The sequence below is a fragment of the uncultured Virgibacillus sp. genome, from assembly GCF_947495635.1.
Lineage (GTDB): Bacteria > Bacillota > Bacilli > Bacillales > Amphibacillaceae > Virgibacillus > Virgibacillus salarius.
Window position 1 is genome coordinate 1 of sequence record NZ_CANMAB010000023.1, and the last position, 45,364, is coordinate 45,364.

General features: G+C 38.1%; 44 protein-coding genes. 1 reads left to right on the forward strand and 43 read right to left on the reverse strand.

The window, feature by feature from the left end; genetic code table 11:
• Positions 1-305: 305 nt before the first annotated feature.
• The 35 genes from murA to Q1A47_RS07435 all read right to left on the reverse strand — a co-directional run bounded on the left by murA (position 306) and on the right by Q1A47_RS07435 (position 33,502).
• The gene (murA, locus tag Q1A47_RS07265) at positions 306-1,634 is read right to left on the reverse strand and encodes a UDP-N-acetylglucosamine 1-carboxyvinyltransferase (RefSeq protein WP_026681770.1); all 1,329 of its coding nucleotides are present in this window, start codon (positions 1,632-1,634) and stop codon (positions 306-308) included.
• A gap of 34 nt (positions 1,635-1,668) precedes the next feature.
• Positions 1,669-2,385 (reverse strand): YwmB family TATA-box binding protein, encoded by a 717-nt coding sequence (locus Q1A47_RS07270; protein ID WP_026681771.1) that lies wholly within the window; start codon positions 2,383-2,385, stop codon positions 1,669-1,671.
• Between the two features lie 105 nt (positions 2,386-2,490).
• A complete protein-coding gene (locus tag Q1A47_RS07275) occupies positions 2,491-2,721 on the reverse strand; it encodes a DUF1146 family protein (protein WP_026681772.1) in 231 nt (76 codons plus the stop codon).
• Between the two features lie 505 nt (positions 2,722-3,226).
• Positions 3,227-3,622 (reverse strand): F0F1 ATP synthase subunit epsilon, encoded by a 396-nt coding sequence (locus Q1A47_RS07280; RefSeq protein ID WP_026681773.1) that lies wholly within the window; start codon positions 3,620-3,622, stop codon positions 3,227-3,229.
• 89 nt (positions 3,623-3,711) lie between these two features.
• Complete coding sequence (gene atpD / locus Q1A47_RS07285; protein WP_026681774.1) at positions 3,712-5,124, reverse strand: F0F1 ATP synthase subunit beta; 1,413 nt, start codon at positions 5,122-5,124, stop codon at positions 3,712-3,714.
• A gap of 42 nt (positions 5,125-5,166) precedes the next feature.
• Positions 5,167-6,027, reverse strand: a complete 861-nt coding sequence (gene atpG / locus Q1A47_RS07290) for an ATP synthase F1 subunit gamma (RefSeq protein ID WP_166530108.1) — start codon at positions 6,025-6,027, stop codon at positions 5,167-5,169.
• A gap of 57 nt (positions 6,028-6,084) precedes the next feature.
• Entirely contained in the window at positions 6,085-7,596 is a 1,512-nt protein-coding gene (gene atpA / locus Q1A47_RS07295) for a F0F1 ATP synthase subunit alpha (RefSeq protein ID WP_026681776.1), read from the reverse strand.
• Between the two features lie 18 nt (positions 7,597-7,614).
• Positions 7,615-8,160, reverse strand: coding sequence for a F0F1 ATP synthase subunit delta (locus Q1A47_RS07300; protein ID WP_026681777.1), 546 nt, complete (start codon positions 8,158-8,160; stop codon positions 7,615-7,617).
• Positions 8,157-8,684 carry a F0F1 ATP synthase subunit B gene (atpF, locus tag Q1A47_RS07305; RefSeq protein WP_026681778.1) on the reverse strand — a complete coding sequence of 176 codons (528 nt, stop codon included), beginning with the start codon at positions 8,682-8,684 and terminating at the stop codon, positions 8,157-8,159. Before atpF ends, Q1A47_RS07300 begins: the two co-directional genes overlap by 4 nt.
• 118 nt (positions 8,685-8,802) lie before the next feature.
• The gene (gene atpE, locus Q1A47_RS07310; protein ID WP_019378207.1) at positions 8,803-9,009 is read right to left on the reverse strand and encodes a F0F1 ATP synthase subunit C; all 207 of its coding nucleotides are present in this window, start codon (positions 9,007-9,009) and stop codon (positions 8,803-8,805) included.
• Between the two features lie 80 nt (positions 9,010-9,089).
• On the reverse strand, positions 9,090-9,812 hold the full coding sequence (atpB, locus tag Q1A47_RS07315; protein ID WP_026681779.1) for a F0F1 ATP synthase subunit A: 723 nt from the start codon (positions 9,810-9,812) through the stop codon (positions 9,090-9,092).
• A gap of 5 nt (positions 9,813-9,817) precedes the next feature.
• On the reverse strand, positions 9,818-10,204 hold the full coding sequence (locus Q1A47_RS07320) for an ATP synthase subunit I (protein WP_026681780.1): 387 nt from the start codon (positions 10,202-10,204) through the stop codon (positions 9,818-9,820).
• A gap of 492 nt (positions 10,205-10,696) precedes the next feature.
• A complete protein-coding gene (locus Q1A47_RS07325) occupies positions 10,697-12,874 on the reverse strand; it encodes a S8 family serine peptidase (RefSeq protein ID WP_121603955.1) in 2,178 nt (725 codons plus the stop codon).
• Between the two features lie 246 nt (positions 12,875-13,120).
• Positions 13,121-14,236 carry a non-hydrolyzing UDP-N-acetylglucosamine 2-epimerase gene (gene wecB, locus Q1A47_RS07330; protein ID WP_026681782.1) on the reverse strand — a complete coding sequence of 372 codons (1,116 nt, stop codon included), beginning with the start codon at positions 14,234-14,236 and terminating at the stop codon, positions 13,121-13,123.
• A 26-nt stretch (positions 14,237-14,262) separates the two neighbouring features.
• Positions 14,263-14,892, reverse strand: a complete 630-nt coding sequence (gene upp, locus Q1A47_RS07335) for a uracil phosphoribosyltransferase (RefSeq protein WP_026681783.1) — start codon at positions 14,890-14,892, stop codon at positions 14,263-14,265.
• A 166-nt stretch (positions 14,893-15,058) separates the two neighbouring features.
• Positions 15,059-16,303, reverse strand: coding sequence for a serine hydroxymethyltransferase (glyA, locus tag Q1A47_RS07340; protein ID WP_026681784.1), 1,245 nt, complete (start codon positions 16,301-16,303; stop codon positions 15,059-15,061).
• 132 nt (positions 16,304-16,435) lie between these two features.
• Positions 16,436-16,990: a TIGR01440 family protein gene (locus tag Q1A47_RS07345; protein ID WP_026681785.1), complete on the reverse strand. Its 555-nt coding sequence runs from the start codon at positions 16,988-16,990 to the stop codon at positions 16,436-16,438.
• Between the two features lie 49 nt (positions 16,991-17,039).
• The gene (gene rpiB / locus Q1A47_RS07350; protein ID WP_026681786.1) at positions 17,040-17,480 is read right to left on the reverse strand and encodes a ribose 5-phosphate isomerase B; all 441 of its coding nucleotides are present in this window, start codon (positions 17,478-17,480) and stop codon (positions 17,040-17,042) included.
• Between the two features lie 27 nt (positions 17,481-17,507).
• Complete coding sequence (locus Q1A47_RS07355) at positions 17,508-18,803, reverse strand: methyl-accepting chemotaxis protein (RefSeq protein WP_026681787.1); 1,296 nt, start codon at positions 18,801-18,803, stop codon at positions 17,508-17,510.
• 15 nt (positions 18,804-18,818) lie between these two features.
• Positions 18,819-19,424 carry a low molecular weight protein arginine phosphatase gene (locus Q1A47_RS07360; protein WP_166530107.1) on the reverse strand — a complete coding sequence of 202 codons (606 nt, stop codon included), beginning with the start codon at positions 19,422-19,424 and terminating at the stop codon, positions 18,819-18,821.
• 162 nt (positions 19,425-19,586) lie between these two features.
• Entirely contained in the window at positions 19,587-20,054 is a 468-nt protein-coding gene (locus tag Q1A47_RS07365) for a GNAT family N-acetyltransferase (RefSeq protein ID WP_166530106.1), read from the reverse strand.
• Positions 20,055-20,173: 119 nt separating this feature from the next.
• Entirely contained in the window at positions 20,174-20,725 is a 552-nt protein-coding gene (locus Q1A47_RS07370; protein ID WP_166530105.1) for a manganese efflux pump, read from the reverse strand.
• A gap of 279 nt (positions 20,726-21,004) precedes the next feature.
• Positions 21,005-22,033 carry an L-threonylcarbamoyladenylate synthase gene (locus Q1A47_RS07375; protein WP_121605794.1) on the reverse strand — a complete coding sequence of 343 codons (1,029 nt, stop codon included), beginning with the start codon at positions 22,031-22,033 and terminating at the stop codon, positions 21,005-21,007.
• A gap of 430 nt (positions 22,034-22,463) precedes the next feature.
• Entirely contained in the window at positions 22,464-22,865 is a 402-nt protein-coding gene (locus Q1A47_RS07380; RefSeq protein ID WP_026681792.1) for a hypothetical protein, read from the reverse strand.
• 69 nt (positions 22,866-22,934) lie between these two features.
• Complete coding sequence (gene spoIIR / locus Q1A47_RS07385; RefSeq protein ID WP_026681793.1) at positions 22,935-23,561, reverse strand: stage II sporulation protein R; 627 nt, start codon at positions 23,559-23,561, stop codon at positions 22,935-22,937.
• Between the two features lie 84 nt (positions 23,562-23,645).
• Positions 23,646-24,506 (reverse strand): peptide chain release factor N(5)-glutamine methyltransferase, encoded by an 861-nt coding sequence (prmC, locus tag Q1A47_RS07390; RefSeq protein WP_166530115.1) that lies wholly within the window; start codon positions 24,504-24,506, stop codon positions 23,646-23,648.
• 1 nt (position 24,507) lies between these two features.
• Positions 24,508-25,578 (reverse strand): peptide chain release factor 1, encoded by a 1,071-nt coding sequence (gene prfA, locus Q1A47_RS07395; protein WP_026681795.1) that lies wholly within the window; start codon positions 25,576-25,578, stop codon positions 24,508-24,510.
• 418 nt (positions 25,579-25,996) lie between these two features.
• Entirely contained in the window at positions 25,997-26,626 is a 630-nt protein-coding gene (locus Q1A47_RS07400; protein ID WP_121603957.1) for a thymidine kinase, read from the reverse strand.
• Between the two features lie 254 nt (positions 26,627-26,880).
• A complete protein-coding gene (locus Q1A47_RS07405) occupies positions 26,881-27,126 on the reverse strand; it encodes a type B 50S ribosomal protein L31 (RefSeq protein WP_026681797.1) in 246 nt (81 codons plus the stop codon).
• 156 nt (positions 27,127-27,282) lie between these two features.
• A complete protein-coding gene (gene rho / locus Q1A47_RS07410) occupies positions 27,283-28,563 on the reverse strand; it encodes a transcription termination factor Rho (RefSeq protein WP_026681798.1) in 1,281 nt (426 codons plus the stop codon).
• A gap of 471 nt (positions 28,564-29,034) precedes the next feature.
• The gene (gene glpX / locus Q1A47_RS07415) at positions 29,035-30,006 is read right to left on the reverse strand and encodes a class II fructose-bisphosphatase (RefSeq protein ID WP_026681799.1); all 972 of its coding nucleotides are present in this window, start codon (positions 30,004-30,006) and stop codon (positions 29,035-29,037) included.
• Positions 30,007-30,090: 84 nt separating this feature from the next.
• Positions 30,091-31,377 (reverse strand): UDP-N-acetylglucosamine 1-carboxyvinyltransferase, encoded by a 1,287-nt coding sequence (locus tag Q1A47_RS07420; protein ID WP_121603959.1) that lies wholly within the window; start codon positions 31,375-31,377, stop codon positions 30,091-30,093.
• A gap of 130 nt (positions 31,378-31,507) precedes the next feature.
• Complete coding sequence (gene fsa, locus Q1A47_RS07425; RefSeq protein WP_026681801.1) at positions 31,508-32,149, reverse strand: fructose-6-phosphate aldolase; 642 nt, start codon at positions 32,147-32,149, stop codon at positions 31,508-31,510.
• Between the two features lie 35 nt (positions 32,150-32,184).
• On the reverse strand, positions 32,185-33,042 hold the full coding sequence (locus Q1A47_RS07430) for a class II fructose-bisphosphate aldolase (protein WP_026681802.1): 858 nt from the start codon (positions 33,040-33,042) through the stop codon (positions 32,185-32,187).
• Between the two features lie 100 nt (positions 33,043-33,142).
• Positions 33,143-33,502, reverse strand: a complete 360-nt coding sequence (locus Q1A47_RS07435; protein ID WP_026681803.1) for a response regulator — start codon at positions 33,500-33,502, stop codon at positions 33,143-33,145.
• A gap of 867 nt (positions 33,503-34,369) precedes the next feature.
• Between Q1A47_RS07435 and Q1A47_RS07440 the strand changes: the two genes are divergently transcribed.
• Positions 34,370-34,504 carry a hypothetical protein gene (locus tag Q1A47_RS07440; RefSeq protein ID WP_299631368.1) on the forward strand — a complete coding sequence of 45 codons (135 nt, stop codon included), beginning with the start codon at positions 34,370-34,372 and terminating at the stop codon, positions 34,502-34,504.
• A 306-nt stretch (positions 34,505-34,810) separates the two neighbouring features.
• On the opposite strand, the gene Q1A47_RS07445 is transcribed toward Q1A47_RS07440, so the two are convergent.
• The 8 genes from Q1A47_RS07445 to Q1A47_RS07480 all read right to left on the reverse strand — a co-directional run bounded on the left by Q1A47_RS07445 (position 34,811) and on the right by Q1A47_RS07480 (position 44,802).
• Entirely contained in the window at positions 34,811-36,424 is a 1,614-nt protein-coding gene (locus Q1A47_RS07445) for a CTP synthase (protein ID WP_026681805.1), read from the reverse strand.
• Between the two features lie 238 nt (positions 36,425-36,662).
• Positions 36,663-37,154, reverse strand: coding sequence for a DNA-directed RNA polymerase subunit delta (gene rpoE, locus Q1A47_RS07450; protein WP_026681806.1), 492 nt, complete (start codon positions 37,152-37,154; stop codon positions 36,663-36,665).
• Between the two features lie 284 nt (positions 37,155-37,438).
• On the reverse strand, positions 37,439-38,050 hold the full coding sequence (locus tag Q1A47_RS07455) for a TetR/AcrR family transcriptional regulator (RefSeq protein ID WP_034679226.1): 612 nt from the start codon (positions 38,048-38,050) through the stop codon (positions 37,439-37,441).
• A gap of 29 nt (positions 38,051-38,079) precedes the next feature.
• The gene (locus Q1A47_RS07460) at positions 38,080-39,225 is read right to left on the reverse strand and encodes an acyl-CoA dehydrogenase (RefSeq protein WP_026681808.1); all 1,146 of its coding nucleotides are present in this window, start codon (positions 39,223-39,225) and stop codon (positions 38,080-38,082) included.
• A gap of 12 nt (positions 39,226-39,237) precedes the next feature.
• Complete coding sequence (locus Q1A47_RS07465; protein ID WP_026681809.1) at positions 39,238-40,371, reverse strand: acyl-CoA dehydrogenase; 1,134 nt, start codon at positions 40,369-40,371, stop codon at positions 39,238-39,240.
• Between the two features lie 32 nt (positions 40,372-40,403).
• A complete protein-coding gene (locus Q1A47_RS07470) occupies positions 40,404-41,255 on the reverse strand; it encodes a 3-hydroxybutyryl-CoA dehydrogenase (RefSeq protein ID WP_166530103.1) in 852 nt (283 codons plus the stop codon).
• A gap of 44 nt (positions 41,256-41,299) precedes the next feature.
• Positions 41,300-42,484: an acetyl-CoA C-acetyltransferase gene (locus Q1A47_RS07475; RefSeq protein ID WP_121603964.1), complete on the reverse strand. Its 1,185-nt coding sequence runs from the start codon at positions 42,482-42,484 to the stop codon at positions 41,300-41,302.
• A gap of 215 nt (positions 42,485-42,699) precedes the next feature.
• Positions 42,700-44,802, reverse strand: coding sequence for a (Fe-S)-binding protein (locus tag Q1A47_RS07480; RefSeq protein WP_026681812.1), 2,103 nt, complete (start codon positions 44,800-44,802; stop codon positions 42,700-42,702).
• Between the last annotated feature and the right edge of the window lie 562 nt (positions 44,803-45,364).

The following is a 45,364-nucleotide window of genomic DNA, read 5'->3' on the forward strand; positions in this document are numbered from 1 at the left end:
CTTAACGCAGTCATTGCACTGATTTTATACTTTCTTAACTTAGAACAAAAGCGCAAGCGCCCGATTAGAAACGTAGCCTGGAGCGAGTCAACGGAGATAAAGGAATTCACGGTGAGCTTGTGATCCGAACTTATTGTAGGGCGATTCGTGAAGTCGCCTCGTTTCTGAGCACTGGAGCTGGATGCGGCTTAACACGCTCATATTTATCCACATGGAATAATTTCATAACTTCCTAGACAATAAAAAAACAGATGTGGCAAGAAACCATCACCTGTTTAACAATTCGTATTTTTTCCATAGCATGATTAAGATAGCTCAGCAGCAATTTGATTATTTGTGGCATCTACTTGTACAAAAGAATCTATGGCGTGGCCATTCTCATCCACTCGTTCAATATCAGCTCCAAGGGATGCAAGCTTACCAGAAAAATCTACATATCCGCGATCCAAATGCTTTAGCTCTGTTACTCTAGTAACACCTTCAGCACATAAACCAGCTAAAATTAATGCAGCTGCGGCACGTAAATCTGTTGCTGCTACTTCTGCACCTTGAAGGTTACTTGGACCCTCAATAATGACACTATGACCTTCGATTTTCATTTTTGCATTCATGCGTCGGAATTCCTCTACATGCATAAACCGATTCTCAAATACCGTTTCCGTAATAACACTTGTACCTTGAGCAGCTAGCATCAGTGCCATCATTTGTGATTGCATATCTGTAGGAAATCCTGGATGTGGTAGAGTCTTTATATCAGTTGCCTTAAGCTTCTTAGGACCAATAACACGAAGACCATTGTCTTCTTCAGTAATAGAAACGTTCATCTCTTCCAGTTTAGAAATAACAGAACGAAGATGTTCCTTTTCTGCATTTTCAATCAATACATTTCCATTTGTAATTGCAGCTGCAACCATAAATGTACCTGCTTCAACTCGATCCGGGATAATGGTATGTTCAACCCCATGTAGTGAATCTACACCTTCAATTCGAATCGTCTCTGTACCAGCACCAACAACTTTAGCACCCATTTTATTTAAATAATTTGCCAAGTCAACAATCTCTGGTTCTTTTGCACAGTTTTCGATTATTGTCTTACCCTCTGCAAGCGCAGCAGCCATCATGATATTTTCTGTTGCACCAACGCTAGGCATATCTAAATAAATTTTTGCACCTTTAAGACGCCCATCTACGTTCAGTTCTACAAAGCCATTACCAACATGAGTTTCTGCACCCATAGCCTCGAACCCTTTTAAATGCAAATCTATTGGTCTTGACCCAATTGCGCATCCACCAGGCATAGCTACTTTTGCATGGCCATAGCGTGCCAGTAATGGTCCGATTACTAATACAGAGGCACGCATTTTACGAACATATTCAAATGGGGCTTCCGTAGTTAATTTATTTGAAGCATCAACAGTAACTGTATTATTTTCAAATGTAACATCTGCATTCATATTGCTCAATACTTGATTAATTGTATATACATCAGCGAGTTCAGGGACATCTGTAATAACACTCTTTCCTTCACTTGCAATAAGACTGGCTGCAATGACAGGAAGTACAGCATTTTTAGCACCTTCAACCCTAACGGTGCCCTCCAATTGGTGTCCGCCTCTTACGATGATTTTTTCCATATTTCAAATCTCCTTCAGATCCAATTTCATTATATTAATATTCATTTATTAGGATAGGTGTTCCTATCGTATATGTAGGATAGTCCGATCCTGTATCTTTGATTGCGATTTGTAAGTTCATAGATGTATTATCTACAGAAATTTTTTGATTCCATAGAGGTGTATACCCATAAATTATTTTTTTATGCGTTGAATTCTTCACATTATCAAATTGTGTCTTTACTTGTTGTACTTGAAAATAATTTGTCATGTTTTCTAAAAAATAATCACCACTTATTATATCATTCCCCTTAGTCGTCAGACAAGCAAATTTTTTTACAGCTTCAGTAAAATATGCATTTAAACTAGTAGTTAATACGTTTCTATAGTTTTTTTCAATTTCTTTACTCCAGCTCTTTCCTTTAATAACAATAATGAGTTCTGCATTATACTGCTTTTGCTTAGGAATCACCACATTATATAATACGTTAATCCCCTCTGGTAATAGAGCGTCACTAAAGGAATATTTTAACTTATTTTTGTCCTCGGAAAAATTAGGTTTAAAGTTGGTTTGTAACTCATGTACAAGATGTTTACTATCCTCTCTAGTGATAGCTTCCTTTAAAGTTACTTGCCAATCTTCCACCTTGGCACTGTTATTCATCATATAATTAGCTAAATCAACAAGCTCTTTTTGATTAAATGATTGCTTCGCTGCAACATTATTTGTAATCATTAGTAGCATAATAGATAATATAAATATCTTTTTCATAATAAAATCCCCCGTGTCCAACTATAGTTACCCATAGTATGAACCGAGAGATCTCAATACATACGATACAAATTATGACATTTTACTAGATTTATAAAATATTAATTAAAATAAGTGATTTAAATCTCTAGACCATTGGAGAATTTCTAAAAAGAACCTACTTACTCCAGAGCCAATAACGATCGTTATAAATAAGATAAAGATTTGAGCTTCCTTTGCTCGTCCTTTCTTAATAATAGGTTCAAAGTTGATTGCCGTTATTAACCGCCATGTGAGATATATAAATAGTAGATGCGATAGAATACTAATTATTGCTTGTTGTCCAATCGAAAACATAAGTACCACCTTTATTTTATTACTCTTTCTAACTTTGCCATGTATGCTAAAAAAAGTCAATCATGTAGAGAAATAGAAGGAGAGCGATTATCAAACGCTTACTTTTATTCCTCATATAACTGACAGTAAGACGCCGCTTCAAACAATAAAGTGAAACCAATATGGATAAGTAGGGGATAAACATCGCTCGCTGATTGAAGTTACATTTTATCCATTTCCCGGGAAATATCGACAAACTATTCATACTTTACACAGTAAAAAACCCATTGATTGGGGTTTCACTTTTTCTTGTATTTAATGTATACATTGTTAATTAATGTAATTTTTAGTGGGAATTCAGATTTTATGGTATATCATGAAGTAAAAAACCTTTTATAACTTTTGTTATAAAAGGTTTTTAAGGTAATAAGCAACTATTAAGAATGATTATTAACATTGCCCAATGAATATTACTGACCTATGATCACATGAGTAACGCTATGCTATGGTGAACAAACACCATTGCTTACTTTGCGACTTTTAGTCGATTTATCGCTCTTTGGAGTGCTAATTCTGCCCTCAGGAAGTCAACATTGTCTTGTTTCGACTGCAGGCGTTGTTCTGCACGAGCTTTTGCAGCTTCTGCACGTTGAATATCTATATCTGTAGGTTTTTCAGCAGATTGTGCTAGAATCGTCACCTTGTCTGGTCTAACCTCCATAAAACCTCCATTAACCGCTAATCGTTCGATATTATTTTCACGCTTTAAACGGACAGCACTAATGGATAATGGTGCTACAAGTGGGATGTGCCCTGGTAAAATCCCCAGTTCTCCACTCTCTGCTTTACAGCTGACCATTTCAAAACTATCTTCCAGTATTGGACCGTCAGGAGTAACAACACTCACAGTTAGTGTTTTCAATGTAACCCCTCCTCTGTTGACATGAAGCAATCAATGTATTGGATTGACCAAGTATATACATACTTTTCCATAGCTTCAGCCAACTTCTATTATTCCATTTCTTTTGCTTTTTCCACTACTTCTTCAATACGTCCAACTAAACGGAAAGCATCTTCCGGAAGGTCATCATGTTTACCGTCTAGAATTTCTCTAAATCCTTTCACTGTTTCTGCTACAGGTACATATGAACCCTTTTGTCCTGTGAACTGCTCAGCAACGTGGAAGTTTTGAGATAGGAAGAATTGAATACGGCGAGCACGAGCAACAACTAATTTATCCTCATCACTCAATTCATCCATACCAAGAATAGCGATGATATCCTGTAGCTCACGATAACGCTGTAGTGTTTGTTGTACTTCTACTGCTACTTGATAATGATCGTTTCCAACGACCTCAGGGTCTAATGCACGTGATGTAGATGCTAAAGGATCCACCGCAGGATAAATACCTTGCTCAGATAATCCACGATCAAGGTTTGTTGTTGCATCTAAATGAGCAAATGTTGTCGCTGGTGCAGGGTCTGTATAGTCATCGGCAGGCACATAAATTGCCTGAATAGAAGTAACAGATCCTTTATTTGTTGATGTAATTCGTTCTTGTAATTGTCCCATTTCTGTAGCAAGTGTTGGTTGGTATCCAACCGCTGATGGCATACGTCCAAGAAGTGCAGATACCTCTGAACCAGCCTGTGTGAAACGGAAAATGTTATCGATGAACAATAATACGTCTTGTCCCTGTTCATCACGGAAGTACTCAGCCATTGTTAGACCGGATAATGCTACGCGCATACGAGCACCTGGTGGTTCGTTCATTTGACCAAATACCATCGCTGTTTTAGCAATAACACCTGAGTCCTTCATTTCATAATAAAGATCATTACCTTCACGTGTACGTTCACCAACACCTGCGAACACGGAAATACCACCATGCTCTTGGGCGATATTATTAATTAATTCTTGGATTAAGACGGTCTTACCAACCCCAGCACCGCCAAACAAACCAATCTTACCACCTTTAACATAAGGTGCTAATAAATCAACGACCTTGATACCCGTCTCTAATATTTCCGTCTCCGTAGTCAGGTCTTCAAATTCTGGTGCTTGACGGTGAATTGGATCACGACGTACTTCTGTAGATAATGGCTCATCTAAATCAATATTCTCACCAAGTACATTAAATACTCTTCCAAGTGTCACATCACCAACAGGAACAGAAATTGGCTTTCCTTTGTCTTCAACTTCTATTCCACGCTTCAAACCATCTGTTGATGACATAGCAATTGTCCGAACGCTATTATCACCTAAGTGCAGCGCTACTTCTAATGCTAGCTCTGTCGTTGAGCCTGTTTTTTGATCAGTAACCACTTGGACTGATAAAGCGTTGTAAATATCAGGAAGCTGTCCGTCTTCGAATTTAACGTCAACGACAGGTCCCATAACTTGTGTAACAAGTCCTTTGCTCATCGATTTCCCTCCTAACTAACTTTCCAGAAAACGCAAGGAATGCTACTCGAGAGCAGCTACTCCTCCGCTGATTTCCGTAATCTCCTGCGTAATTGCAGCTTGACGCACGCGGTTATAGGTTAATGTCAAGTCATCAATAAGCTCGCCAGCATTATCCGTTGCACTCTTCATCGCCGTCATACTTGCCGCGTGTTCACTCGCTTTACCATCTAATAATGCACCATAGATTAAACTTTCTGCGTATTGAGGTAAAAGTATATCGAGAATTTGCTGCGCATTTGGTTCATATTCGTATTCACTACTAGAGCTAGCCTGTTCTCCCAGATTAGTAATCGGCAACAGTTGTGTCGTCGTAACTTTTTGTGAGATTGCACTAACATAGTGGTTATAGAACATATATAATTCATCAATTTCCTCATCGGCATACAATTGTACCGTTTCAGAAGCAAGTGCTTTAATGTCTGCAAAATCAGGTTGATCTGCGATCCCTATGACACTTTTAGCAACAGGAAGATCCATTTTTTTACAAAATTCATAACCCATACGTCCAATTGCAATAATCGTATATTCATCTTTTGACTTATGGCGATCCTGAATCGTTTTATAAAGGCTTTTTAAAACATTACTATTGTATGCCCCTACAAGACCTTTATCTGCTGTAATAACAAGGTAACCGCTCTTCTTAACCTCACGCATCTCCAGCATTGGATGCGTTGCATCTGTCGAGGAGTTAGCAATATTTGCCATGACCTCCTGGATTTTTTGGCTATAAGGTTCAAATGCCTTGGTATTTTGTTCTGCTTTTGCCATCTTAGAAGCAGATACCATTTGCATAGCAGAAGTGATCTTTCTTGTCTTCTTCGTAGAATCAATTCTACCTTTAATATCTCTAAGTGATGCCAAGCTATTTCACCGCCCTTTCATGTAAAAGGTTACGCGTATTGTATCTCATACTAAGTTCTAACCTTCAGAAGGCAAGAATGTTTTCTTGAATGTTTCGATTGCATCGTTCATATCAGACTCTTCTGGAAGTTTTCCAGTTTCACGAATAGAGTCTAATAGTTCTTTACGGTTGCTATCCATCCAAATGTTCATCTCTTCTTCAAAACGAAGAATGTCTTCAACTGGAATATCATCAAGGAATCCTCTTGTTAATGCATAAAGACTCATCACCTGTTTTTCAACAACCATTGGCTTATGAAGCCCTTGTTTAAGAATCTCAACTGTACGCTGACCACGATTCAATTTTGCTTGAGTTGATTTATCAAGATCAGATCCAAATTGAGAGAATGCCTCTAACTCACGATAAGATGCTAAATCTAAGCGAAGTGTACCAGCAACTTTTTTCATTGCTTTAATTTGTGCTGATCCACCAACACGAGATACAGATAAACCAGCATTGATTGCTGGACGAACCCCAGAGAAGAATAAATCAGATTGTAAGAATATCTGTCCGTCTGTAATCGAAATTACGTTTGTTGGAATATAGGCAGCGATGTCACCAGCTTGTGTTTCAACAAATGGGAGTGCAGTTAATGAGCCGCCTCCCATTGCATCACTTAACTTAGCAGCCCGTTCAAGAAGACGCGAGTGGATGTAGAATACATCCCCTGGGAATGCTTCACGTCCTGGTGGGCGACGCAATAGTAATGAAAGCTCACGATATGCTACAGCTTGTTTTGATAGATCATCGTATACAACAAGTACGTGCTTTCCGTTATACATAAACTCTTCACCCATTGCTACACCAGCATAAGGAGCAAGATACAATAATGGTGCAGGGTCAGATGCACTAGCTGATACAACAATTGTATAGTCTAATGCACCGTGACGACGGAACGTCTCTACCGTACTTCTTACAGTTGATTCTTTTTGACCGATTGCTACATAGATACAAATCATGTCTTGGTCAGATTGGTTCAAAATAGTATCAACAGCAACTGTTGTTTTACCAGTTTGGCGGTCACCAATAATTAATTCACGTTGCCCACGTCCGATTGGTACAAGAGCGTCGATCGCTTTAATACCTGTTTGTAATGGTTCATCAACCGATTTACGATCCATTACACCTGGTGCCTGGGCTTCGATTGGGCGTGTGTTAGACGTTTCAATAGATCCTTTGCCATCTAATGGCTGACCTAACGGGTTAACAACACGTCCGATTAATTCCTCTCCAACAGGTACTTGCATAATACGTCCCGTACGACGAACTTCGTCGCCTTCTTTAATACCAGTGTAAGGGCCAAGAATTACAATACCAACATTGCTTTCCTCAAGGTTTTGTGCTAATCCCATTACACCATTAGAGAATTCTAGTAACTCACCAGCCATTGTATTATCAAGACCGTGAGCACGTGCGATACCGTCACCAATTTCGATAACAGTGCCGACATCACTTACTTCAATATCTGAATCGAAAGTTTCGATTTGTTGCTTAATCAGATTACTGATTTCTTCTGCTTTGATGCTCATACCATTTCACCCCTATCTTCATTTGTTTGCAGTTACAATATTTCGTTCGATTCTTTTTAGCTTGCCGCTAACGGAGCCATCATAAATCGTATTTCCTAAACGAATTTTCATTCCACCTATAAGTGTTGGATCTACAACGTTTGTAAGCATGATTTTCTTCTTATTAAATCGTTTAGCAAAGCTATCTTCTAATTCACGGCGTTCTTCATCCGCTAATTTACGAACCGAATAAACAGTTGCATCTGCAATCCCTTTCGCATCATTTACTAACTGGATAAAATGATCAATAATGGATGAAGTGAGTTCAATGCGATGTCTTTCTACTAATAGTTTCATCGTATTGATAACATCTATTTGAAGACCGTTAAACACTTCGTCAAGGAACTGTTTCTTTTTCTCATTAGTAATACGTGGATGCTTTAGGAATATATAAAGATCTTCATTATCTTCAACTACTTTTTTAACCACACGAAGCTCATCTAAAAGCTGTTCTAATGTAGCTTTTTCATTTCCTAGTTGAAAAAGAGCCTCTGCATATCGCTTTGCAACTACTGCATTACTCATAGCTCTTCTCCTACCTCTTTAATGTAATCGTTAATAAGTTTCTCCTGATCCTGAGAACTTATTTCTTTTTCAATTACTTTACTTGCGATAAGTACAGATAAGGAAGCAACTTTATCCTGCAATGCTTGCAGTGCCTTTTCCTTCTCATTCTGAATATCAACCTGAGCTGATTCTTTCATGCGATCAGCTTCTGCTTTTGCAGCAGCGATAATTTCTTCTTGCTGTCTAGTTCCAGCATTCCGTGCTTCTTCAATCATTGCTTGCGCTTCTTGCTTCGTCTGCTTTAGTTGTTCCATTGCTTCTTTAGAAGCCTGTTCTGCTTCGGCACGACTTTTTTCAGCTGCTTCAATTTCACCTGCAACATAGTCCTCGCGCTTTTGCATCATGTTCATAACTGGACCCCAAGCAAATTTACGAACTAAAAGAAGCAATACAATAAAGAAAAACAATTGCATTAACATATCACCGTAATGGAAACCACCAAGTGCTGCATAAATCATCGAATAATCCGTGAATGCTTGCACAGAATTCACTCCTTTCACTTCTTATCGTGAACCATCTATCTTCTACTTCCTACTCATTACAAACAACGGCGAAGCACTTTATAAAGATGGTCTTCGCCATTAAAGATACATTCTATTTCTACATAACCATTAATGCGATAACTACGGCAATAATCGGCATTGCCTCAACTAAACCTACACCAATAAACATAGTTGTTTGTAATTGACCTTTTAATTCTGGTTGACGGGCAATCCCTTCAACTGTACGACTAACGATTAAACCGTTACCTACACCAGCACCTAATGCACCTAATCCTACTGCTATTGCAGCTGCTAAAGCTCCCATAATATAAATCCTCCTCAAAATGTTGTATAAGTTTTTAATAATTTCCTATCTCAAATATAAAGACAGGCTAATTAACGATATTAGTGATCTTCACTTACTTTATGTGACATATAAACCATTGCCAACATCGTGAAGATAAAGGCTTGAATTCCTCCAATAAACACACTGAATCCTTGCCATGCCAAGAATGGAATAGCTCCACCTAAAAATCCTAATACGGAAGAAGTAGTTAAACCTACTAATAGAGAAAGTAATACTTCCCCTGCATACAAGTTACCAAATAGACGTAAGCCTAATGTAAGCGTGTTTGAGAACTCTTCGACGATTTTAATTGGAAATAGCGGCCATAGAGGTTGTACATAACTCTTTAAGTATGCTTTTCCACCGCGAAGTTTAATACCATAAAAATGTGTTAAAACAATTACCATTGCTGATAACGTTAGTGTTATTCCTGGATCAGCAGTTGGTGACTTCCACCATACATCATGACCAACAACACCGTTTGTAATTACCCCTAGCATGTTTCCTACTAAAATATAAGTGAACAGTGTTAATGCTAGTGGGAGGAATAGTTTCCCAGTCTTCCAATCCATGGTGTCATTGATGATTCCTTTTACAAAATCTAGGATCCATTCCATTACATTTTGTGCGCCTGATGGCTTCATTTGTAGCTTCCTAGCACCTAGAACACACAATACAAATACAATAAGTGATGTAATGAACATCATTAATACATTAGATAAATTAAAATCAAGCCATGAAATACCAAATAAGTCATGGTAAATCGGTGCAGTATGATCCACGTTATTCACCCCTCTTTCTTGCTCGAATGTTTAATGTTATAAAGAGCAAAATCTATCATAATGACGAGATAGGATGTCATTAATCCAATTAATACAGCAATGATGTGAAAGTTCTCCTCCATTCGAAGTGCAATAATAATAGCTAAAGCAGCCGCAGCGAATCTTGATACAGTGCCGATACCTCGAGTTGGTGTTTTATTGGCTGCCGCATCAGTAAAATCGACAATTTTCTTTTGGAGTAAATATAAGTTATAAAAACTTACAATGCTCCCTAAAAGCAGCCCGAGGAAAATACGAGGATATGGTGTGAATCCAGCCCCAAGTACAAAAATAGCGAGAAGGTAGAACATCCACTTGCGTTGTCGTGCAGTCATTTTTTCAAATTGCGACATAATTCCCTCTTCCCTCGTCATTTATCAACAGAAGTTGAATAGCATGTACTTATTCTTTCAAACATTCGGAAACTAACCTAAACTGTGGTTTATTCCTTATGCGTATTCCTCGTTGTTCTTTGTTTTCACATTCATTGGATTCGAAGTTTCTGTGTGGAAAATCTTATGTTCTTTCAGCTGGGTTACATCGTATATTATGTAACGGCTATTAAATAAGGAGAAATGTACTTAAGTGCTGTGAAACCCCTACCATTCCACACTAAGCAAGTTTACAGGAGCAACCCCTTAATGTCAATTAGTTTCAGGCATATTTTGCATTAAATTTACTAGCCAAAATTTACAACATGATTCAAGGGATTTGACGTTTTTTTTGAAACTGTTTGTAAACCCACTAAGGTATAACAAAAGCCAGGAAAATCCTACTATCAGTATAGTGGATTTTCCTTTGCTAATTCGTGACATTTCTGTGAACAAATGATTACTTTATACTTATTAAGGTATTGTTATCATCGTTTGATGGCTCTCATATGATCCATCTGCTAATTGGACTGTAACAATTGCTAAATAATGGCCTGACTCACCAGCTTCCGATTTCTTTAATTGTCCTTCATTTACTCCTGTATTCATATCTTCCTTGGTCATTAGTCTACGCTCATAAACGAGTGTATCCGGATTGTAAAGATCAATATCAACGCGCTGTGCCGGTTCTGTTACATATAATCGATACGTAAATACATCATCGGAAAAAGGTTTTAATGAAAATTCAAAGCCCATTGCTTTAGGGTTGTCCGCAGATTTATTTACAAACAAATAAGGCATTTCATATGTGTTACCTTGCTCATTAAGGGTTATCCAACCTTGATGTACACCTTTTTTTAATTGTGAAGATGTTACCCTTAACTCAATTGTTATTTGCTTTTTTTCATGCGGTTTTAGTGTAAAAGATTTTGGTAGTTTCCAGCTCAATCCTGCTTGTTTATATGGAATCTTAAAATGATAGGTTTTCGTTTTATTACTGGTGTTTTCAATTATCGTTTTTCGCTTTCTATTTTCACTATAGTCATCAATTTGACCAAACGTTAATTGTGGGTCATATAAAATAGTCTCCGCCTCTATAGCTTGTTTTGGTTGAATTAGACCCATACCCTGAACAATAGGATCAATAGACTCTTCCTCATCATTTTTCAATCTTGCTGCTGTAGTTTTTATGGCTCCATAGATTTTTGCATTTGACCAAGTTGGATTTGCTTCTTTTACTAAGGCAATCGCGCCTGCCACATGCGGTGCAGCCATGCTTGTTCCTTGCAATGCTTGATAACCACCTGGGACAGTGCTTACTATTGAAGCACCTGGAGCTAAAATATCAGGTTTTATGTTCCAATTAACGGTTACAGGACCTCTAGAACTAAAGTCTGCAATGGATTCTTCTATTTTTTTATAGTTGGTTTCTAAAGAAAGCTTCTCTTTTTCATCTAATTTTTTCTTTAGCCATTCCCCGTCGCTTTGAGAAATCGATGCCACTGGTATGTTAATTGGCTGCTTATCTGTATGAATCATCCCCTGAAAATGACCTTCTTCATTATTGTGAATAACTACCGCTTTAGCTCCTGCTACTTGAGCCGCTTGTGCCTTTTGTGAAAAAGGCACGTCATCACGCGTGAACAACGCAATTTTACCTTTAACATTTGCTGTTGTATCAGCATTTACTATCTCATAAAACGTATCAAGATTCCATGGTACAGACCCTGACATAGTGGATAGACTAATCTGTTTATCATCCCATCTTTCATAGAGGAATGGCATCTCTCGTTCTGGACTAGAAGCTCCAACTGACAATGCTTTATTTGCTGTAGCTGGTGATCCAACAGTCCAATTAGCTGGACCGTTATTACCATTTGCTATCACTACAGCTATACCGAGTTCTGCAGCTTTGTTTACTGCCACACTTGTTGGGTAATCAGGTCCATTCACACTATTTCCTAATGATAGATTCATGACATCCACACCATCTTCCACTGCCTGCTCCATTGCCGCAATAACTTGTACCGACGTACCACTGCCACCTGGACCAAGGGCACGGTACGCATAGATATCAGCCTCAGGTGCTACACCTTTCAATTGCCCATTCGCAGCAATAATTCCAGATACGTGAGATCCATGTAAGGTAGGGATGCCCTGCTTAGACTTCGTTTCCATTGGATCATCATCCAAATCTACCAGATCATATCCCCTTTGATAGTTCTTTTGTAAATCAGGATGTTCATAGTCAATTCCTGTATCAATCACACCTACTTTTACACCTTCTCCAGTATAGCCTGTATCATTTAATTCATATGGAAAAACGGCATTTTCACTATCAACGCCTAAATTTTTGAATCTTGTTGTTTCATATGTTTTTACTGCATGTACATTTTTCACAAAATCCAGTGATTGCATTCTTTGTAATTCTTGTGGGGTTCCTTGCAGTGCGAGCCCATTAAATAATTTTGTATAAACAGCTACGACGTCAATAAAGGGATAATGATCCTGTAGATAATTTCGATGTTCACTAGGACTTCCTTCAACTTCTACGATAATGGACTGCTTGTCTAAGCTATCCTCAGCAGCCAAGGATGAAGATAGTGGGATCATTATCATTAAGAGGGTAATAACAAAAAGCAATGGACGCATTATAATTAAACTCCTTTCTGCCATTAGCTTTTGAAAACAAGACAAAAACTATGCACTTGTCATATTTAATGCTATATTGTACAAACGTTTGAATAATTGTTAGGCACATATCATCAATTACTTTTTTAGAGGAAAAAGGGTGTGGGAAAGGATGTTGGGAGTCAAAGAAAACAGCCGAACGATCATCCCGAAACGCTAAAACAGCCTTCGGATCCGTTCGGCTTTATCATGTTTTTTAGATATTTTTTATTTCGAAAAGTATTTCTTTATTTCATCTGCTATTCGACGTGAAGCTTCTCCGTCCCCATAAGGATTAGAAGCTTTTGCCATTTTATCATGTGCGTCTTGATCGGATAACAATTCATTAGCTAGTTGAAAAATTGTCTCTTCATCTGTCCCTGCTAATTTTAATGTACCTGCATCTATTCCTTCTGGCCGTTCCGTTGTATCTCGCAACACAAGGACAGGCACACCTAAAGAAGGTGCTTCTTCCTGAACACCACCAGAATCAGTCAAAATCAAATGAGAACGAGCTGCAAAATTATGAAAATCGACTACTCCGAGTGGTTCAATTAGTTGAATTCTTTCATCATTTCCTAAAATTTCATTCGCAGTCTGTTGAACGACCGGATTCAAATGCACTGGGTATACGACCTGAATATCGTCATGTGTCTCAACCAATCGCTTAATTGCTCGAAACATTTGCTGCATATTATTACCTAAATTTTCTCTCCGATGAGCAGTCATTAAAACAAGGCGTTTGTCTCCAATTTTATTAAGGATTGGATGACTGTAGGATGCATTTACCGTCGTTTTCAACGCATCTATAGCCGTATTCCCTGTCACAGCTATATGCTTCTCAGACTTGTTTTCCTGTATTAAATTCTGCTTGGATTTATCCGTTGGTGAAAAATGCAGATCTGCCATAACGCCAGTAAGCTGCCTATTCATTTCCTCAGGATACGGAGAGTATTTATTCCAAGTTCTAAGACCAGCTTCTACGTGACCTACAGCAATTTGATTGTAAAATGCCGCAAGTGAAGCTGCAAAAGTAGTTGTAGTATCTCCATGGACAAGAACAATATCAGGCTTCGTTTCTTTCATTACTTCATCCAAACCCTCTAATGCCCGCGTCGTAATTTGTGCTAACGTTTGCTGCTTCTTCATAATATTTAGGTCATAATCTGGTGTAATATCAAAAATTTCCAGAACCTGATCTAGCATTTCTCTATGTTGAGCAGTAACAGTAACAATAGATTCAAATTCATCCGATCGCTTATTTAATTCAAGTACAAGAGGTGCCATTTTAATCGCTTCTGGCCTTGTACCAAAAATCGTCATTACTTTTATCCGCTTAGTCATTTTATATTCACTCCAACAGGATATTGTTATTTTGTTCCGAACAAACGGTCTCCAGCGTCACCTAGCCCAGGGATTATATAACCCTTTTCATCTAACTTCTCATCTAAAGCTCCAAGGTAAATATCTACATCCGGGTGCTCTTCCTTAATTACCTCTACTCCTTCTGGAGCAGCTATTAGACACATCAACCGAATGTTTTGTGCCCCCCGTTTTTTCAAGGAATGGATTGCATCGTTTGCCGATCCACCAGTAGCTAGCATCGGATCAATCACGATCAATTCACGTTCTTCAATATCCGTAGGCAATTTAACATAATATTCAACTGGCTTTAGTGTCTGCGGATCACGATATAATCCAACATGACCTACTTTCGCTGCCGGGATAAGCTTTAACATACCATCAACCATACCTAACCCAGCTCGAAGAATAGGTACAAGTCCAATCTTTTTACCAGCAAGTACGTTGGCTTTTGCCTCCATCACTGGTGTTTCTATCGTTTGTTCTTGCAGCGGCAGGTTTCTGGTAATTTCAAAAGCCATAAGCATGGAAACTTCATCTACCAATTCCCGAAACTCTTTCGTTCCAGTGTTTTTATCTCGTATGTACGTTAATTTATGCTGAATTAACGGATGATCCAGTACGAAAACCTTTCCCATTTTGCCGATCACTCCTTTGTATTAGTTGCATCTTTAAAATTGTACTCAAAAATAGATAAGCTTTCAAGCTTAGCGAAAATATTTCCATATTAAATGAATGGTAAATTAGCCTAGCTATTCACGTCTACCTCGAAAAAAGGATGCCCATAAGGACACCCTGTAAAATCTATGCAAAGACAGCATATAATGGGAATTTTTCGGTTAATGCTTTTACACGTTGCTCTGCTGTTTTCAAAGTCGTTTCATCTTCGTGATTTTTCAAAGTTAATGCAATTATAGCAGCAATCTCCTTCATTTCTTCTTTACCAAACCCTCGAGAAGTAACTGCAGCAGTACCAATTCGAATCCCACTTGTTACAAACGGACTCTCTTGATCAAATGGTATCGTGTTTTTATTGGTAGTTATACCAATATCGTCAAGAACCTTCTCTGAAATCTTTCCTGTTAAGCCAAGCGGCGTAACATCTAAAAGCAGAAGGTGATTATCCGTTCCTCCAGATACAATACGAATTCCTTCTTCCTGTAATGCCTTTCCAAGTACAGTTGCGTTTTCAATAATATGCTTGCTGTATGATTTAAAAGAATCGGATAATGCTTCTTTGAATGATACTGCTTTTGCAGCAATAATATGCATTAAAGGGCCACCCTGCATTCCTGGAAATACTGTTTTATCGATCTTTTTAGCAAAAGCTTCTTTACACAATATCATCCCACCTCGTGGACCACGCAATGTTTTATGTGTTGTTGTAGTTACAAAATCAGCGTATGGAACAGGATTTGGATGAAGTCCTGCAGCAACTAGTCCAGCAATATGTGCCATATCAACCATTAAATAAGCGCCTACCGCATCGGCAATCTCTTTAAATTTTGCGAAGTCGATAACTCGTGAATACGCACTGGCACCCGCAACAATTAACTTCGGCTGAACTTCTTCCGCTTTTTTTAATACTGCATGATAGTCAAGTTGTTCAGATTCTTGATCGACACCGTAATCTACAAAGTTATAAAGCGTACCACTAAAGTTAACTGGACTTCCATGTGTTAAGTGTCCACCATGACTTAAGTTCATTCCAAGTACCGTATCTCCCGGTTCTAAGATTGTAAAGTAGACAGCCATGTTCGCTTGTGCACCTGAATGAGGTTGAACATTTACGTGATCTGCTCCAAATAACTGCTTTGCACGATCACGAGCTAGATTCTCTACCACGTCAACATGCTCGCATCCACCATAATATCGTTTTCCTGGATAACCCTCTGCATATTTATTTGTTAACACAGAACCCATCGCTTCCATAACTGCTTCTGAGACGAAATTTTCTGACGCAATCAGTTCAATTTTATCCTGCTGGCGTTTTTTCTCTGCTTCCATAGCTTCAAATAACTCCATATCTATTTGTTTCACATGCTCCATTGTAAAACCTCCTATGTATTTTAATCACTTCAGATGTTGTTCAAAACATTGGAATAAATTTCAATAGACTTTCATCCAATAATTTGAACAGTGACCCTAATGTGAATAATTAATAATTTGTGAATAGCTGTGTCAACTACTAGCATAGACAGCTCGATGCCCACCAATTCTTTTTGGTCGAGTATATGCTGCTACAACCCTCGCATTACCGAGAAAACGCTGTTGAAAACGAATAGGAACTGCTACAGATTTTAAATGCATCCCAATCATTGTCTCTCCAATATCTATACCAGCATGTGCCGAAATACATTCGACAATCACTGGGTCCTTCAAATGTTTATAAGCATACGATGCCATTGATCCACCCGCTTGACGGGTAGGAATCACGGATACTTCTTCTAATTTATATTGTTGCATTACTTTTCGTTCTACGACAATTGCTCTATTTAAATGTTCACAACATTGAAATGAGAGGTGAATACCTGTTTTTATTTGTAATTCAGTTAGCTGTTCAAAAATGACTTCTGCGATTTCTTCACTTCCAGAAGTACCAATTTGTTGCCCTGCTACCTCACTGGTAGAACATCCTACTACAAATAATTCACCTTGATGTAAGAAACCTGATTTCTCCCATTCCGTTTGCATATTAGACAATTCTAGCTTCATTTGCTTCAGAAGTTCGAACATTTTTATCACCTACCATGTGATATAAGTCTAGGCAAGCCCATAGCTTGCCTTACTGCTCTTCATACGTTGTAATTTTGTTAATTCGATTTTCATGACGTCCACCGTCGAAGTCCGTTTCTAGCCAAATTCTTGCAACCTCACGAGCAAGACCTGGACCGACAACACGTTCCCCCATAGCAAGAACATTTGAATTATTGTGTTGGCGTGTCAATTTCGCACTATATACATCATGAGTTAAGGCACAACGAATACCTTTTACCTTATTCGCTGCAATCGACATTCCAATACCCGTTCCACAAATAAAGATACCTCGATCAAATTCTCCACTGGCTACTCGTTCTGCTGCCGGTAATGCGTAGTCTGGATAATCTACTGACGATTCACAGCTACAGCCAACATCCTCATAGTCAATGTTCATCTCCTCTAGTAAGTCCTTTATTTCATTACGGACAGTCATTCCTGCGTGATCTGCAGTAACAATTACCTTCACTTTTTGTTGCTCCTTTCTAGTACCAAACTAATTTACTTTAAACTGATTGATTTGCTGATTTAAGCTCTTAGCTTGCTCTTCTAATTCATGTGCTAAATGATCCACTTGTTCAATCGTAGATGCTTGCTCGTGAATTGCTGCATTTACCTCTTCTGCTCCAGCCGATGTTTCTTCAGCAATCGCAGCAACCTCTTGTGATTGCTTTACGGTATCCTCAATAGATTTTAATTGGCGATCCACCAATTCCGAGATACGATCAATTTCACTAGCTACATTCTCAACAGAACCTGACATTTGCGCAATTGCCTTGTTCGTTGTTTTACCATTAGCAGCTTCTGCTTTTGCATAGGAAACATTTTCGTTAATTTTAGCAACAACACCAGAGACATCTTTTTGAATTGCAGCAATTAACGCAGAAATTTGCTGTACTGCTTGTGCACTCTGATCAGCTAATTTTCGAATTTCATCAGCTACTACTGCAAAACCTTTTCCATGCTCTCCCGCACGCGCCGCTTCAATTGAAGCATTTAATGCAAGTAAATTTGTTTGTTCGGCGATTTCACCAACCAAGGTAATAATCGTCTCAACTTGTATGGCATTTTGCTTTAAATGGTCAACATCCTTTAATGATAATTCCTGTTCATTGGCTAGCTTCTGAATACCATCAACGAGTTGATTAACAGCTAGCTTACTGTGATTTAGGACGTCGAGCATCTCTCCAGATTTTTCTTTTGAGTGTGTCGCCTTACGCTGAACCTCTTGTGCCAGCTCTGTTGCCAATTCAACTGCTTCAGCAGTATTTTGAATAGCTTCTGATGAGCTCTCTGCCCCTTTTGATATATCATCAATTGACGAGCGTATTAAGGTAGAATGTTGCGTAACCTGATCGGAAGCATCTTTAATATGAATAACTGATTTATTTGTACTTTCAAAATGCCTATCTATATTATGTACGATATTCGTCAGATTTTTAAGCATTTTGTCAAATGAGATTCCAAGTGCTCTGATTTCATCATCCGATTTAGAAATTTCTATAACTTGATTCAGGTTGCCCTTAGCAGCATCAGATGCAGCGGCTTCAAGCTTTTCTAGTGGTTTTACTATGAAACGGGCTGCAAAAAATGCTAATATCCCTGACCAAATAATACCAAGTATAAGTGTTCCGATCGTAAATAGTTGTTCAGAGATTTCCCAGTAATTTTGCACATAATTAAAGACAACATAAATAAAAATGGCACTAACCGAATACGTTACCAGTGCTAATACTGTCGTAAACAACACTAATTTCAGCCGTAAACTAAAACGATATCTTTTCTTTTCCATAATACGTTCCCCTGCCTATTTTGATAATTTTTTTTGCAGTAGATCGATATATTTATCCAATTCATTTAGTGTCTCTTGATATATTCGTAAATCTCCACCAAAGGGATCTGATATATCGTAGTTAATTAAATTAGCCTCGAGTCTTCGAATATTAGTTATGTCTTCTGCAAGATACTCTTGAATCTGTTGGTCTAAGAGAGAATTATCTAGCTTATGCTGATTTTCTTGGATAAATAGTGACCTTTTTTCCTCATATTCCGCATATGACTGCTTTAATTTCTTCCATACTTCTTTATCGGCTTCGGAAACGTATTCTTTTAACGTATAGTACTTATCCTGATAGTTAGGATATTCCATTATAAGTGATTGCTTATGCTGTGTTGTCATTGTCAAAACAACGTCTGCCCAATTCAAAAGCTTATTTGTGACTGGTTGCGATTGATGATTCAGCACTATTTGTTTTTGTCTTAAAACTTCTATGGCTTTTGGACTTGCATACTGACCTTCCGCAGCAAAAATGCCAGCCGATTGTACTTCTGCTTCTGGTATTTTATGTTTCACTAAAGCTTCTGCCATTGGACTGCGACATGTATTGCCTGTGCAAACAAACAATAATTTCATAAAAGGGAACCTCCGATAACTAAACTCTTTCTCCAATATACCATATTCGTCTTCCTATAAACCACCACCTTTTTATTACATTTTAAAAGAACCAATTCTCAGCTAGTAACCAGCGCTGAGAATCAGTTCTTAATTAAAGTACGACTATCTGACTACAATAGCTTAATTTTCAAGATGTAATTTCAATCCTTCATGAGAATTGGTAAATCCAAGCTGTTGATAAAAAGCTAGTGCATCTGGTCGTTGTTTATCTGTCGTTAACTGTATAACATGGCAACCTTTCTCCTTAGCTTGTTGAATAGACCACTCCATAAATTTTTTCCCCACACCACGTCCTCTTACAGATGCATCAATTCTTACTCCTTCTATGGTTGCTCTCCAGCCTCCCTGGTATGTAAGATATGGTGTGAATGTAATTTGCAGTACACCTACCACTCGATTTTCCTTTTCTACCACACATAAGCTATTATTTGGATCTGAGTCAATGGCTTGAAAAGCTTGGTGATAGCTTAGAGGTAATGGGTTTTCATATTTTTCTCTTACTTCCCCAAGCTTATCATCAGCTAGTAACTTGACAATGTCATTGAGATCATCAAAATTAGCAAGCCTAAACGTAAGATTAGATAGCATGATTCTCCTCCTGAGTCGCTTGTTTTCTATTCACCATAAGCTTACCCGAGAAAGCGAATAAAATATAATACGCTCTCATTATCTGAATCAATAATTATAGATTATAATGACAATGGGGCTTACCCAAACAATAATTGAAACCCAAATCCGATTAGAATACTACCTCCTAATAATTCACTGTAAACACCTAGGAATCCTCGTACCTTCCTACCTAAGAGCAATCCGACCCAACAAAGGATGGAACTAATTATTCCAAAAAGCAATAACGCCACAATTGTTTTTACTCCAGATATCCCCAGACTAAGTCCCACTGAAAAGCTATCAATACTCAGTCCGAATGCTAGTAAGATCAGTCCTCCTCCTATAGGCTGGATGATTTTCTTTGCTTGATGATTAAATGCAGAGAACATTATTTGTGCACCAATACCTATGAGTAATAGCCCTCCAGCTAGTGTCGTTAGATGACCAATTTGTTCCGAAATTATTCTCCCTAAAATGATTCCTATAAAGGGCATAATGACATGAAATTGTCCAACAACTATGCCTATTAACGCTATTCGTTTCAGACGCAAGCGCTGCATACCCAATCCCAGGCTTACAGAAAATGCGTCTAGGCCAAGTGCTAACGATAAGAACAACAAAGCCGTAAATTCTCCAATATACCCCGACATCGATAATCCCCCTAGGACACGCTTATAAACTATATGCATGTCCTACATGGAATATGAACATAGGGAAAGTGATTTATACAAACCACCTAACAATCAGATTTTATAGAAAGCAAAAGCCAGACAGATTCGAAACGTTTCAGCTAAATTTCGAACTTGTCTGGCTTTCTCCAGTTATAAAGTGAAGCTTTACTGATTGCTAGTACCAGAAGGGTATGACCTAAAGACATTCGAATCAATCGAACATTTACTGGCTGTCTATATTCGTCTTATGGCATTGCCTCAATTTAATTCTATATACTGGCTTGCAGCTTTTTTTAAACGATTCATCACTGCCTGTCCGATCCCTTTCTCTGAAAAGGACTCACTAATAATAATGTCAACTTTTCCGTTCTTGAACGTTCGTAATGCATCATATAATTTTGACGCGATTTGAGTAAGATTATCTCCTAGCGGGATGACTTCATCCGCAGTTAAATGGTTGGTAGCCTTTGTACTTGCCATTAAGCCCACCAGCTTTCCCTCCATTTTCAACTGGTTGATTTTTCGTTGAATCGCTTCTAAAGAACCCTCCACAATATATAAAGGAACTTCTGGTGAATAATGTTTATATTTCATACCTGGTGATTTAGGTCTTTCGGATTGATTTGCCAAAGCTGGATCAATCATAACAGCCCCAGTTATTTCTTTTATTTCCTCCTGTGTAATGCCACCTGGACGGAGGATAATAGGAATATCTTGTGTACAATCTATCACCGTTGATTCCAATCCAACACCAGTTGCTCCGCCATCCACTACCCCAGCAATTTTCCCTTGTAAATCAGTCCAAACGTGTTCCGCACTAGTAGGACTAGGCTTTCCTGATAAATTTGCACTAGGCGCTGCTATTGGTAGATCACATACACGGAGTAACCACCTTGCTATCGGATGACTTGGGATTCTCACGCCAATGGTTGATAAGCCCGCTGTTACGTTTTCTGCACATACCCCATTACTCGGCAAAACAAAAGTAAGCGGTCCAGGAGCAAAAGCTTCCATTAACTTATCCACATATGCGGGCCATCCACACACAAGTCGCTCTAACTGTTGTTTATTAGCAACATGTGCAATAAGCGGATTATCCTGAGGTCGACCCTTGGCTGCAAAGATTTTGCTAACCGCCTCAGAATTGGTAGCGTCTGCACCTAATCCATAAACTGTTTCGGTTGGAAATGCTACCGTTTCGCCTTGCTTCAAAAGTGTGGAGGCTTCTTGAATCATCTCTATATCTATTTTTTCTTGTTTTGTTAATTTCCAATACTTTGTTTCCATCAATGTTGTTACCTCTTTTCTACTATAATCATTTTAGTAGATAGCAGATGTTTTCGCAATGGAACAAGTATACATTCAGCTTGCATAAATACTCTGTACGTTCCCTAACTTATCTTTTCCTTGAAACTTGAAAAATAAAATTCGAAGCTAAATGAAAAACACCCTCGGTCGATTCCTAAATGAACAAGCAGCTGTTGATCCTAGAGTATTCTAAGCATTTCCCATAGAAAGCAAGAAGTGACTCATCTTAATTTCCCTTCAACTAGATAACTATAGGGAGTTAAGTTATACACATCATCACAATTCAATTTATCCACAGCATTATTCTTTAATAATTTAGTTATACTAACTAATGTTTGAATTATACACATTTATCCACAATAAATACGGTGGATATCCACAGTTTTTGTTGATATGTTTGTGGAATTCCTTAGGACACATGATACAACCACCAATTACCGTTTGATTTATCATACTTATCCACGAAAACTTTTTCCTTTTGTGGATGGAATTGTAACGCTTCCAATAAAATATCAACAACCGGCTGATGACTATGCACATATACTCGCTCAGCATGCTGCTGCTTAGCCATTAAAAGGATAGATTCTAATAAAACAGGAAGATGCGCCGCTTCTGATTGTGTAATATATAGTTGCTTTAACCAATAAGTTCCTTCTTCCATTTCTTCTAGTATAAAGCAACCTTCTATCTCTCCTCTTAATTCAACCACATACCCTTTCCGAAGTAGACTTTCTTGATTCACATTAGGGTTATTTTTTAAAAAATGCTCTATTTGTTCAGAAGAAGCTTTATAAGCTGGAATTAAATTCATTTTATTCACCTCTATCTAGATTTAATAGTCTTTAACCATTTACCTCATTCTATGCAAAAAATGGTATATCTATGACCACCCTAGCCATTCAAATAGAAAAAATTTGACCTCTGTTTTTTCCTCTTGCTTTGCCATTTCTTGCTCCTCTGCTTCCTTTTTCTCCTTCGATTCAGCAGCTACAGCACTAGTACCATTTGAAAAATCAAGAAAACACAATGGAGGAAATAGAACACACCACCAATTAGCACCTTGTCCCTTACCTATCGTGATGAGAACCGCTTCATATTCACCAGCTGGGTAGACGTATGAACCATACACTTTTGCTGGAAACGTTACGTTCTTTCCATATTTCACTTGAAAAGCATTAGAATTTCCTGATTCATCCATAGCATTAGCTATTATTTCCTTAATTTCTGGTGTACGTTCCTCTATTAATCTTCTAGCTGCTTCAATGTCTGTAATCTCTTCTACCCATTTGGTGATTTCTTCATTTACTCGATCTCGTACAAGTCTTTTTAATTGTTGATCTTCCTCACTATCACTGTTCGCTAGAATTCGTAAGCGAATGGCATCATCAGGTATTACTTGATACGATTGATTCATACCCTTTTCATCGGTATCCTTACCGGTAATTTGTGCAGGTATACTTAACATAAGAATAACTATTATAAAAACAAAAAATACTAGTTTCTTCATTATCCTGTACCTCCCTACTAACTATAGAAAACAGTATTGTCAGGAAGTGATAAATTTAAACTAGTATTCGATAAAATCATATTTTTATAGCTTTGCAAACAAGATACGATCCTTGCCGTTTATGTCCTTTAGAACGTTTATGTCACTATTAGGATACGTTTTTTTCACTAGGAATGTCACAGCTTCACCTTGTTCATGACCAATTTCAAATGCAATACAGCCATTCTTACGTAATACCTGTTTAGACTGGGATAGAATTTGTTTATATGCTGCAAGTCCATTTTCATCGGCAAATAAGGCAAGCTCGGGGTCAAAATTCTTAACAGTATCCGGTAATTCTGATACCTCATCTCTTGATATATAAGGAGGGTTTGAAACAATAATATCTACCTGCATATGCTGCTCTATTAATGGTATTAAAAAATCTCCTTGATAAAAACGTATATTGGTATGATAATGCTGAGAATTTTCTCTTGCTGTAGCCAATGCTTTATTAGATATATCAGTGGCATATATAGAGGCATTTTTTAATTCTAACGCAAGTGTAATCGCTATAATGCCACTTCCAGTCCCCGCATCCACAATTGTTGGTATCTTATCCACAATCTTCGAATTTGTATATTGTATAACATGTTGTACAAGCTCTTCTGTCTCTGGTCTAGGGATAAGTACATGTTGATTAACATGGAATGTTCTACCATAAAATGATTCATAGCCAATCAGATGTTGAATGGGTACCCCTTGTTTAGCATGCTTTACTATATCCTTTTCATATCTTGCTATCACTTCTTCCGGTACGGAGTCACGCATTGTCACAAAAAATTCAGAGCGTGAAACCTGTAGGTGATGCTGCAGAATAAGTTCTGCTACTCTTTTTTCCCTATGATGCTTTTCTAAAAAAAGAGAAGCCCATTCGAGGACTTCATATTGCCTATTCTTTTTCATACTATTCACCAATTTGCTCCAGCTTTTTAGTTTGCTCTTCCATAACTAATGCGTCAATAAATTCATCTAGTTTACCTTGCAATATTTGATCCAACTTTTGTATAGTTAAACCGATTCGATGATCTGTCACACGATTTTGCGGGAAATTATACGTACGAATACGCTCCGAACGATCTCCAGTACCAACAGCAGATTTTCTATTTTCATCATACTCGGCTTGCGCTTCCTGTTGATACTTATCATAAATGCGGGCACGAAGTACCTTCATAGCTTTTTCTTTATTTTTAATTTGAGATTTTTCATCTTGAATCGAAACGACAACTCCAGTTGGAAGATGTGTTAGACGTACTGCTGACATCGTAGTATTAACACTTTGCCCACCAGGTCCGCTGGATGCAAACGTATCAACACGGATATCCTTTTCATGAATATCCACTTCCACTTCCTCAGCTTCCGGTAGGACTGCCACGGTCGCTGTAGAGGTATGAATCCTTCCTCCGGATTCTGTTTCCGGAACACGTTGAACCCGATGTGCACCATTTTCAAATTTAAGTTTAGAAAAAGCGCCTTTACCGTTTATCATAAAGATAATTTCTTTATAGCCACCAACACCTGTCGTACTCGCTTCCATTACTTCAATTTTCCAGCCATACTGCTCTGCATAGCGAGAATACATACGATATAAATCTCCAGCAAATAGTGCTGCTTCATCACCACCAGCTGCACCACGAATTTCCATGAACACGTTTTTATCGTCATTGGGGTCTTTTGGTAATAGAAGAATCTTCATTTTATCTTCTAGTTCTACTATATTATCGTTGAGCTCGGTTATCTCCAATTTCACCATTTCTTGCATTTCTTCATCTAGATTATCTTCTAGCATTTCCTTTGCATCCTTCAGTTGGGATGTCATATCTTTATACTCTCGAAAAGCTTGAACAACATCTTCCAGCCCAGCTTGCTCTTTTGAATATTCACGTAGTTTCTTGGAATCATTTATAATTTCCGGATCACTTAACATTTCATTTAATTTATTGTAACGATCTTCTAAAGACTGTAAACGTTCTAGCATCACGGCCACCTCTTTCTGATTAACAGTATAATTATAGTATACTCACGTTATGAGGTCAAAGTTATACCCACTTGCTCATCTATTATATGATTTTTTCTATTACACATACAGAATATATTTATGCATTGTTATACAGCGAAGTACAAAACAATTTTAACTTAAAACCAAATGTTTAGTTGTCGCTTGTACTTCCTTCTTATCATTCTATTCTTATACAACCAGTTTATCGGGTTTAAAACGCTTTTAAACAGTAAAAACAAAGGATATATAAAGCGAAACTTCAATTAGTGGGGATTATATTTAATATAGAAACTGGAATATACGAGGCTCCTGCGAAAAAAGAAACGATGTAAAGCCCAAGAGGGCTGGACGCAGAAAGCGAGTATATTCCAGTATGTAGGTATGGAGCTGCTTTTAGTCAACCCCTTGATCTTGATAGCTTCGATAAGCTATTTAAAATAGTATTCGTTGGTTTATTAGGCACTTCGTGATGATGGCGGCATCTTGGCTCATAAGACTCCGATGCTCCGACTAAAATAATTGGATCATCATACGAAGCGGGCTTATTATTAATCAAACGTTGTGTACGGCTAGCTGGTGAACCGCAAATCGGACAGATGGCATTCAGCTTCGTCACCGACTCACTTAAAGCCATTAGCTTCGGCATTGGTCCAAATGGTTCTCCGCGAAAATCTGTATCCAAGCCAGCAGTAATCACACGAATCCCTTTATTTGCTAATTCTTCAACTGTGTCAACTATATTCTCATCAAAAAATTGGACCTCATCAATGCCAACGATGTCTACTTTTTCATCCATATGCTCTAATAACTCATCTGAACTACTCACCGGTCTAGCAATAATTGAAGTACCGTTATGCGAAACAACTGCCTCTTCTTCATATCGATTATCAATAGCTGGTTTAAACACTCGTACTGATAGGTTTGCATAGGTTGCTCGACGAACACGGCGGATTAGTTCTTCAGATTTACCAGAGAACATACTGCCACATATTACTTCGACCCAACCACTTTGCTTCATCACATACATGATAAGTGTCCTCTCTTTCAATAATTACAGTGTATCTTAGTAGTTTACCCGTCATTTATTTTACCTTACATGGAAATAAAGCATTTATTAAAAAACGCTGTTAATATATCAGAATAACATGATAACGTCTGGTTCGTCCTCTTTCCACATTCTCTCGTAGTAAAAAGTAAAAAACAGGCAAAGATTAGACGTTTTGCCTGTTTTTAAGGTTATTTTCAATAATTCTAGCTAGGACATCAACGTGTTCCTGCTATTTATTTCATATTATATTTTTTCTTGAATCGATCTACGCGGCCGCCAACTTTATCAGCTTTTTGTTTACCAGTGTAGAAAGGATGTGATTCTGAACTGATCTCCACACGAATCAATGGGTATGTGTTACCATCTTCCCACTCAATTGTTTCGTCAGAAGACTTTGTTGAACCACTCAAGAATTTAAAATCTGAGCTTGTATCAAGAAATACTACTTTTCTGTATTCTGGATGAATTTCCTTTTTCATGTTATTCCACTCCTTTTTGCCCTGAGTCCTTTGGAAACAGAGTTATTGTAAGAGCCGTCATAGGTACAATACCTTATCTAAACTCACATAAAAAGATTATAACAGTCTGGCCATCTGAATGCAATAGTATAGAATTAAATAATTGAAGTTGACGCTTTACCTCTTAGTGCCACGGCGTTTCATTTCTTCGTCCATTAATTGGAAAAATTCTTCATTATTTTTTGAAGATTTAAGCCGCCTTAGGAAACGTTCGAGGAAGTCATTTGAATCTTGCATTGTTTTACGGATTGCCCACATTTTATCTAGATGGGCTTTTTCTACAAGTAATTCTTCTTTTCTTGTACCTGAACGTAGAATATCAATTGCAGGAAAGATTCTACGTTGGGCAAGGTTACGATCTAAATGTAATTCCATGTTACCTGTGCCCTTGAACTCTTCATAAATTACATCATCCATCCGTGATCCTGTATCAACTAATGCTGTAGCAAGAATTGTAAAGCTTCCGCCTTCTTCAATATTTCTCGCTGCTCCAAAGAATCGTTTTGGACGGTGAAATGCCGCAGGATCAATACCACCAGAAAGTGTACGCCCGCTTGGAGGGATAACCAGATTGTATGCTCGCGCCAGCCGCGTAATACTATCCATTAGCACAATAACATCACGTTTATGCTCCACTAAACGCATTGCTCTTTCCAGCACTAATTCTGAAACTTTAATATGACTCTCTGGTACTTCATCAAATGTAGAACTTACTACATCAACATCAGGATGTACAGATCTTTCAATATCAGTTACTTCCTCTGGACGTTCATCAACAAGTAGAATAATAAGCTTTGCATCTGGATGGTTTTCAGAAATACTGTTTGCGATCTCTTTTAGAAGCATTGTTTTACCAGCTTTAGGGGGTGCAACAATTAAACCTCGTTGACCATAACCTACCGGTGTCATTAAATCAATGATACGCGTAGACAATTTATTTGTTTCTGTCTCAAGTTTCATTAGACGATCTGGATACAATGCCGTTAGAGCTGGGAAGTGAACTCTTTCCTTCGCTGTTTCAGGATCATCACCATTTACCGCATCTACATGTAATAACCCGTAATATCTTTCATTTTCTTTAGGTGGACGAACTTTACCAGATACTTTATCCCCATTTCGTAAATCAAAGCGACGAATTTGCGATGCAGATATATAAATATCCTCTGCACTCGGGGAATAATTAATAGGTCTTAAGAAGCCGAATCCTTCTGATGGAATAATCTCTAAAATCCCATCCATAAATAGATACCCATCTTTTTCAGCCTGTCCTTTTAAAATTGCAAAAATAAGTTCTTTTTTCGTTAACTTTGCATAATAAGAGACTTTATACTCCCTTGCTAATGCATAAATTTCTTTCAATGTTAACGTCTCCAGATGGGAGATAGTTAATCCTGCCATAAAATCACCACGCCTATTTAATATTAAACATAGAAAAAATATAATTACTAAAACCCATTGCATTATTACGAGTTTGTGATTTTCACTTCTTTTTTGGAAGGTCTGTCCTTGTAGAAATGAAGAAAATTTCGGAAGCTAGATTAGAAGTCCAACGATATAATCATGTATTAAACATATACCATAATACTCTTTTGATGATTAATATTCAACACCATAATGACAAATATCATAGAAAATCTTAAAGATTTAGAGGTTGTGTCATCATTTACATTGAGGTAGCTAGTGATTATTTATTACGTATATCACTAATTCCAATTATTGTTCGCTTTTAAAATACAGCACATGCTAAATTTTGTAGTTTATATAGAAAAGGAAGCCACTACACTTGACTGGCTTCCTTTTCTATCATCTCTAAAAAAGAAAGTATAGCTACACACAACAGTTGTAACCACATTTCATTATTTTCATACGTTATTCTGGTTTAATAACAAGATCAGGTTTTTTCTGCAGGCTATGCGCACCATCAATAAATCGTACTGTACCACTTTTCGCACGCATTACAATGGTTTCTGTTTTAGCCTTTGTACCCTTAAATTGTACACCTTTTAGTAATTCACCATCTGTTACACCAGTAGCCGCGAAAATAGCATCATCACCACTACAGAAGTCTTTCATCGTAAGTACTTTGTTCAAATCAGCTATTCCCATTTTTTCACAACGTTCTTCTTCCTCTGTGTTAGATGGCACGAGCTTCCCTTGCATTTCACCGCCTAGACATTTTAATGCAACTGCAGCTATAACCCCCTCAGGAGCACCACCAGTTCCCAGTAAAATGTCTACACCCGTTTCATCAAAAGCGGTGTTAATTGCACCTGCTACATCACCATTAGAAATTAATTTAATACGCGCTCCTGCGTCACGAATTTCTTGAATCAATTTCTCATGTCTAGGTCTATCTAGAACAGTTACCACAACATCTTCAACAGCTTTATTTTTTGCCTTTGCTACTGCCTGAAGGTTTTCTATCGTTGATGCATTGATATCAATCTTCCCAACAGCCTCTGGTCCAACAGCAATTTTCTGCATATACATATCTGGTGCATGTAATAATGTACCTTTGTCAGCAATAGCAATAACTGCTAGTGCATTCCATGAACCATTTGCAACAATACTTGTACCTTCAAGTGGATCAACAGCAACGTCTACTCCAGGTCCATGACCTGTGCCAAGCTGTTCCCCAATATATAACATTGGAGCTTCATCCATTTCTCCCTCACCGATAACTACAGTACCTTGCATTGGAATAGTATCAAATACATCACGCATAGCTGTTGTTGCTGCATCATCTGCTTCATCTTTTTTACCTCTACCCATCCAACGAGCAGATTTTAATGCGGCTGCTTCGGTAACCCGAACCAATTCCATTGTTAAACTTCTTTCCATTACGTATCTCTCCCTTTTGTAAAATATCCTCATCCCGAGAAGAATTTTTACAAAGGTATTCCCTAACCTTATGCTAACTTCTCTCTAAGAATTCTGTAGTTGTATAATTTCTTGATCTGTCAATTCTTCACGCCAAATTTTAGCACCTAGGTCGGTTAATTTATCTGTGATTTTCTCATATCCTCGATCAACATGATCGAGTCCAGTTATTTCGGTAACTCCATCTGCCATAAGTCCAGCAATTATTAATGCGGCACCTGCTCGGAGATCCGTAGCGTTAACTTTAGCAGCTTGTAGCTGAACGGGGCCAGAGACAATAGCAGATCCACCTTCTACTTTAATAGACGCATTCATTCTTCTTAATTCATCTATATGCTTTAAGCGAGCAGAATAAATCGTGTCTGTAACCACACCCGTATTTACCGCTTTCGTCAACAAGGTAGTAAATGGCTGTTGTAGGTCTGTCGGAAATCCTGGGTAAACAAGTGTTTTTATATCAACACTTTTCAATGGATTTTTAGGAGCAATAAGTAACTGTTCCGCACTCTCTTCAATAGATATCCCCATCTCACGTAGCTTAGCTAAAAGTGATTCCAAATGAGGAGGAATTACATTATCGATGATAACCTCTTTCCCTTGTGCTGCAGCAGCTATCGTGTAAGTACCTGCTTCAATACGATCAGGGATAATAGTATGTCTGCAACCATTAAGCGAAGGTACTCCTTCAATCCGGATTACATCCGTACCTACCCCTTTTATTTTTGCTCCCATATTCGTAAGCAGTGTAGCCACATCAATTATTTCAGGTTCCTTTGCAGCATTCTCAATAACTGTTTTTCCTTTTGCCTTTACTGCAGCTAACATGATATTGATTGTTGCACCAACGCTTACAACATCAAGGTAGATTCTTGCACCTCTAAGTTCATTCGCCCGAAGGTAAATAGCTCCTTGTTCATTCGTTACCTCTGCACCAAGTGCTTCAAACCCTTTAATATGCTGATCGATTGGACGTGGTCCTAAAAAACAACCACCCGGAAGTCCGATAACTGCCTTTTTAAATTTTCCTAGCATTGCTCCCATAAAATAATAGGAGGCTCTAAGCTTTTTCACTTTCCCATTAGGGAGAGGCATGGCAATCATATTCTCAGGATTGATATGAACGGTTTGTCCATCCCAGGAAACCGTACCACCGATTTCCTCAAGTAAATCGCCTAATGTATATACGTCTGAAATCTCTGGTAGTCCTTCAATAGTTACATTAGAATCAGCTAAAATCGCGGCTGGCAATAGCGCTACAGCACTATTCTTCGCTCCGCTGATTCGTACTTTGCCATTTAGAACATGGCCACCTTCAACTAACATTTTTTGCATTAAGATAACCCCACTTAGGCAAGGAACATGATTAGCATCGAATTATGCTAACATTGACTTGCAAACTTATTTGCAGCAAGCACTGCTGCTTCTGTTCCTTAGGATGTGTACTTCTTCCATTATTATGCAATTATTTTTGCTTATTCCAATCAGCAAGGAATTTCTCGATTCCCTGATCAGTTAATGGATGTTTTACCAGCTGCTCCAATACTTTAAACGGAATAGTAGCAATATGCGCACCCTTTTTAGCAGCATCTATAACATGTAGTGGATGACGTATGGAAGCCGCAATTATTTGTGCATGAATATCATGTTTATTAAATATCTCTGAAATGGTTTCAATTAATACCATACCGTCATGGCCAATATCATCTAATCTACCTAGAAAAGGTGAAACATACGTAGCTCCTGCACGCGCAGCAAGTAGCGCTTGATTAGCATTGAAAATTAGCGTAACGTTGGTTTTAATATTCAATTCGCTAAATGCTTTAACAGCTTTTAGTCCTTCCAATGTCATTGGAACTTTAACTGTTATGTTTGGTGCGATTGCCGCAAGTTCTTTCCCTTCACGAATCATTCCTTCTGCATCCTCGGAAATCACCTCTGCACTCACAGATCCAGAAACTTCTTCTGTGATTTCACGTAATCGATCGTGAAAAGATACATCCTCTTTAGAAACTAAACTTGGGTTAGTTGTGACACCATCTAAAACGCCAAGTGCATTTGCCTCACGAATTTCATCAATATTGGCTGTATCAATAAAGAATTTCATTGATTGTCGCCTCCTAACTAATAAGCTGTTACCGATTATGCTTGTTGTGATGAACCAAATTCACGCATCTTGCCAATAACGGTTTGCTTGATTGCTTCTGTACCAGGTCCTAGGTATTTACGTGGATCATAAAGCTCAGGCTTATCTTTTAATACTTGACGTACAGCGTTTGTTTGAGAGATTTGGTTCTCCGTATTCACATTGATTTTCGCAGTACCTAAAGAAATAGCACGCTGAATATCTTTAGTAGGGATTCCCGTACCACCATGTAAAACTAACGGTAATTTAACAGTTGAAAGAATTTCTTCCATTTCTTTAAATCCTAAATTGGGTTCTCCTTTGTATGGTCCGTGCACTGAACCAAGCGCTGGAGCTAAACAATCAATACCAGTTTGATCCACTAATTCTTTACATTCCTTTGGATCAGCATAAATAACACCGTCTGCTATCACATCATCTTCTTGACCACCAACTGTTCCCAATTCAGCTTCAACGGATACACCATGAAGATGAGCTAGTTCCACAACCTTTTTAGTAATTGCTATGTTTTCTTCAAGTGGATCATGAGATGCATCAATCATTACGGATGTAAAGCCAGCGTGAATAGCTTCTGCACACTTAGCAAAACTTGAACCATGATCTAAATGTATAGCAACAGGTACGGTTGTACCATACGATTCCATAAGTGCCTTCACCATTGATACAACAACGTTGAAGCCACCCATATATTTAGCAGCACCTTCTGATACCCCAAGGATTACTGGGGAGTTCTCTTCTTCTGCTGCCTGAAGAATCGCTTGTGCGTATTCCAGGTTATTTAAATTGAACTGACCAACTGCATAACCATTGTCTTTCCCTTTTTCTAGCATCTCTTTCATTGATACTAATGGCATATATATCCTCCTCTTAGATGAACTATGCACCTATTTGAAAATAATTTAATTACAATATTAGAATACCAACAACAACTCAAAGTCGCAACAATCCTGCTAGTCAACCAATAATTGATTTGACCAAATCACATACTTCTTGGATATTAAAAGGCTTCGTTAGCACACTTTCTACGTTGCTACAATCTTCATTCTCACGAATAACTTCTTCTGTTATACCGCTCATTACAATAGTTCGTGTAGATACACCTGTTTGATTCATCAATCGTATTACCTCGAATGCATTATAAATTGGCAGCTTATAATCAATCATTAATAATTGGAAAGAAGAGGAAGTGACTTTGTCCAATCCTTCTTTACCTGTTTTCGCAGTTTCCACATGATAACCTTCATTTGTAAGGATATCTGTCAGTAGCATACAGATTCCAGGTTGGTCATCGACAATTAAAATTTTCTTTTTCATATAATGAATATCCCCTTTCCAAAAGCATTTATCCCCCATCACTTATATTCTATATGAACAAGATGATATCCTGCTGTCATATTAGGTTTTTACTGATTATACATACTCAACTCGTAAGAAGCGCAAGGAAATAGACTAAGAAAAACTGAGCAAAATTCGCTCAGTCCTTATCACTAAATGCTCAGATTTACGCTTCCTCTAGTAGCTATTATGGAATAATAGCTACTGCTTGACCACCACTCCGGCTGCCCACTTCCCTTTCCGTGGGGTTTGTCCTTCAGCTAACTTTTTTAGCAAAACCCGCTCAAAAAAGTGGATCTTCAGGTCAAACATTTCCCACAGGAGTTGAAGTGGCCGGCCTTCGCTATTATCAGGCTCTACAACGCTAGCATGAAGTAACACAGCTGCTTTTATACTCACGGATAGCGATTTTCACTTTACCCATTGTAAAAAAAGTCAACCTATTACTTATGACAGAATTGTTGCACCTTCTCATAGCGGAGACTAATTACGTAGACTCCTGCGGGAATTGCGCGAGCCGAAAATCCACTTTGCAACGTGTTCTTCTTTGCAAAGTTAGTTGAGGCCGTGCCCACGGAAAGCGAAGTAATTAGTCGGAGCACCAATATACATCAAACATTTCAAAATAACTACTTGGCTTAACGCAGTCATTGCACCGATTTTATACTTTCTTAACTTAGTACAAAAAAACATTCATTTCCCTTAAAGCAACAGAAGAGGGTTTTTTAAAAGGAGGAAAGACTCCAGCGAAAAGTGGGCAACCAAAGCGCGTACGCCTGACAAAATAGTGAAACGCTTTTATAAAGTGAAACTTCAATCAGTGGGGATTTTGTATACCCTCACTGATTGTTCGTACCACAAGGGTATGATCTAAAGGCCTTTAAACCAATCGGACATTTACTGGCAGTCGATCCCCACTTATCCATATTGGGTTCATCATTGCGTGAGGTGGGGGCTTACTGCCTATTATATGTAAGATAAATCCAGAGGCAATCCTTACAAGCTGAACTGAGATACTCTCTATGACATGATGAATGGTGTAAGCTATATCATTTTCTTGAAGTTTGATTTCTAAATCTAGCGGCAAAATTATTTGATTCATGTTATAATGTTTAAACATAAAAGGATGCCTCCGATTCTGTTATGGTGTGGTTACTTTAACTTTATCAGAAGGTATCCTTTTTGCGTACAAAAATTATTAAATTAGATAAAAAAGTGTCACACACCAATCAACTGGTGCGTGACACTTTTTTATTCTACTGGGTTTTGTCCCAGCCTCTTGATCCATTATTTTTTCGCTTCATTTTGTTTTACTGCTGCTCCAATAAATCCTTTAAATAACGATTGAGGTCTTGTTGGACGGGAGGTAAACTCCGGATGAAATTGACTAGCAACAAACCATGGATGATCTTCAATTTCAATTGTTTCAACAAGTCGACCATCTGGACTTGTACCAGAAAAGACAAATCCATGTTCTATCATTTGGTCACGATACGCATTGTTAAACTCGTAACGGTGTCGATGTCTTTCTTCAATAAATTCTTCACCATCATAAGCTGCTCTTGTTTTCGTATTGTCTTGAAGCTTGCAAGGATATATACCTAACCTCAATGTACCACCTAAGTCAGAAACATCTTTCTGCTCTGGTAATAAATCAATAATTGGATAAGGTGTACTCGGATCAATTTCTGCTGAATGTGCTCCTTGCAAATCCAGTACATTACGAGCAAACTCAACTGTTGCTAGTTGCATCCCTAAACAAATTCCCAAAAATGGGATTTTATTTTCTCTAGCATATTGAATAGCTACAATTTTCCCTTCTATACCACGATCTCCAAATCCTCCCGGAACTAAGATACCATCTACATTTTCTAAAGATTTATGAATCGTTTCCTGATCTAGCTTCTCAGAATTAATCCAATGTACATTAATATCTGCATCATAAACAAAACCAGCGTGTTTTAATGCTTCGACAACGGAAATATATGCATCCGGTAATTCAACATATTTCCCAACAAGTGCGATATCCACTTTTTTGGATAAATTACGTACTTTAGATACAAGCGTTTTCCACTCTTCCATATCTGCTTCTTGGCAATCAAGTCCAAAATGACTACATGTTAGTTGATCTAATTGCTGTTCCTGCAAGGAGATAGGCACTTGATATAGCGTATCTGCATCTCGCATTTCTATAACCGCTTTTTCATTAATATCACAGAATAAAGCAATTTTTTCCTTCATTTCTTTGCTAATCGCACTTTCTGTACGTAATACAATTACATCAGGTTGAATTCCTAGCGAACGTAACTCTTTAACACTATGTTGGGTAGGCTTCGTTTTCATTTCACCAGCAGCCTTAATATAAGGAACAAGCGTACAATGCAAATACATTACACTATCTCTTCCTACATCCTTCTTGATTTGACGAATTGCTTCTAAAAATGGCAAGGATTCAATATCACCTACTGTGCCACCGATTTCGGTTATCACTACATCTGCACCTGTTGCTTCACCGGCACGAAAAACTTGCTCTTTAATTTCATTAGTAATATGTGGAATGACTTGAACTGTTCCACCTAAATAATCGCCTCTGCGTTCTTTACGAATTACACTCGAATAGACTTTACCGGTTGTTATATTACTATATTTATTCAGATTAATATCAATAAATCGTTCATAATGCCCCAAGTCCAAATCTGTTTCCGCGCCGTCCTGGGTTACATATACTTCCCCGTGCTGATAAGGACTCATCGTTCCAGGATCAACATTAATATATGGGTCAAACTTTTGAATAGTTACCTTTAGACCGCGATTTTTCAACAAACGTCCCAAGGAAGCAGCTGTAATTCCTTTCCCTAAAGAAGATACAACTCCTCCAGTCACAAATATATACTTTGTCATCGTCTTTCCCTCTTTCTTTACATGATTTTCTTATCTTGATTTGTTAAATGAATGGGTAAATGATGGGTAGCTTTATCTATTACATTTATCTTGTACTTATCTGCTGAAAAATAATAAAAGCGCCTCCCCAAGTTGGATGGGGAAACGCTTCGATAATTAAAATAAAAGAGCCCAATTTAAATTGTACTGATCCAGCTATAAAAAGTCAAGCTTACTTCAAATCCATTATTTAACACTTTTAACGCTCTAACTCTTCATTATCGTCATCGTCTTCTTCATAATCCTCATCATTTTCATCAAATTCTTCATCGAATTCCTCATCAATCTCTTCATCCATATCATCGATATCAAAATCGTCTTCAAAAATCTCTAGATCATCTTCTACAACATCTAAATCATCTTCTACATCTTCTTCTTTTTTCTTCTTCGCTTTTTTCTTCTTTTTAGGTGCGACGGTAACTTCTTCATCCATTTGCTCTACAGGATACCAGCGTTTTAATCCCCACATATTTGAACCAGTAGTAATAAAACGACCATCTACGTTCAAATCCGTATAAAATTGGGCAATATTAGCTTCTTTTTCTCCGTCTGTAAATCCTTTTAATTCTGCTATCTTATCAAATACGTCTTTAAAATGAAAAGCTTTTTTCTCATCCAAAAGAATTAAATTAGCTACTTCAATCATAGACATATGTTGAATTTCTTCGTGGCTATAATTTTTCAAGCTCACGGTAACGCACTCCCTTTACTTGTATATTGATGGCTTATTTTGCCTAATTTAACTATTTGTTTATTGAATAAGTATTTCTAGTAGTCTTCCTACTACCTTTAACCATACCATACATTATAAACAAATATACAGGGTTTATGCTAGCAATTAAGCAGAAAAAATATGAAGCTTTTTACGGTTTCACTATTTTTTAATATTTAGAAGTCTAAAAATAGCATACATATGCAGTAGTACTTTTTTGTAAATCTTGATATATTGAATTTAAGAAGTAATCGGTGATGGATTTATTCCGAAGCAGTTATACTGCTCATCAAAAAATGGATCTGTCTATCCATGTACTCTTCAAGCGTAAATTGTTTTTGTAGCATCCATCTTCTAAACCCCCACATTTGTCCTTGTATAAAAATATTATTTGCTAGCAATTCTCGATCTCGCTGAGAAATTGAACCGGGAAAACAAGTAGAGATGACACGCTCAAGCATAGATACCATGTCTCTTTCCTTTTGCAATACATATTCTTTTATCTCTTTTTCTAAAGATTTCACTTCCTGATACATAATAAGTACTTCTTCTTGCATTTCATCCATTAATCGGAAATATGAACGAATTGCATTTTTAAAATGATCCACAGACGAATTATTCAAATCAATCTGCGCTTCTAAACGTTCAGACACCTGCTGATAAATAGAATCACATACAAGAAATAGCACATCTTCCTTCGTCCTAATATATTCATATAAGGTTCCAATGCTGAAGCCTGATGCCTTAGCTATTTCTCTGGTCGTCGTACGATGAAATCCTTTTTCTTTAAAAAGCGTCATTGCACCTTTAATCATTTGATTTCTGCGCTTTTCTACTAACTCTTGATCTTTTATGGAAGAAAGAATGGGATCCATATTCTTCTTCACCTCCTACTTCTACCGATCTACTTTCCGGAAGTTATCATTCTTCCTATTACTAAGCGTTGTATTTCATTGGTACCTTCATATATTTGTGTAATCTTGGCATCACGCATAAACCGTTCAACTGGATAATCTTTCGTATAGCCATAACCACCAAATATCTGAACCGCTTCAACCGAGATCCGCATCGCTGCATCCCCTGCAAACAGCTTTGACATGGCCGAAGCTTTTCCATAAGGCTGCCCCTCCGACTCTAGCCAGGCAGCTTGATAAGTTAAAAGTCTTGCCGCTTCTATCTCCGTTGCCATATCTGCAAGTTTAAAAGAAATACCCTGATTATGAGCGATAGGCTTGCCAAATTGTTCTCTTTCTTTTGCATAAGCGGCAGCAGCATCTAATGCTCCTTGGGCAATACCTAGCGCTTGTGCAGCTATTCCATTGCGTCCTCCATCTAGCGTTGACATTGCAATTTTGAACCCTTCACCTTCACTACCTAACAGATTCTCTTTAGGAACTCGACAATTTTCAAATACGAGTTCTGTTGTAGGTGAGGAACGTATACCTAACTTCTTTTCTTTTTTACCAAATGTAAAGCCTTTTGTACCTTTTTCTACAATGAATGCGCTAATTCCTTTATGTTGCTTATCTGCATCTGTTTTTGCAAATACGATATAAATATCTGCTACACCACCATTAGTAATCCACACCTTGTTTCCATTTAAAACAAAATGATCCGCTTCTTCCTTTGCCGTGGTTTTCATGGAGACAACATCACTACCAGCCCCTGGCTCAGACAGTGCGTACGCTCCAAGCGCTTCACCTGTAGCTAGCCGTGTAAGGAAATTCTTTTTCTGTTCTTCATTTCCATATTTGTAGATTGGCCAGCTCGCCAATGATACATGCGCAGATAGCGTAACTCCTGTCGAAGCACAAACACGGGAAAGCTCCTCTACAGTAATGACATAACTCATGTAATCTGCGCCTATTCCTCCATATGCTTCTGGCCAAGGTATCCCCGTTAATCCTAGTTCAGCCAGTTTATGAAAGATTTCTCTATCAAACCGTTCTTCTTCGTCACGTTCAGCTGCGGTTGGTTCAACCTCTTTTTTGGCAAATTCTGCAACCATTTTTCGCAGCATTTGCTGTTCATCTGACAGTTGAAAGTTCATTACTGTCCCCCCTTAGTTATTAAGTAGATGTTTGGCAATTACGATATGCTGTATTTCACTAGTACCTTCATAAATCTCGGTAATCTTGGCGTCTCTAAATAACCTTTCCACAGGATAATCCTCGGTATAACCATAACCACCATATATTTGCACTGCCTCAATGGCATTTTGAACAGCAGCCTTCGATGCATATAGTTTTGCCATGGAAACTTCCTTCCCACAGTCGTTCCCCTGTTCAACAAGAGAAGCAGCTTGATAAACAAGTAACCTTGCAGCTTCTGATCGAGTTGCCATATCAGCTAATTTAAAGGAGATTCCTTGATTATCTGCAATAGACACACCAAATTGTTTTCGTTCCTTTGCATAATTTGTTGCATATTGCACAGCTGCTTCACCTATACCTAAAGCTTGAGCTGCGATTCCAATTCTTCCAATATTTAAATTATGCATGGCTATGTTAAATCCTTCACCTTCTTTTCCTAGCAGCTGCTCTTGTGGTATTTCGCATTGATCAAATGTTAAAGAAACGGTATTAGATCCATGTAATCCCATCTTTTTTTCTCTTTTCCCAATGCTTAATCCAGGCGTGTCTTTCTCAACGATAAAAGCGCTTATATCCTTCTTTCCATCGCCAGTACGAGCAAAAGTGATATATGTATTTGCTTCTCCACCATTTGTGATAAAAATTTTTGATCCGTTCAATATATACTTGTCTCCATGTCTTACTGCCCTTGTCCTTAAACCACTTGCATCTGAACCAGCACCAGACTCCGTTAATGCAAAAGCACCAATATATTGACCAGATGCTAATTTTGGTAAGTAGTACTGTTTTTGTTTATCAGTCCCAAAATAAAGAATTGGATTTGTTCCCACAGAAGTGTGGACAGATAGTATAACACCAATGGTTGCACTAACTTTTGAAATTTCGTGAATGGTTTGAATATAGGATGTGTAATCCATTCCAGCTCCGCCATATTCTTCTGGGATTGGGATACCCATTAACCCTAAATCCCCCATCTTCTTTAAGACTTCTCGTGGAAATCTATCTTCTGCTTCCATCCGTGGGATTTCTTGAACGATTTCTGTTTCTGCGAAATCTTTTACCATTTTACGTAGCATTTTTTGCTCTTCGGTTACCTGTACCATTAGTATTCCCCCTTTTGTCGATTCATGTTGAATCAGTTATACACATAAAAACCTTTTCCTGACTTTTTCCCAAGCCAACCAGCTTTGACATATTGTCTAAGTAACGGACAAGGGCGATACTTACTATCCGCAAAGCCTTCATGAAGAACTTCCATAATATATAGACATGTATCTAAGCCAATAAAATCTGCAAGCGTAAGTGGCCCCATCGGATGATTCATTCCTAGTTTCATAGATGTATCAATATCCTCTACGGAGGCTATACCTTCATATAATGTATAAATGGCTTCGTTAATCATCGGCATCAAGATTCGGTTGGAAACAAAACCCGGAAAATCATTGACCGCAATTGGTGTTTTACTTAATTTCTTCGCCATATCTTCAATGATTTGGTAGGTTTGATCACTTGTTTGTAAGCCGCGAATAATTTCAACGAGCTTCATTACCGGAACAGGATTCATAAAATGCATACCGATAACCTGCTCCGGTCTGTCTGTTACTGCAGCTATTTCGGTTATTGGTAAGGATGAGGTGTTAGACGCAAGAATCGCATCGGCGGGAGCGATGACGTCTAATTGGCGAAAAATGTTTGTCTTTACCTCCATATTCTCAATAACCGCTTCAATAATTAAATTAGCTTTGGAAGCATCCTGTAGCGTTTCTGATACAGATAAGCGTTGTAGCGTTTCCAATTTTTCTTGCTCTGTTATCCTTTTTTTTAGCACAGACCGATCCAATAGCTTCTGAATCGTCTGCATCCCTCTTTCCAATGCAACAGCATTGTTATCATTCAATTGTACTTTGAGACCTGATTGTGCACACACCTGTGCAATACCTGCTCCCATTTGTCCTGCGCCAACTACCATAACTCGTTTAATTTCCATGTTTTACCTCCTTTAGAATCCCTTTGTATATACGTTTATTGCTATTACTTCGGTACCTCAATCAATATTGCATCCCCTTGGCCACCGCCACTACAAATAGCAGCAATACCTAAACCACCGCCTCTGCGTCTTAATTCGTATATTAACGTTAAGATAATTCTCGCTCCGCTCGCTCCAATTGGATGTCCTAAAGCGACCGCTCCTCCGTTCACATTTACCTTCTCCTTATCAATTCCTGCTATCTTTCCACTTGCTAATGAAACTGCCGCAAAAGCCTCATTGATTTCAAATAAATCAATATCATCCTTTTTATACCCTGTCTTCTCTAGCAGCTTATTAATAACAAGCCCTGGTGTTTTCGGAAAATCTTTCGCAGGAACAGCTATTTCTGTATGCCCTTGGATGATTGCAAGTGGTGTTTTTTCCAGTTCCTCAGCTTTTTCATCTGACATTACCACAAAGGCACAAGCACCATCGTTAACACCAGGAGCATTCCCAGCTGTAATCGTTCCATCCGTGTCAAAGGCAGGTCTTAACGTACTTAATTTTTCTAGACTTGTATCTTTCCGAGGGGCTTCGTCCGTATCAACGATAACTGCATCCCCTTTACGCTGAGGGATTTCTACTGGAATGATTTCTTTAGCAAATTTCCCTTCCTCTATCGCTTTAACTGCACGTTGATGACTTTGGTACGCCCATTCATCCTGCTCTTCTCTAGTCAATTCGTACTCTTGAGCTGTTGAGTTTCCATAAACACCCATATGAACACCCTTAAAGGAACAGGTTAAGCCATCGTGGACCATCATATCGATTACTTTCTTATCACCCATGCGATTACCCCACCGAGCATCAGGAAGAATATACGGGGCATTGCTCATACTCTCCATTCCTCCAGCTACAATTACTTCTTCATCACCTAGCCGAATTAATTGATCAGCTAGTGTTACACTACGTAATCCAGAAGCACATACTTTATTAATGGTTTCTGTTTTTACCTCCCATGGAATACCTGCTTCTCTTGCTGCTTGACGAGATGGTATTTGTCCTTGTCCACCTTGCAAAACATTTCCCATAATCACTTCATGAATATCTGCGCCATTCATATCCGCACGTTTTAATGCTTCTCCAATTGCCTTACCGCCAAGTTGCGATGCCGTTAATGGCTTTAACGCACCTCCAAATTTACCAAAAGGCGTTCTTGCACCTGCGATAATTACTGATTTTCTCATCTTAAAACATCCCTTCTTTTTTTGATTACGCTTTCTTTATGATTGAACGCTCGCTCAAACAATCTTCTAATAAAAAGCTTGGCATAACCTCCAACCAAGACGCGACGTTGCTTTTCATTTATTGGAAAATAGAGGAGGATGGCTCCCCCTCACATTTCTCTGAGTAAACCGTTGCTTTTCCATAAATATAATAAACGTAATATATAACTAGCTGCTTAAGCACTCTTTACCTCTTCTTCTCTAAACACAGATAACGCAAGTATTTCTGCTACGTCCATCGTGCTAATATCCTCTTCTACTTCTTTTGCTTTTGTACCATCACTTATCATTGTTAAACAGTATGGACATGCACTAGATATCATGTTTGGCTGTACTGCCATCGCTTGCTCCGTACGTGCTACATTAATTCGGTTACCGGTTGTCTCCTCTGACCACATAAGTCCCCCGCCAGCACCACAGCACATACCATTCTCCTTGCTGCGATTCATCTCTACTAATTCTAATCCTGGAATGGAACGAAGTATTTCTCTAGGAGGATCATACACTCCGTTATATCTTCCTAAATAGCATGAATCATGATAAGTTAGACGCTGATTTATTTCACGTTGTGGTTCAAGCTTTCCATTTAGAACTAAATCATATAGTAATTGCGTATGATGGTATACTTCAGCTTCAAATCCAAAATCAGGGTATTCATTTTTAAAAATATTATAAGCATGTGGATCAATGGTAACGATTTTCTGAACATTATTTTTTGTGAATTCTTTAATGTTCTTCTCAGCAATTTCCTGGAATAAAAACTCATTTCCTATTCTCCGAGCTGTGTCTCCTGAATTGGCCTCTTTATTGCCTAAAATTGCAAAGCTTATACCTGCTTGATTCATTAATTTAGCAAATGCAATAGCAATTTTTTGACTTCTGCTATCATAAGCCCCCATTGAGCTTACCCAAAATAAATATTCAAATTCCTTATCTTCTTTCTTCAACTCTTTTACTGTAGGGATATATACTGCTTCATCCTGCTCTCGCCACTTGATTCGATCTTTTTTAGACAGTCCCCAAGGGTTTCCTTGCCTTTCAATATTCATCACCGCACGTTGGACGTCCTGATCCATTTTCCCTTCCGTCATAACAAGATAGCGGCGCATATCAATAATAGTTCCTACATGTTCATTATTTACCGGACACGCATCCTCACAATTTCGACATGTCGTACACCCTGATAATTCTTCTTCTGTAATAACGTCTCCGATAAGACTTGCGCTTTGAACCGTTGCTGCTGCTTCATTATCTGCACTTGCACTGTTTCCTTGAGTATTTGAAAAAGCATATGCAGGAACCCATGGTGATTTACCAGTAATAGCTGCGCCCTTCTCCGTCAAATGATCACGTACTTTAATCATTATGTCCATTGGTGACAGCATTTTTCCTGAACCAGCTGCAGGGCATACATCTGTACATCTACCACACTCGACACATGCGTAGAAGTCTATCATTTGATGCTGCTCAAAATCTTCTACCTTGCCTACGCCGAAAGAAATCTCTTCTTCGTCTGCTTCTTCATCCATATCAAAATCAAGTTTTTTTAGCTTGCCTGGTACACGCTTACTTAAAAACACATTTACAGGCGCAGCCAATAAGTGAGCATGTTTAGATTGTGGTACATAAACTAAGAAAGTTAGAATTGTAATTGTATGCACCCACCATGCTATATAAAATAGTACCATTGCTACCGTCGGTGTAATCCATCCAAATACTAATGCTATGGAACTAGCAATTGGCTCAGTCCAAGTCGGATCATGTCCATGCCATAGAAGTGCCATTCCATTTCCAAATAACACGGAAATCATTAAAGTCCCAATAAATATTAGCACTAGTCCCGCTTTAAACCCTCGCTTCAGTCGGACAAGCTTTTCCATATAACGGCGATAAAATGCCCATGCTACTGCGACAAGAATCATTAATGTAACTAACTCTTGGAAGAATACAAACCCTGGATAGAATATACCGAGTGGTAAGTGATTGTCCGGAGATAGCCCTTTTATAAACATATCAATAGCACCGAATTGGACAAGAATAAACCCATAGAACATCATGACATGAATAATACCGGATTTTTTATCCTTTAATAATTTTGATTGTCCAAACACAATTTTTCCAATTCTTCTGAATCTTTCTTTGAAATCACGATCAAATTCTGATTTTCTGCCTAGCCTAATATAGGCTACTCTAGTTGCCACAACCTTAACGAATAGGTAAATACCATAGATTGTGATTGCTACAAAGGCCAATGCGTTAATAAGCAGAAATGTTTCCATTCATTCGCTCCCCCTAATCATGTAGTAATCTATTATAATGTGAAATTTTCATTGTTACTAACAATGAAAGATTTATAACCACCATGATAGCGATTCCATTTTTCAGAAAAATAACTTCATTTAAAATCTTATGTATCCCTACTATAAAATATGAATGATCATTCAGTCAACCTTTTTTTGCTATAGGCGATTTCACCTTCTGTTTCACTATGCAACAGTATATAGGTTAGAATGCAGGTAGATAGTAATAGATCAATGCTATCTTAATTATTCCAAATAAACATACTATTCACAAGTATCAACTCCAATAAATCAAAATCTCCTCTTTGCTTCCGCGGAAGTTGGAATGTTGCCCACGTAATGCGAAGTGTATATCCCCTGCAGGGTCAGGATTGCTGTATAGAGTAAAGCTTCAATCATTTGGGGTATTACTGCCAGCTATATGTGGGATAAAGAATTAAGAAAAACGGAGCAAAATTCGCTCCGTCCTTATCACTAAATGCTCAGATTTACGCTTCCTCTAGTAGCTATTATGGAATAATAGCTACTGCTTGACCACCAC

Bases quoted from the DNA above. Each gene is read 5' to 3' on its own strand.
- Q1A47_RS07460 (WP_026681808.1), bottom strand. From the start codon at position 39,225: ATGAACTTTCAACTGTCAGATGAACAGCAAATGCTGCGAAAAATGGTT.
- prfA (WP_026681795.1), bottom strand. From the start codon at position 25,578: ATGCTAGAACGTTTACAGTCTTTAGAAGATCGTTACAATAAATTAAAT.
- prmC (WP_166530115.1), bottom strand. From the start codon at position 24,506: ATGAAAAAGAATAGGCAATATGAAGTCCTCGAATGGGCTTCTCTTTTT.
- Q1A47_RS07360 (WP_166530107.1), bottom strand. From the start codon at position 19,424: ATGAAATTATTGTTTGTTTGCACAGGCAATACATGTCGCAGTCCAATG.
- Q1A47_RS07345 (WP_026681785.1), bottom strand. From the start codon at position 16,990: ATGTTCGAACTTCTGAAGCAAATGAAGCTAGAATTGTCTAATATGCAA.
- Q1A47_RS07365 (WP_166530106.1), bottom strand. From the start codon at position 20,054: ATGCTATCTAATCTTACGTTTAGGCTTGCTAATTTTGATGATCTCAAT.
- Q1A47_RS07445 (WP_026681805.1), bottom strand. From the start codon at position 36,424: ATGACAAAGTATATATTTGTGACTGGAGGAGTTGTATCTTCTTTAGGG.
- glyA (WP_026681784.1), bottom strand. From the start codon at position 16,303: ATGGAGCATGTGAAACAAATAGATATGGAGTTATTTGAAGCTATGGAA.
- fsa (WP_026681801.1), bottom strand. From the start codon at position 32,149: ATGAAATTCTTTATTGATACAGCCAATATTGATGAAATTCGTGAGGCA.
- Q1A47_RS07435 (WP_026681803.1), bottom strand. From the start codon at position 33,502: ATGAAAAAGAAAATTTTAATTGTCGATGACCAACCTGGAATCTGTATG.
- Q1A47_RS07275 (WP_026681772.1), bottom strand. From the start codon at position 2,721: ATGTTTTCGATTGGACAACAAGCAATAATTAGTATTCTATCGCATCTA.
- Q1A47_RS07300 (WP_026681777.1), bottom strand. From the start codon at position 8,160: ATGAGTAATGCAGTAGTTGCAAAGCGATATGCAGAGGCTCTTTTTCAA.
- Q1A47_RS07420 (WP_121603959.1), bottom strand. From the start codon at position 31,377: ATGCAAAAAATGTTAGTTGAAGGTGGCCATGTTCTAAATGGCAAAGTA.
- Q1A47_RS07470 (WP_166530103.1), bottom strand. From the start codon at position 41,255: ATGGAAATTAAACGAGTTATGGTAGTTGGCGCAGGACAAATGGGAGCA.
- atpA (WP_026681776.1), bottom strand. From the start codon at position 7,596: ATGAGCATCAAAGCAGAAGAAATCAGTAATCTGATTAAGCAACAAATC.
- Q1A47_RS07270 (WP_026681771.1), bottom strand. From the start codon at position 2,385: ATGAAAAAGATATTTATATTATCTATTATGCTACTAATGATTACAAAT.
- Q1A47_RS07465 (WP_026681809.1), bottom strand. From the start codon at position 40,371: ATGGTACAGGTAACCGAAGAGCAAAAAATGCTACGTAAAATGGTAAAA.
- Q1A47_RS07375 (WP_121605794.1), bottom strand. From the start codon at position 22,033: ATGGAAACAAAGTATTGGAAATTAACAAAACAAGAAAAAATAGATATA.
- Q1A47_RS07475 (WP_121603964.1), bottom strand. From the start codon at position 42,484: ATGAGAAAATCAGTAATTATCGCAGGTGCAAGAACGCCTTTTGGTAAA.
- Q1A47_RS07355 (WP_026681787.1), bottom strand. From the start codon at position 18,803: ATGGAAAAGAAAAGATATCGTTTTAGTTTACGGCTGAAATTAGTGTTG.
- glpX (WP_026681799.1), bottom strand. From the start codon at position 30,006: ATGGAAAGAAGTTTAACAATGGAATTGGTTCGGGTTACCGAAGCAGCC.
- wecB (WP_026681782.1), bottom strand. From the start codon at position 14,236: ATGACTAAGCGGATAAAAGTAATGACGATTTTTGGTACAAGGCCAGAA.
- rho (WP_026681798.1), bottom strand. From the start codon at position 28,563: ATGGCAGGATTAACTATCTCCCATCTGGAGACGTTAACATTGAAAGAA.
- Q1A47_RS07380 (WP_026681792.1), bottom strand. From the start codon at position 22,865: ATGAATTTAATTCCAGCTTATAAAGCTTCTTCTGAACAAATAGAGCAT.
- Q1A47_RS07320 (WP_026681780.1), bottom strand. From the start codon at position 10,204: ATGTCGCAATTTGAAAAAATGACTGCACGACAACGCAAGTGGATGTTC.
- upp (WP_026681783.1), bottom strand. From the start codon at position 14,892: ATGGGAAAGGTTTTCGTACTGGATCATCCGTTAATTCAGCATAAATTA.
- Q1A47_RS07400 (WP_121603957.1), bottom strand. From the start codon at position 26,626: ATGTATGTGATGAAGCAAAGTGGTTGGGTCGAAGTAATATGTGGCAGT.
- spoIIR (WP_026681793.1), bottom strand. From the start codon at position 23,561: ATGAAGAAACTAGTATTTTTTGTTTTTATAATAGTTATTCTTATGTTA.
- Q1A47_RS07405 (WP_026681797.1), bottom strand. From the start codon at position 27,126: ATGAAAAAGGAAATTCATCCAGAATACAGAAAAGTAGTATTTCTTGAT.
- Q1A47_RS07325 (WP_121603955.1), bottom strand. From the start codon at position 12,874: ATGCGTCCATTGCTTTTTGTTATTACCCTCTTAATGATAATGATCCCA.
- atpD (WP_026681774.1), bottom strand. From the start codon at position 5,124: ATGAGCAAAGGACTTGTTACACAAGTTATGGGACCTGTCGTTGACGTT.
- Q1A47_RS07370 (WP_166530105.1), bottom strand. From the start codon at position 20,725: ATGTCGGGGTATATTGGAGAATTTACGGCTTTGTTGTTCTTATCGTTA.
- Q1A47_RS07455 (WP_034679226.1), bottom strand. From the start codon at position 38,050: ATGGATCCCATTCTTTCTTCCATAAAAGATCAAGAGTTAGTAGAAAAG.
- murA (WP_026681770.1), bottom strand. From the start codon at position 1,634: ATGGAAAAAATCATCGTAAGAGGCGGACACCAATTGGAGGGCACCGTT.
- atpE (WP_019378207.1), bottom strand. From the start codon at position 9,009: ATGGGAGCTTTAGCAGCTGCAATAGCAGTAGGATTAGGTGCATTAGGT.
- Q1A47_RS07430 (WP_026681802.1), bottom strand. From the start codon at position 33,042: ATGCCATTAGTATCAATGAAAGAGATGCTAGAAAAAGGGAAAGACAAT.
- Q1A47_RS07480 (WP_026681812.1), bottom strand. From the start codon at position 44,802: ATGGAAACATTTCTGCTTATTAACGCATTGGCCTTTGTAGCAATCACA.